Source organism: Kosakonia sp. N21 (assembly GCF_050587465.1).
GTDB lineage: Bacteria > Pseudomonadota > Gammaproteobacteria > Enterobacterales > Enterobacteriaceae.
Map to the genome: position 1 here is coordinate 54283 of NZ_JBOBHR010000007.1, position 56092 is coordinate 110374.

Genomic DNA, 56092 nt, shown 5'->3' on the forward strand with positions numbered 1-56092 from the left:
CAGACCGTCCAGCTATGGGACTGAATAATGACGCTTGAAAGAATAAGTGCCTTTACCACGTACTGCATCGCCGTGGTGCTCGCGTGGCTGGGCGATCTGTCGCTCAAAGATGCCTCTACGGTCGGCGGTGTCCTGATTGGTGTGCTGATGCTGGCGATCAACTGGTACTACAAACACAAGACATACCTGCTGCTGCGCGGCGGGCAAATCACGCGGGAGGACTATGAATCCTTCAATCGCTAAGCGCTGCCTTGTCGGTACGGTGCTGGCTATCGCCGCCACATTGCCCGGTTTTCAGCGACTTCACACCTCTGTGGAAGGGCTGAAACTGATTGCCGATTACGAAGGATGCCGGCTACAGCCTTATCAGTGCAGCGCGGGCGTATGGACCGACGGTATTGGCAACACGTCCGGCGTGGTGCCCGGTAAAACCATCACGGAACGGCAGGCGGCGCAGGGGCTTATCGCCAACGTGCTGCGCGTGGAGCGACGGTTTGCAAAGTGTGTGGCGCAGCCAATGCCGCAAAAGGTTTATGACGCGGTGGTGTCGTTTAGTTTCAACGTCGGCACCGGCAGCGCCTGCCGCTCCACGTTGGTTAAATTGCTGAACCAAAAGCGTTGGACTGATGCGTGCCGGCAGTTACCGCGCTGGGTGTACGTCAACGGTGTGTTTAATCAGGGGCTGGAAAATCGCCGCTCGCGGGAAATGGCCTGGTGCCTGCAGGGCGCCAGCACGTGATGCGCACTTTGGTAATCATCGCGGCGTTGCTGGCGGCGCTGGGCTGGCAGTCGTGGCGGCTCAATAACGCCAGTCACACCATCGAGACGCAGGGCGCGATACTGGCAAGCCAGGCGCAGGAGCTGGCGAAGAAAAACAGCCAACTGATCGGCCTGTCCATTCTGACCGAAGCCAACAGCCGGGAGCAGGCGCGGCTTTATGCAGCAGCGGAACAGACCACCACGCTGCTGCGAAGTCGCCAGCACCGCATCGAGGAGTTGAAACGTGAAAACGAAGATTTACGCCGCTGGGCTGACACTCCTTTGCCTGCTGACATTATCCGGCTGCGCGAACGTCCGGCCCTCGCCGGAGGTGCAGCTTACCGTGAGTGGCTGTCCGAGAGTAACGCAGTGCCGACTGGAAAGGTCAGCGCCGCGCAATAATGGCGATCTGAATGCGCTGCTGGATGAAACGGAGACCGCCTGGGTGCGCTGTGCCGACAAAGTGGACACCATAATTGCGTGTCAGGAGCGAAACAGTGAACAAGCCGCAGTCTTTACGCCACGCCCTGAATAAAGCGGTGCCTTACATCCAGAACAACCCGGACAAGCTGCATCTTTTTGTGGATAACGGATCACTGGTAACAACCGGTGCCAGCTCCATGTCATGGGAATACCGCTACACCCTGAACGTGGTGATCGAAGATTTCAGCGGTGACCAGAATCTGCTGATGGCTCCAGTCCTGCTGTGGCTTCGTACCAACCAGCCGGACGCCATTAACAACCCGGAGCTGCGCGAAAAGTTGTTCACTTTTGAGATCGATATTTTGCGCAATGATATTTGCGATATCAGCCTTAACCTGCAGCTTACCGAGCGCGTGCTGGTCAGTGCCGACGGCGGGATTTCTACAGTTGAAACAGAGCCAGAACCTGACGAACCCGAAGAAAGTTGGACGGTGAAACGTGGATAATCTGCATAAGGTGGATGACTGGCTGGCAGCACTGCTGGCGAATCTGGAACCGGCAGCGCGTAAACGTATGATGCGCGAGCTGGCGCAGGAATTACGCCGGAATCAGCAAAATAATATCCGCCTGCAGCGCAACCCGGACGGCACCGCTTATGAACCTCGCCGGGTAACTGCCAGAACCAAAAAAGGGCGCATCAAGCGCCAGATGTTTGCAAAGCTGCGCACAGCTAAATACCTGAAAACTGCCGCCAGCGCGGATTCAGCTAGCGTGCAGTTTGCAGGACAGGTGCAGCGCATTGCCCGTGTCCATCATTACGGCTTACGTGAGAAAGTTAATAATTCAATGAAGAGTATTAATTACCCTAAGCGAAATTTACTCGGATTCAATTCTGAGTTTGAGGTAGAAGCGGTTTTATTGAGTTTTTTATTGAAACAATGAGTGCTGAAAGTTATATTGTTGTTTTTCTTTGACTGTTTAGGTGTCAAGTGTTAGCGACTAATCAAATAATTGATGTGCCCGCCGCTGGAACCTTTAATTTTATTACCGGGGATAATGGGTCCGGTAAAACAAGGTTTTTGACAGTTCTAGCTAATTCAGTTTTAAATGATTTGATTTCAAGTGGTAGTGAGTATGATAAATTAATCTGTCTGACTGGTACTGTTTATGAAAAATTCCCTAGGCCATTAAGAAAGAAAGATTATAAAAGTGAGAAATACGATAAGGTTTATTCTTATTTTGGCGGTAGGGTGAATAATAACGTTTTCTCAGACCTCTCGCCTTTTCGGGTTATAATGAAATGCTATTGTGGGTTTGGAATAAATCCAGGTTCTTTTGAGTTGGCAGGTAAATTATTAAATGAGCTTGGGTTTAGTTCTACTGTGGAATGTAAGTTTAGAAATGAAAAGTCTAAATTGGAGAATGGACGCTCCATAATCAACAACGAGGATGTAACTGTAAATTTATCTGAGTCGTCGTCACAACTGACTAACATAACAAGGCAAAGCATTGTTAATGATGATTTGTTCTTATTAAATATAAATTTCGTTAAGCTTTCTGATGAAAAATCATATGGCATACGAGATCTGAGTTCTGGTGAACGAAGTTTTATAATAACAATATTGTCACTTGTGTTTAGTTTGAGAGAACGAACCCTCATTTTATTTGACGAACCAGAGAACTCAATGCACCCGAAATGGCAGGAGAAAATAATATCAACAATTAAGTATATTGTTGATATTTTATCACCTGAATCAACTGTAATAATTGCAACTCATTCCCCATTGGTTGTTTCATGTGTGACAAATAATAATACGTTTACGTTGAATTTGCCTGGTGAGCACATATGGAAAGCTTCATATTATGCTGGTAATAACGCTGATTCAGTGTTAAAGGAACAGTTTGGGGTGATCTCGCCAAGATCTGAAGAATTTCAGATTGCTATGCAAAAGTGCTTGACTTCATTTAGTTTGAATAAAGAAGGTGGTTCTTTCTTGCAGGATATGGAGCGATTATTTGGAATGAAAATATCCTTAAATAAGGATGACCCACTTTATGATGCTTATGAGACACTTATGGATTTTTATCTGGAGAGGAAACTATGAGCTTGGGTCCAGGGAAACTAAGTCCGGTGCATAGGGTTTTTATAAACAGAAGGGAAGCTAGATTGTTGATAGCTGAATTTCTTTCTGGAACAATTCTTTGGTCTGATCCAAAGTTATCCGCTCTAAAGAATAATATAAGATTATCTCTACGAGAGCAGCAATGTGGGCGTTGTGTTTTTTGTCGTAGAATAATAAAAGAGGAGCGCAGGAACAGTACTGAAGATATTGAGCACTTTCTGGATAAATCCAAATGGTATTATAAAAAATGGGCCTTTCATCCTATGAATTTATCTATAGCATGTCACTCATGCAACTTTGTTAAAAGTACGAAGCAAATGGGAGATATTAATATTCAGCGCGCGCAGTATCTAGTGCCTGGTATTGGTGTGTTTAGATGGTTGCATCCATATTTTGACGACTACCATGAAAATATCTCAATAGAGAAGGGTTGGGTATATCGTATTGTTGATGGAGCGCCAAATCATAATGGAGCAGAAAATTTAATTAGAGAGTGTGAGTTGTCGGGAATAGCTAATATAGAACGCAATGCTGAAAACTATAAATTGACGTGTCAAAGGCTATTGAAGTTAGCAATTGCTTGTGCTGCCAAAGGTCAAATTACACGAATGCAAAAATTGCAGTTGTCTTTGCAGGAATTAATGGAATCGAAACAATTTGACTTTTAGTAGGTTTTAAAGAAGAAAGATTGAATTGCTACTTTGCTCCTCTTATCCTTTTTAAGTATCAAAATGACTGTTGCTTGCAATCAAATTGTACTGTGAATGGTACAATTTGGTACTCATGCAAATTCTGTCAATTGCATGTAATCATAACCAGATGAATGCGCAACTAACAGAAATTATGCGCCTTATCACCAATCTGATCCGCACCGGCACCGTGACCGAAGTAGATCGGGAAAACTGGCTGTGCCGGGTGAAGGTAGGCGAACTCGAAACCAACTGGATTAACTGGCTGACGCTGCGCGCCGGCGGTGCGCGGACTTGGTGGTGTCCGTCGCCGGATGAACAGGTGGTGGTGTTGAGCATGGGCGGCAATCTGGAAACTGCCTTTGCACTGCCCGCGATTTATTCCAATCAATTTGCACCGCCGTCGGATTCCGTGGATGGTTGCGTGACGGAATACCCGGACGGGGGTTGGTTTGAATATGAACCCGCCACCGGGCGCTGGTTCGTCAAAGGCATTAAATCCATGGTGATTGAAGCTGCGGACAATATCACCCTGAAAACTGGCGAGTTCGTGGTGGAGGCCAATACCACGCGCATTAACAGCGAGGTGGTGATCAATGGTGGCGTCACCCAGGGCGGTGGCGCCATGAGTTCCAACGGGATCGTCGTGGATAATCACGCCCACATAAAAGTGAAAGCGGGCGGTGATATATCGGGAGGCCCGGTATGAGACTCTATATTGGCATGAGTCGGAATGACGGGCAGACAATGACTGACACGGCGCATCTGCGCCAGTCGGTGCGGGATATTCTGCTGACGCCACAGGGCAGCCGGCTTGCCCGCCGGGAATACGGTTCCTTGCTCTCCGCGCTGATTGACCAGCCGCAGAATCCGGCGCTGCGTCTGCAGATCATGTCTGCAGTCTATGTGGCGCTGACCCGCTGGGAGCCACGGCTTACGCTGGATTCCATCACTATCAACAGCGACTTTGACGGCACCATGCTGGTAGAGCTTACCGGTAAACGTAATAGTGGCGCGCCTGTTTCCTTTTCCGTATCCACCGGAGCAGACAATGCCAGTCATTGACCTTTCCCAACTCCCCGCGCCGCAGATTGTGGATATACCGGATTTTGAGACGCTGTTGGCTGAACGCAAGGTGACATTCATTGCGCTTTATCCTGCAGAGGAACAGGCTGCCGTTCGGCGCACGCTGGCGCTTGAATCTGAACCCGTCACCAAGTTGCTGCAGGAAAGCACCTACCGCGAAATCCTGCTGCGCCAGCGTATCAACGAGGCCGCGCAGGCGGTCATGGTGGCGTATGCCATCGGCGGCGATCTCGATCAACTGGCTGGCAACTACAACGTCAAACGCCTGACGGTAACACCTGCTGACAACAACGCCGTGCCGCCGGTTGCCGCGGTGATGGAAAGCGACGAGGCTTTACGCCTGCGCGTTCCCTCTGCGTTTGAGGGGCTGTCCGTGGCTGGTCCCACGGCGGCCTATGAGTTTCATGCTAAAAGTGCTGACGGGCGAGTGGCGGATGCCAGTGCAACCAGCCCGGCACCGGCTGAGGTGGTACTTACCGTGCTGAGCCGTGAGGGTGACGGCACGGCAGAGAATCACCTGCTGGCGTTGGTTGAGCAGGCGCTTAACAGCGAGAACGTGCGCCCGGTGGCAGACCGCCTGACGGTGCGCAGTGCCGAAATCATCCCTTATAGCGTGGATGCGACGATCTTTCTTTATCCGGGGCCGGAAGCTGAGCCGGTGATGGCGGCGGCAAAAGCCAGCCTGCAGAAGTATATCGCCAGCCAGACGCGGCTGGGACGCGATATCCGGCGCAGCGCCATTTATGCCGCGCTGCATGTTGAAGGTGTGCAGCGCGTGGAGCTGGCGTCGCCACTGAATGACGTGGAGCTGGACAAGACGCAGGCGGCATCCTGTACGGAATGGCGCGTTACCAACGGGGGCACGGATGAATAGCCTGCTGCCGCCCGGTTCATCGTCGCTTGAGCGCCGACTGGCGCAGAGCTGCAGCGGAATTACCGATTTGCAGGTGCCGCTACGTGACCTGTGGAACCCGGCAACGTGTCCGGTCAGCTTCCTGCCATATCTGGCATGGGCGTTTTCTGTTGACCGCTGGGACGAAAGCTGGACGGAAAGCGTCAAACGCCGGGTGGTGCAGGATGCTTTCTATATCCATCAGCACAAAGGCACAACCAGCGCCGTGCGGCGCGTGGTGGAGCCGTTCGGCTTCCTGATCCGCATAATTGAGTGGTGGCAGACCGGCGAGACACCGGGGACATTTCGCCTGAACATTGGTGTGCAGGACCAGGGCATTACGGAAGAAACCTGGCTGGAGCTGGAGCGACTGATCAGGGACGCCAAACCATGCAGCCGTCACCTTGCCGGAATGTCCATAAACCTGCAGACCAGCGGGCCGTATTTTACGGGCGCAGCCAACTATAGCGGTGAAGAGATCACCGTCTATCCGTATATCAATGAAACCATTATTTGCGGCGGCACTGCTTATGAGGGTGGCGCGGTCCATGTTACTGACACAATGAGAGTGCATCCATGAGCCAAAAATTCTATACCCTGCTGACGGAGATCGGCGCGGCAAAACTTGCAAGTGCTGCCGCGCTCGGCGTGCCGCTGAAAATTACCCAGATGGCAGTGGGGGACGGCGGCGGCGTGCTGCCAACGCCCAATGCGCAACAAACAACGTTGATTGGCGAAAAGCGCCGGGCAGCGTTGAACATGCTGTATATCGATCCGCAGAACAGCAGCCAGATTATTGCAGAGCAGGTGATTCCTGAAACCGAAGGGGGTTGGTGGATTCGCGAGGTTGGGCTATTCGATGAAACCGACGCGTTGATCGCCGTGGGCAACTGCCCGGAGAGCTACAAGCCGCAACTGGCAGAAGGAAGCGGGCGCACGCAGACCGTGCGGATGATACTGATTACCAGCAATACCGATAACGTCACCCTGAAAATTGACCCATCCGTGGTGCTCGCGACCCGTAAGTATGTGGATGACAAGGTGCTGGAGATTAAGCTGTATGTGGATGACCAGATGGCAAAACATCTTGCTGCTGCTGATCCCCATCGACAGTATGCGCCCAAGGAAAGTCCAACATTCACCGGCACACCAAAAGCACCGACTGCGGCGGCAGGAAACAGCACCACGCAAATTGCCAGCACCGCTTTTGTACAAGCAGCGATTGCCGCGCTGGTTGGTTCATCTTCGGCAGCCTTGGACACGCTGAATGAGCTGGCAAAAGCTTTGGGCAACGATCCCAACTTTGCAACCACCGTGACCAATGCACTTGCGGGAAAAATGGATAAATCTTCCAACGGTTCAGATATTGCCGACGTTACCGCATTCCTGAACAACCTCGGCCTGGGTGCCGGTTCGGCACTTCCGGTCGGTGTCCCGGTCCCATGGCCACTTGCCTCGGTCCCTGAAGGATGGCTCAAGTGCAATGGCGCGGCATTTACAGCAGCACAGTATCCAAAACTGGCACAGGCGTATCCTGAGTTGAAACTTCCTGATTTGCGTGGTGAATTCATCCGCGGATGGGATGATGGTCGGGGCGTTGATGCAGGACGTTCTCCGGGACAGTGGCAGGGGGATGCCCTTCAGGACCATATGCACAAGTACTACACAATTTATCCTGGCGGAGATAACGACCGGGGATCGGTTTCCTCAATATTCTCAATTGATAACGATATATGGGCAATGACAGCGGGTGTTGATTCAGCGCGGGTGGCATCTGAAACCCGTCCTCGCAATATTGCATTTAACTACATCGTGAGGGCAGCATAATGCCGACAGCAGTATTAGAAAATGGTTTTGCCGTCGCAGCAGGGAATGTTTTGATTTTTAATTATGATGGATTAACACGTGAGTATTTGGGGCAGTCAACCGAGTATCTTCCGGTGGGCGTTAGTCTCCCTGCCAATGCCTGCACAGACAAACCTCTGGCTGCAAAAAACAGTTATGTTGTCTGCCGAAACACTCAACTGACCGGATGGGAATATCTGGCGGATCATCGCGGCGAAACCGTCTGGAACGTCAAAACGGGAGAAACCATTGAAATCACTGCACCGGGTGATTATCCGGTTGATACGACGATCTACGCACCATCAACTCGTTATGATAAGTGGAACGGCGAATGCTGGAAGACTGATGAAGCAGCACACAAGGCGGCAGTAATCGCGGAAGCAAATGCCACTAAAGCTGCGCTTATCAAAAGCGCGAGTGAAAACATCGAACCCTTGCAGGATGCTGTAGAGCTTGGTATGGCAACAGACGAAGAAAAAAGTCAATATAATGCCTGGCGAAAATACCGTGTATTGCTGACGCGCGTGGATACATTGCTGGCCCCCAATATCAGTTGGCCTGAACCTGTTGAAGATTAATTCCGATATGCAATTGCGGGTGGGCACTCTTGCATTATGCAATTTCCCTGCACAGCCACACTATGTGGACCTTCCACATATCAACCAGAATATAGACACACATGTGTCTATATTCTAAATTGCGAATGCGGGGTGTTATTTTTTAATCCGGTTTTATCGCATCTTTAAGTTCTGACAGAGCAATTGAGCTACTGTTACCGAAAGCACCGAAAGTGGCGTTTTTTGTTTTCGGTATATAAGTCGAAACTTCTCTCCCGATTGTTTTAACTTTATGTCCGAGGGTGAATATCTGTCTGCGATAATTATTTTTATTTAAGGTTCCGATATTTGTTTTGTCTTTTTCGATTGATAAATGCTCGAGTAGTTTGTATCTGATAACAAGTTTTCGAAATTCGCCTTTGTCGCATACTGCTGGTAAACAGTTAAAATAGAGAACAATGAGCTCATCGGTTGATAACTGTGCCCGAACTATTCTGGCGTAGTCCTGCTTTATCTCATCATTAAGGCTTGAATTATGAATAATTATTAATATCCTATATAAATTCCTAAAGTAATGTCCAAAGTAACCATTATGATGTTTATTGAAATTGCGGTACCTTCTCTTTGTCTGGCTAATTATTACAGCGGAACCATCGCTGGTTTTTGCATTAGATATCGGGTTTTTATTGGTTGGTAGTATTAATATTGTGTCTATTAATTGAGAAAAGGCGTCGCGTTGTTTTTTGCTTTTATAACTCAGATTGTCTATAAGATTGTTGTGAATACTTAATAAATTATAAAATCTATTTTCGAAATATTGCTTTTCGTTTTCTTTGTTTTGTTTGAGTTGAAGGTGGATTGTGAACAGTAACGCCGAAAATGTAATGAAGCCTAAAAGTGGATTTAATACACCGCCAAAATAGTCACCTAAAGTTCCGTATATTGCCATCTCGTCAGTAAACTTTACTGCTTGATTCTCTTGTGTTGATATAACTATGTGGTTTTGAGCTTTAAAATAAAAGGCAGTAATTATAATGCCTAGTGTGACTATTGCAATAACCATGATTAAACTTATATTTATTCGTTTCACTTTTGATGCTCCGTGATATTAATGATGGCGCTTCTGCTTCTTTTTGTATGTGTAATAAATAATATAATTTGAAGGAGAATGCAATTTTAAGCAATGGATTCTGAGGGTTTCTGATGAGCGTTATAAGAAATATATAATATTCGTACCTTACCTCAAATTTTATGCCATAAGTTTTCTGATATATAAACACGATATCGGCACTGCAGATTAATTGGTGGGTTAACAGTTAGGCACCTAATTGTGGCTGACGTCCTGCGCGTCGGCAGGATGAAATAGAGCTAATGCTCTCTGTTATCCAGGTCGATTAGGATTAATGTACCAGCAGCCATACAAAGCCCGCCGCGTGCGCCGCGCGTATATCAACCAGAACATAGGCACATCCCAGTAAACCAGAGAGATTGCCTTATGGCTCAGGATTACCACCACGGGGTGCGCGTTGTTGAAATCAACGAGGGCACCCGACCGATTACCACGGTGAGCACTGCCATCGTGGGCATGGTCTGCACCGGCGATGATGCCGATGCGTCCGTGTTTCCCCTCAATACGCCGGTACTGCTCACCGATGTGCTGACCGCCAGCGGTAAGGCAGGGGAGTCCGGCACGCTGGCCCGTTCGCTCGATGCGATTGCAGACCAGGCAAAACCCGTCACCGTCGTTGTGCGCGTGGCGCAGGGCGAAACCGAAGCGGAAACAACCTCCAACATTATCGGCGGAGTAACGGCTGACGGTAAAAAAACGGGGATGAAAGCGCTGCTTTCGGCGCAGTCGCAACTTGACGTCAAGCCGCGCATTCTCGGCGTTCCGGGGCATGATACGCAGGCCGTTGCCACAGAACTGCTGAGCGTGGCGCAAAGCCTGCGCGGGTTTGCCTATCTCTCCGCTTACGGCTGCAAAACCGTGGAGGAAGCCATTGCCTACCGCGCTAATTTCAGTCAGCGCGAGGGGATGCTGATCTGGCCTGATTTCATCAATTTTGACACCGTGCTGAATGCAGATGCGACGGCTTACGCCTCCGCCCGTGCGCTCGGACTGCGCGCCAAAATAGACGAGCAGACGGGCTGGCACAAAACCCTGTCCAACGTAGGCGTGAACGGCGTCACCGGCATTTCCGCCGATGTGTTCTGGGATCTGCAGGACCCGGCAACCGATGCGGGACTGCTGAACCAGAACGACATCACGACGCTGATCCGCAAAGACGGTTTCCGCTTCTGGGGTTCCCGCTGCCTCAGTGATGATCCGCTGTTTGCCTTTGAGAACTACACCCGCACGGCGCAGGTACTGGCTGACACCATCGCAGAAGCGCACATGTGGGCGGTGGATGGCGTGCTTAACCCGTCGCTGGCCCGCGACATTATCGAAGGTATCCGCGCCAAATTGCGCAGCCTGAAATCGCAGGGTTACATCATCGGTGCAGACTGCTGGCTGGATGAGTCCGTGAACGATAAAGACTCCCTGAAAGCCGGGAAGCTCACTATCGACTACGACTACACGCCGGTGCCACCGCTTGAAAACCTCATGCTGCGTCAGCGCATCACCGATCAGTACCTGCTGGACTTCTCCAGCCAGGCCAGCGCGTAAGGGGACACCATGGCTTTACCTCGTAAGTTAAAACACCTGAACCTGTTCAACGACGGGAACAACTGGCAGGGGATTGTCGAGTCGCTGACGCTGCCGAAATTCACCCGCAAATTTGAAAAGTATCGCGGCGGCGGGATGTCGGGCGCGGTTGATGTGGATATGGGGCTGGATGATGGCGCGCTGGATACGGAGTTTTCCATTGGTGGAATGGAGTCGCTGATCTTCAAACAACTGGGTAAACCGACCGCTGACGCCGTGCAGCTGCGTTTCACCGCCTCCATTCAACGCGATGATACTGGCGAAGTGCAGGCCGTAGAGCTGGTTACGCGCGGACGCCCCAAAGAGGTTGATTCCGGCGAGCTGAAAACGGGGGAGAGCAACGCCAGCAAAGTCAGTTTCACCAACAGCTACGCCAAACTGACCATCAATGGTGAGGTGCTGTACGAGGTTGACCTGATCAACATGATTGAAATTGTGAACGGTGTGGATTTGATGGAAGCACACCGCAGTGCCCTTGGCCTCTGATAACGCTTAACGGCGCGGGCTTCCGCGCATAGTTTCCCGATTTAAGGACATAACCATGAGTGACAAAGCAAACGAAAAAACGGTGGTGCTGGATACGCCCATTCAGCGCGGAAAAAATCAGATCACTGAGGTGGTGTTGCGCAAACCGCAATCCGGTGCGCTGCGCGGCACTCGCCTGCAGGCCATCATGGATATGGATGTGAGCGCCATGATGACAGTGATCCCGCGTATCTCCACTCCAACACTCACCCCGCAGGAAATGGCAGAACTGGACCCGGCGGACCTCACCGCAATGTCCGTGGAGGTGGTCACTTTTTTGTTGAAGAAGTCGGTGCTTGCCGATTTGCCGACAGTCTGACCGTTGATGACCTGGTGGCAGACATCGCCACCATTTTCCACTGGTCGCCGTCCGTCACTGACGCTATGCCGCTGGCTGAGGTGCTGGAGTGGCGGCATAAAGCGATCCTGAGAAGCGGGGCCAGCGATGAGTGATAACAACCTGCGTCTGCAGGTGGTGCTTAATGCGGTTGATAAACTCACCCGCCCATTCAAAAGCGCGCAGGTCGGCACAAAAAAGCTGACAGGCGCGCTTCAAACGACCCGGAACAGTTTGAAAGAACTGAATAAACAGGCCGGTCGCATTGATGAATTTCGTAAAACTCGATCACAGCTTGCTATTACTGCGATAAATCTCAACACCGCGCGAGAGGAGGCGGCAAAACTTGCTACGCAGTTTGCTGCAACAAATCGACCAACCGCAGCGCAGGCTAAATTATTTGCCCAGGCGAAAACGCGAGTGCACGAACTTCAGCAGACCTACAACGGTTTGCTGGGCTCAGTACAAAGACAACGTAAAGCGCTTAAAGAATCCGGTATCGACACTAAGCAGTTAAGCCGTGCCCAGCGAGATCTGAGGAAAAAAGCCGACGAAACTCAGCAGGCACTGGAACGTCAGAAGAAAACCCTGAAACGGTTGGGTGAGCAGCAGGCGCGCATGAATGCCGCGCGCGCTGATTATTCCCGACGTCTTGAGGTTAGGGATCGCATTGCCGGCGCGGGAGCCACCACCACCGCTGCGGGAATGGCAATGGGCGCGCCAGTCATGGCGGCAGTGAAAAGCTATGCCAGCATGGAAGATGCGATGAAAGGTGTGGCAAAGCAGGTTAATGGCCTGCGCGATGATAACGGCAACCGCACGGCCCGGTTCTATGAAATGCAGGATGCCATCAAAGCTGCCAGCGAACAGTTACCCATGCAAAACGGTGCGGTGGATTTTGCCGCGCTGGTAGAAGGTGGTGCCCGCATGAACGTGGCGAACCCCAATGATTCCTGGGCCGATCAAAAACGCGATTTATTAACGTTTGCCGCTACGGCTGCCAAAGCCTCCACAGCGTTTGAGCTTCCGGCGGACGAGCTTTCCGAAAGCCTCGGGAAAATTGCCCAGCTTTATAAAGTTCCGACTCGCAACATCGAGCAATTGGGCGATGCGCTGAACTACCTGGACGACAATGCCATGTCAAAAGGGGCAGACATTATCGATGTTCTGCAGCGCATGGGCGGTGTGGCTGACCGTCTGGATTACCGCAAAGCCGCCGCGCTTGGTTCGACGTTTTTAACGCTGGGTGCAGCGCCGGAAGTGGCAGCCAGCGCCGCTAACGCAATGGTGCGCGAGCTGTCAATTGCGACCATGCAGAGCGACCGGTTCATGGATGGGATGGATCTGCTGAAAATGAAGCCGGAAGTGCTGGAAAAGCAGATGACTAAGGACGCCATCGGCACTATACAGCGCGTTCTGGCAAAGGTGAATAAGCTGCCGGTGGATAAGCGTCTCTCAGTTATGACCATGCTTTTCGGCAAAGAGTATGGCGATGACGCCGCGAAGCTGGCAAACAACCTGCCGGAACTGCAACGCCAGCTCCAGCTCACGTCCGGTAATGCTGCCAATGGTTCCATGCAAAAAGAATCCGGTATCAATAAGGATTCGTTGTCCGCGCAGTGGCTGCTGCTTAAGACCGGGGCGGAAAACACCTTTAGCAGTCTCGGCGAAACCCTGCGCGAACCGCTGATGGCGATCATGGGCACCGTGAAGCAAGTCACCGGCGCATTTCGCCGCTGGATCGAAGAAAACCCGAAGCTTGCCGGGGCACTCCTGAAAGGTGTGGCTGCGCTGGCAGCTATTGCGGTTGTGCTGGGGACGGTGATGCTGGCGGTATCCGCTGTGCTTGGCCCTCTGGCGCTGATGCGCCTGCAATTATCCATCCTGGGTATTAAAGGCGGCGGTGCGTTTGGTCTTATCACCAAAGCTCTTGCCGTCGTGGGTAAGGGGATCATGTGGCTGGGCCGCCTGATGTTCGCCAATCCGATCCTCGCGGTGATTGGTCTGATTGCCATGGCGGCTATTTACATCTGGCAGAACTGGGACACGCTGGGGCCGAAATTCAAAGCCATGTGGGATGGCGTTTGCGCTGCCACCACGGCGGCGTGGGAATGGATTAAACAGACCGCCAGCAAGGCATGGGAGGGGATCAAATCCCTGTTTTTCAATTACACCCTGCCGGGCCTGATTGCCAAAAACTGGGAGGCCATCAAGGCCGGAGTAACGCAGTCGTGGACCAGTATCAGACAGTCCATCGCTGATAAGTGGGCGGCGATTCTGGCCGATGTTGCCGCGCTGCCGGCAAAATTCCAGGAGATGGGCAGCGCCATCATTGACAGCATTCTGAACGGCATCAATGCGAAATGGGAAGCGCTGAAAAACAAACTCGCTTCCGTCACGGAGTACCTTCCGGACTGGATGACTGGAAATAATGGAGCACCAGGCAAAATGCAGGTGCGGGTAGCTGGCGGTGTTGCTGGGGCAGCGGTTACGTTTGCCGGGATGTATGACAGTGGCGGGGCCATTCCGCGCGGTCAGTTTGGCATTGTCGGCGAGAATGGCCCGGAAATTGTTAACGGCCCGGTGCATGTGACCAGCCGCAGGCGCACGGCGGCGCTCGCTTCGGTGGTTGCCGGCATGATGGGGGCGGCAGCCGCACCGACAGAAGCCGTGCCGCTCCACCCGATGAGCCTGCCCGCTGCGGCATACCGTGCGCCGTCTGACCCGGCAACCCGCCAGCCGCCAGTGATGCATTTTGAAACCCATGCGCCGATCACCATCTATGCGCAGCCGGGGCAGAATCCGCAGGACATTGCCCGCGAAGTGGCAAGGCAACTGGATGAACGGGAACGTCGCACCAGAGCGAAAGCACGCAGCAACTTCAGTGACCAGGGGGGATACGATTCATGATGATGGTGCTGGGGTTATACGTTTTTATGCTGCGTACTGTGCCCTATCAGGAATTGCAGTATCAGCGCAACTGGCGTCACGCGACCAACAGCCGGGTGAACCGCCGCCCGTCGACACAATTTCTTGGCCCGGATAATGACTCCCTGACGCTTTCTGGTGTCCTGCTACCTGAAATCACCGGCGGCAGGCTGTCATTGCTGGCGCTGGAGCAAATGGCAGAACGGGGTAAAGCATGGCCTTTGATTGAGGGCAGCGGCACCATTTACGGCATGTTTGTGATCGAGAACCTGAGCCAGACCAAAACAGAGTTTTTCGCCGGAGGTGAAGCGCGGCGGATTGAGTTTTCCCTGACACTGAAACGCGTCGATGAGTCGCTGACCGAAATGTTTGGCAACCTTGGCGATCAGCTTCGTAATCTGCAGGACACCGCCGCGTCGACGATAGGTGATATCAAAAACTCGGTGAGAGGGTTACTGACGTGAATTATGACCTTTATAGCAAAACACCGGCTTTCAGCATCACCGTTGAGGGCAATGATGTGACGGAATTACTGAATGCGCGCCTGATGGGCCTGACACTGACAGATAACCGGGGCTTTGAAGCAGACCAGCTTGATCTGGAACTGGATGATGCCGACGGGCAAATCGTTCTGCCGCGACGTGGCGCGGTTATCAATTTGTCGCTGGGATGGAAAGGACAGCCGCTTTTTCCCAAAGGGGCATTCACGGTGGATGAGATTGAACATACCGGCGCACCCGACAAGCTGACCATCCGCGCCCGCAGTGCCGATTTCCGCGAAACCCTGAACATTCGCCGGGAAAAGTCATGGCACCAGACAACCGTGGGAGAGGTGGTAAAAGAGATTGCTGTCCGGCATAACCTCAACATGGCGCTGGGTAAAGACCTGGCGGACAAAGTGCTGGATCACCTGGACCAGACCAATGAAAGCGATGGCAGTTTCCTGATGCGGCTGGCGCGCCAGTTTGGGGCGATTGCTTCCGTAAAAAATGGCAACCTGCTTTTTATCCGCCAGGGGCAGGGAAGAAACGCCAGCGGTAAACCGCTGCCGGTTATCACCATAACGCGGCAGGCCGGTGATGGTCACCGGTTTACCCTTGCCGATCGCGGCGCGTATACCGGCGTGATCGCCAGTTGGCTGCATACCCGCGAACCGAAGAAAAAAGAGACAACCAAAGTTAAGCGCCGGCGAAAGAAAACCGCTGTGGCAAAAGAGCCGGAAGCAAAGCAGGGGGAATATTTAGTCGGCACCGATGAGAATGTGCTGGTTTTAAGTCGTACCTACGCCAACCGCAGCAATGCGGAGCGCGCTGCAAAAATGCAGTGGGAACGTCTGCAGCGCGGGGTGGCGTCTTTCTCCGTGCAGCTCGCAGAGGGACGGGCAGATCTCTACACCGAAATGCCGGTAAAGGTGAGCGGCTTTAAGCAGCCGATTGATGATGCAGAGTGGACCATCACCACGCTGACGCACTCCGTTAGCCCGGACAGTGGATTTACGACCAGTCTGGATCTCGAAGTGAAAATAGATGAGTTCGAAATTGAATGATTAGTTCCATATTGAGAACAACAAGCTATCATTATTGCGAACTGGTTAAGAGTGAGGGCTGAAAATAATGATGAATTGTCCACTGTGCGGGCAGGCCGCGCATACCCGCAGTAGCTTTCAGGTTTCCAGCGAAACCAAGGAACGATACAACCAGTGCACGAATATTGAATGCGGGCATACTTTCGTCACGCATGAAACCTATGTTCGCTCTGTATGCCGTCCGCAGAAAATCAGCGCGGCTCCGCCTCATCCAAAAGGAACACAGGGGCAATTAATTTACTAACCCGCCGATGGCGGGTTAGTTTTTACCTTGTTTAAAAGTCAGGTATCTCACCGGTTTCAATAAAATGGTTAAAACCCGGTTCATCTAAAATGATCGTCCCTTTCATTCTTGCTGCGTTAACTTTTGACGGACCTGCATTGTAACCGCAGCACAGTATTTGAAGATTTTTAGTCACCGAGTCTCTGACAGTTAATGCATTCTCAGACGCTATGATAATGAGTCGCTCTTTATCTGCTTTTTTGAAGCCAGTAAAACAGATATCAAAAGTTTGCTTCCGCAGAGAGCTTTTGCTTTTGGTGAGGAGGTGAGCATAGATGTCTGGGGTGAAGGAATCGCAGGAACGATTTGCTTCATCTGCAGAGCCGTATTCCTGAAGGATACGATCCAGACGATAAGTTTTTACAGAGTGGCTTTGTGTGCAGATACCCTGAATATGTTGCTCGCTGCGACTGATATTAATTAGAGAGTGGGCACCAATTCGACCATTACCATTGATATAAACAAAGTGCATTTCTTCCATGTGTCTGCCTCTGTGTTTTCAGGGTTGTCCCCTAACGAGTCGCCAAAATTTTCGCTGTCGCCATTTTGTCGCCATTGATAAAGGAGAGTGTGTCTAAGTGACTGAAAAGCAATAGGTAGAATAACAGGCAACAAAAAACCCATCAACCTTGAACCTAAATGGCGGGGTTGATGGGCTCCACAAAATGGGGACATCAAAGAAAAGCAGTGGCACTAGTTATGACTGACATCCCGGAAAAAAGTTCTGCGTATCACCGAAATATTTCTCAGCTTCGGACTTATCCGAGGCCCGGCCAGATAATGATGATCAGTGTCCCTGCTAACGTCAGTAACACGTTGGCGATAGCGTAAGTCCCCGCATAGCCCAGCGCCGGAATGTTGCTGCGCGCGGTGTCGCTGATAATCTCCATTGCCGGTGCGCAGGTGCGTGCGCCCATCATGGCGCCGAACAGCAGGGCGCGGTTCATCTTCAGCACGTAGGCGCCAAACAGGAAGCAGATCAAAACCGGCACCAGGCTGACAATCAAACCGGCAATCAGCATCTGACCGCCGACCGCGCCAAGCCCGTTGCCAATGCCGCTACCGGCGCTCAAACCGACCCCGGCCATAAACACCATCAGACCAAACTCTTTCACCATCATCAGCGCGCCCTGCGGGATATAACCGAAGGTGGGATGGTTGGCGCGCAGGAAGCCGAGCATGATACCAGCGAACAGCAGACCTGCCGCGTTGCCCACGCCAAAGCTGAAGGAGCTGAACTGGAAGGTGATCATGCCGATCATCAGGCCAACAATAAAGAAGGCGCAGAAAGCGAGCAGGTCGGTTACCTGGCTGTGAATAGAGATAAACCCGATGCGATCCGCGATGGTTTTCACGCGTCGTGCATCGCCGCTGACCTGCAATACATCGCCCTTGTTGAGCACGATATTGTCGTCGATCGGCATTTCAATCTGGCTGCGGATCACGCGGTTCAGGAAGCAACCGTGGTCAGTCAGTTTTAACTGTGCAAGACGGCGGCCCACCACGTTGTGGTTTTTCACCACCACTTCTTCCGTGACGATGCGCATATCCAGCAGGTCGCGGTCGAACACCTCTTTACCGTTACGGAAACTCGGGTCGAGGCGCGCATGCGCATCCGGATAGCCCACCAGCGAAATCTCGTCGCCCATTTGCAGAACGGCGTCGCCGTCCGGGCTGGCGAGAATGCCATTACGGCGAATCCGCTCGATATAGCAACCGGTCTGGCGATAGATCCCCAGTTCACGCAGGTTCTTGCCATCAGCCCAGGCCACCAGCTCCGGACCAACGCGGTAAGCGCGGATCACAGGCAGGTAGACTTTGCGGTGCGCGTCAGTATCCAGCCCGCGCTCACGGGCGATTTGTTGGGCGCTGGTCTGCAAATCCTGATGTTGCAACTTTGGCAAATAACGCGCGCCAAAGATCAGGCTGACCAGGCCAATCAGATAGGTAAGGGCATAACCCAGGCTGAGGTTATCCAGCGCGCTGGAAAGCTGCCCGCTCTCCATGCCGGAATGGCGCAGCGTATCGCCCGCACCCACCAGCACTGGCGTTGAGGTCATCGAACCGGCCAGCATCCCGGCGGTCAGGCCGATATCCCAGCCGAATAATTTCCCCAGCCCTAAAGCGATCAACAGCGCGCTGCCGACTAATACCAGCGCCAGCATCAGGTAATTCTTGCCATCGCGAAAAAAAATGGAAAAAAAGTTGGGACCGGCTTCAACACCCACGCAAAAAATAAACAGCATAAAGCCCAGGTTCAGGGCATCGGTGTTAATGCTGAAATGTTGCTGACCCAATAATAACGAAACCACTAAAACGCCAATGGAATTACCGAGTTGTACTGAACCCAGACGTAATTTACCGAGGCATAACCCGAGAGCCAGTACGACAAACAATAACAGTATGTAATTCCCGTTTAACAAATCTGCGACGTTTATATTCACGGAGGCTAACTTCTTGTTTACTTGTAAGCTGTTGAAAGAAATGGTTATTTAAGCTAGTGTTTTGTTCACGCACTGGCGTAAGAAAAAAGCAGAGTCACACCAGAACTTCCTCACAAAACAAAATCTGGCCGCTAGTTTAATCGTATTAGATAACAACGGCTAGTGAGAATCGTGTATTCGCGCGGGTGCTTCCTGGGCAAGGATTGCCGCCATGCTTTATCAGTCCGGACGTTCTTTTGAACGAATGGGAGTGCGATAGAGAAGACGTCAGGAGGATTGTTTGAAGAACAAACAACGTTGGAAAGGCATTATTTGCTGCTTTGTCCTTTTTATTGCGGTTTGCCTTTATTTGGTCATAAAGATGAAGGGCGCGTTGCATACCTCTGCGCATCCTGAATTGGGGTTATTGCTTTTTATGCTGCCTGGCGTGGTGAGTTGCCATGTTACGCATCGCCGCCATGTCATGTGGCCGCTGCTGGGCGCGGTACTGGCTGCACCGGTTTGTTATCTCCTGACTTACCTTCTGCTGACGCCTGCGCGTCCGTTCTGGCAGGTGCTGGCCTGGCTGTTCAGCGCGGTGTTCTGGTGCGGGATTGGCGGATTATGCTGCGTTTTTATGCGCAGCCTGGTGCGGCATTACCGGCAGAGCAGAAAGTAAAACGCCCTCACGATGGAGGGCGTTGCGTCTGTTCTCAGGCAAACAGGCCAAGGTTGGCTTTTGCGTAGGCTTCAAAATCTGTAAAACCACCTACGTGTTGTTGATCGAGGAAAATCTGCGGCACGGTTTCAACCGGTTTACCTACGGTTTTTTCCAGATCCGCTTTCGTAATGCCTTCCGCGTGGATGTCCACATAGCGATAGTTAAAGTCATCCCGCTCTTGTGTCAGTTTTTCCGCCAGTTCTTTTGCGCGTACGCAGTAGGGGCAGCCGGGGCGACCAAAAATTACAGCAAACATACTCTCTCCCAAATCTGAAGGTTTCTGTCGGCTATCTTGACCATAACCGCGTCTTATGAAAAGCAGGTTCTGCCTGTTGCATTAATCTTTACAACCTTTCAGCGCAATCCGCGGTAATACGCGCCTGCTTAGCTGGCCTATACTGAAGGTCTTGTTTATCCGGGGAATTCATAATGACACCAACCATTGACTTGCTGTGCGCTCATCGTTCCATTCGCCACTTCAAAGATGAACCGATTACGGCGGCGCAGCGCGAGGCGATCATTGCCAGCGCACAGGCCACATCCAGCTCCAGTTTTTTGCAGTGCAGTACCATTATTCGGATCACCGATCCGGCTCTGCGCGCGCAACTGGTGACCTTAACTGGCGGGCAACAGCATGTGGCGCAGGCGGCGGAGTTTTGGGTGTTCTGCGCGGATTTTAACCGTAACTTTCAGATCTGCCCGGAAGCGAACCCGGGTCTCGCGGAGCAACTGTTGTTGGGCGTTGTGGACACGGCGCTGATGGCACAAAACGCCTTTACAGCGGCGGAGTCCCTTGGGCTTGGTGGAGTGTATATCGGCGGCATTCGTAACAGCATCGACGCGGTGGGAGAACTGTTACAGGTGCCGAAACACGTGTTGCCGCTGTTTGGTTTATGCCTGGGCTGGCCTGCCGACGATCCGGGGCAGAAGCCGCGTCTGCCCGCGCAGCTTGTGGTGCATGAAAACCATTACCAGCCACTGGATAAAACGGTGCTGGCGCAGTATGACGAAGAGATTGCCCACTACTATCTGACGCGCGGCAGCAACACACGCAGGGACACGTGGAGCGATCATATCCGCCGCACAATTATCAAAGAGAGCCGTCCGTTTATTCTCGACTATTTGCATAAACAGGGATGGGCGACACGCTAATACCCGTTCATCCTGTGCGTTGCTGCGTGTATCATACGCGGGCTTTTACCGGTCTTTGTTGCGAGGTGCAGGGTGAAAATTGCCATATTATCCCGGGATGGAACGCTTTATTCATGTAAACGTCTGCGTGAAGCGGCGATGCATCGCGGTCATCTGGTCGAGATCCTCGATCCGCTGTCCTGTTATATGAATATCAGCCCTGCGGCGTCGTCGATTCACTATAAAGGTCGTCAGCTTCCGTATTTTGACGCGGTGATCCCGCGTATTGGTTCGGCCATTACCTTCTACGGCACTGCCGCGCTGCGCCAGTTTGAAATGCTGGGCAGCTATCCGCTTAACGAATCCGTCGCCATTACCCGCGCCAGAGACAAGCTGCGCTCGTTGCAGTTACTTGCCCGCCAGGGGATCGATCTGCCGCTGACTGGCATCGCCCATTCGCCCGACGATACCAGTGATTTGATCAATATGGTCGGTGGTGCGCCGCTGGTGGTGAAACTGGTGGAGGGGACGCAGGGTATTGGTGTGGTGCTGGCAGAAACCCGCCAGGCGGCGGAAAGCGTGATTGATGCTTTTCGTGGGCTTAATGCGCACATTCTTGTGCAGGAGTACATTCAGGAAGCGAAAGGCTGCGACGTCCGTTGTCTGGTGGTTGGTAATGAAGTCGTCGCGGCGATTGAACGCCGGGCGAAAGAGGGCGATTTCCGCTCAAATCTGCATCGTGGCGGGGTTGCGACGGTAGCAAATATCACCCCGCGTGAGCGGGAAATTGCGCTGGCGGCGGCGCAAACCCTTGGGCTGGATGTGGCCGGGGTGGATATTTTACGTGCTAACCGCGGCCCGCTGGTGATGGAAGTGAATGCGTCGCCAGGTCTTGAAGGTATCGAAAAAGCGACGGGCATTGATATCGCCGGGCGTATGATCCAGTGGATTGAACGGCAGGCAACCCCTGGTTTTTGCCTGAAAACAGGCGGCTGAGGCGATTTTTCTGCGCTATCAATGGTGCGTTCAGCACTTTTTGCGTAAGCTATGGGCAATTTTTTACAGTAAGAGAGCGCTGCAAATATGGATTCACTCGTCGTCCCTGGCCTGGACACGCTTCGTCACTGGCTCGACGAACTGGGCATCACCTTTTTTGAGTGCGATAACTGCCAGGCGCTGCATCTGCCGCATATGCAAAATTTTGACGGCGTGTTCGATGCGAAAGTCGATCTGGTTAATGACATTCTGCTGTTTACCGCCATGGCTGAGGTTAAACCTTCTGCGTTGCTGGCGCTCTCTGCGGATCTGTCTGCCATCAACGCCAGTTCCCTCACGGTGAAAGCGTTCCTGGATATTCAGGATGATAACCTGCCCAAGCTGGTGGTGTGCCAGTCATTGAGCGTCGGACCGGGTGTCACTTTTGAACAGTTCGCCTGGTTTGTGCGCCAGAGTGAAGAGCAGATTTCGATGGTGATCATGGAAGCCAACGCACACCAGCTGCTGTTCTCTCCTGGTGAAGAAGATGTGACTGTTGTTGAAGAGTCGCACAATTTTCTTCACTAACTCGCCGTGACATTAGCGCAGTCGCTGCCAGAGCGGCTGCATAATAAATGTTTTTATTCTGCAATTAACCTTTTCATAAAGAATTTTTCACCGCTATTCCTCCCGTTCCGGCTTATCACATAGACAGATCCTGCATAAAAAATTGATAAAAGGCGTTTTTTAATCTGACCTATAGCCTCAAACCCTGGCTACAGTTATTCTTGCGGTGCTTAAAACAGCATGCGGTGTCTGCCGGAAGAGTATTCTCCTCCGAGGCTGTGCAGAGTGACAAAATATGCATGATTCTTGCATATCTTAAATGCGTACACTTAGTTCGTATGTTAACGGACTTTCCAGAAGGAATGAGATATGACCGCCTTGAGCAAAAAATGGGTATCGGGTCTTGTTGCGGGTGCGTTGATGGCTGTCTCTGCCAGCACGCTCGCAGCCGAGCAAAAGACGCTGCATGTTTATAACTGGTCTGATTATATTGCGCCGGACACCGTCGCGAATTTTGAAAAAGAAACCGGCATCAAAGTCGTTTACGACGTGTTTGACTCCAACGAAGTGCTGGAAGGCAAATTGATGGCGGGCAGCACCGGCTTCGACCTGGTCGTGCCTTCTGCCAGCTTCCTCGAACGTCAGCTTGCGGCAGGTGTGTTCCAGCCGCTGGATAAGAGCAAACTGCCGAACTGGAAAAACCTCGATCCGGATATCCTGAAAATGGTCGCTAAGCACGATCCGGACAACAAATACGCCATTCCATACCTGTGGGCCACTACCGGTATCGGCTATAACGTCGATAAAGTCAAAGCTGCACTGGGCAAAGATGTGCCGCTGGATAGCTGGGATCTGGTGCTGAAACCGGAGAACCTGGAAAAACTGAAAAGCTGCGGCGTCTCTTTCCTTGATGCCCCGGAAGAGATCTTCGCCACCGTGCTGAACTACCTTGGCAAAGATCCAAACAGCAGCAAAGCGGACGATTACACCGGCCCGGCGACGGACCTGCTGTTGAAACTGCGCCCGAATATTCGTTACTTCCACTCTTCCCAGTACATCAACGATCTGGCGAACGGCGACATCTGTGTGGCTATCGGCTGGGCAGGGGATGTGTGGCAGGCGGCTAACCGTGCAAAAGAAGCGAAAAACGGCGTGAATGTAACTTACACCATTCCGAAAGAGGGTGCGCTGGCATTCTTTGACGTCTTCGCCATGCCGGCGGATGCGAAAAACAAAGATGAGGCTTATCAGTTCCTCAACTACCTGATGCGTCCGGATGTGATTGCCCATGTCAGCGATCATGTCTTCTACGCGAACGGTAACAAAGCGTCCGTGCCGTTGATCAGCCCGGAAGTGCGTAACAACCCGGCTATCTTCCCGCCGCCGGATGTGTTCGCCAAACTGTTTACGCTGAAAGTCCAGGATCCGAAAATCGACCGCGTAAGAACCCGCGCGTGGACTAAAGTGAAAAGCGGCAAATAATTCAGTCACCTGACGAGTGAAATGCTGCACCGGGGCGGTGCAACTGCCCCACAAATGGACAGAGGCGTTTGGCCTCTGTCCAGTCATTTGTACGACAACCCGTTGAAACGGGTTGATGTTTTTGCCGGAGAGCACTTGAGTGAATGACGCTATCCCCCGCCCACAGGCGAAGAGCCGCAAGGATCTGACGCCGCTGCTGGAAATCCGCAATCTGACCAAATCCTTCGACGGGCAGCACGCCGTTGATGATGTCAGCCTGACCATTTATAAAGGCGAGATTTTTGCCCTGCTCGGCGCGTCCGGCTGCGGCAAGTCGACGCTGCTGCGCATGCTCGCTGGTTTTGAACAGCCCACTCAGGGGCAAATTATGCTCGATGGCGTCGATCTGGCGCACGTGCCGCCGTATCTGCGGCCCATCAATATGATGTTTCAGTCCTATGCGTTATTCCCGCATATGACGGTGGAGCAGAACATCGCTTTTGGCCTGAAACAGGACAAGCTGCCGAAGGCTGAAATCGCCACCCGGGTGGCGGAGATGCTGAGCCTGGTGCACATGAGCGAGTTTGCCAAACGCAAGCCGCATCAGCTTTCCGGTGGTCAGCGTCAGCGCGTGGCGCTGGCCCGCAGTCTGGCGAAGCGCCCGAAATTGCTGCTGCTGGATGAACCGATGGGCGCGCTGGATAAAAAGCTGCGCGACCGTATGCAACTGGAAGTGGTGGATATCCTTGAGCGCGTCGGCGTGACCTGCGTGATGGTGACTCATGACCAGGAAGAGGCGATGACCATGGCCGGGCGTATCGCCATCATGAATCGCGGTAAGTTCGTGCAGATTGGCGAGCCGGAAGAGATTTACGAGCACCCGACCACCCGTTACAGCGCCGAGTTTATCGGTTCGGTGAACGTCTTCGAAGGGCTGCTGAAAGATCGCCAGGACGACGGGCTGGTGATTGACTCGCCGGGGCTGATGCATCCGCTGAAAGTCGATCCGGATGCCTCGGTGGTGGATAACGTGCCGGTGTATGTGGCGCTGCGTCCGGAAAAAATCATGCTCTGCGAGGATCCGCCAGCCGATGGTTACAACTTTGCGGTGGGCGAAGTGGTGCACATCGCCTATCTCGGCGATCTCTCGATTTATCACGTGCGTTTGCAAAGCGGGCAGATGATCAGCGCCCAGTTGCAGAACGCGCATCGCTACCGTAAAGGCGCGCCAACCTGGGGAGATGAAGTTCGTCTCTGCTGGGACGCCGATAGTTGTGTGGTTCTGACGGTTTAAGGAGCGATGATGAGTACACTGGAGCCGCCGACCCGCGTCGAAAAACCGGGCGGTTTTACATTGTGGCTGGCGCGCATGCAGATGCGCCACGGGCGCAAGCTGGTGATTGCGCTGCCCTATATCTGGTTAATCCTGCTGTTTCTGCTGCCGTTTTTGATTGTCTTCAAAATCAGTCTTGCTGAGATGGCGCGGCAGATCCCGCCCTATACCGACCTGATTGAATGGGCGGACGGGCGGTTAACCGTTACGCTGAATCTGGGTAACTTCCTGCAATTGACGGACGATCCACTCTACTTTGAAGCGTATCTTCAGTCGCTTCAGGTGGCCGCGATCTCAACGATTTGCTGTCTGCTGCTGGGCTATCCGCTGGCCTGGGCGGTGGCGCACAGTAAACCCTCCACGCGTAACATATTGCTGCTGCTGGTGATCCTGCCGTCGTGGACCTCGTTCCTGATCCGTGTTTATGCGTGGATGGGGATCCTGAAAAGTAATGGCGTGCTGAATAACTTCCTGATGTGGCTTGGGGTTATCGATCAGCCGCTGACCATTCTGCATACCAACCTGGCGGTCTACATCGGGATTGTCTACGCCTACCTGCCGTTTATGGTGCTGCCGATTTATACCGCGCTGACGCGTATCGACTACTCACTGGTGGAAGCCTCGCTTGATTTGGGTGCGCGCCCGCTGAAAACCTTCTTCAGCGTGATCGTGCCGCTCACCAAAGGCGGGATTATCGCCGGGTCGATGCTGGTGTTTATTCCGGCGGTGGGGGAGTTCGTGATCCCGGAACTGCTCGGCGGGCCAGACAGCATCATGATTGGCCGCGTGTTGTGGCAGGAGTTCTTTAATAACCGTGACTGGCCGGTAGCCTCGGCGGTGGCGGTGATCATGCTGCTGCTGTTGATTGTGCCGATCATGTGGTTCCACAAACATCAGCAGAAACAGGCGGGGGACAACGCATGAACAACTTACCGGTAGTGCGCTCTCCCTGGCGCATTCTGATCCTCGTGCTTGGGTTTACGTTTCTCTATGCGCCGATGTTGATGCTGGTTATCTACTCGTTTAACAGCTCGAAGCTGGTGACGGTATGGGCAGGCTGGTCCACCCGCTGGTATGGCGAGCTGTTCCATGATGACGCAATGATGAGCGCGGTCGGGCTGAGCCTGACCATTGCCGCCTGTGCGGCGACGATGGCCGCCATCCTCGGCACCATTGCCGCCGTGGTGATGGTGCGTTTTGGCCGCTTCCGGGGTGCAAACGGCTTTGCGTTTATGATCACCGCACCGCTGGTGATGCCGGATGTGATCACCGGTTTGTCGTTGCTGCTGCTGTTTGTTGCGCTGGGCCATGCCATTGGCTGGCCTGCGGACCGCGGTATGCTGACCATCTGGCTGGCGCATGTCACCTTCTGTACTGCCTATGTGGCGGTGGTGATCTCCTCGCGTCTGCGCGAACTGGATCGCTCCATTGAAGAAGCCGCGATGGATTTAGGCGCCACGCCGTTGAAAGTCTTCTTTGTCATCACACTGCCGATGATCATGCCAGCGATTGTCTCCGGTTGGCTGCTGGCATTTACCCTGTCGCTGGATGATCTGGTAATTGCCAGTTTCGTCTCCGGGCCGGGGGCAACCACGCTGCCAATGCTGGTGTTCTCCAGCGTGCGTATGGGGGTAAATCCTGAAATCAACGCGCTGGCGACGCTTATCCTCGGTGTGGTGGGCATTGTTGGTTTTATCGCCTGGTATTTAATGGCCCGGGCGGAAAAACAGCGTATCCGTGACATCCAGCGTGCAAGACAAAGCTGAACTCATTAGAATCGGGAAATTGTGTTGCTGATGCCGCGCCTGTCGCGGCATTTTTTCACAGGGAAAACACCGAATTGGGATTTTTCAAGAAGACCACGCATCATGCGAAATTGAATGTGCCTGCGCTGGTACAGGTGGCGGCGATCGCCATTATTCTCATTCGCTGTGTTGATGTGCTGATGGTGATAAATGTGCTCGGGATGCGCGGGATGCTGGATTTTGTGCAGCGCAGCGCGCAGACCTGGAGCCTGACACTGATTTTTCTTGGCAGTCTGGTGCTGGTGTTTGTCGAAATCCTCTGCGCCTTTTCCGTGGTGAAAGGGCGTAACTGGGCGCGCTGGCTCTATCTCGGCACGCAAATCGTCTCTACCGGCTATTTATGGGCTGCCTCGCTGGGTTACGGTTATCCCGAACTTTTCAGCATTGCCGGGGAGTCGCGCCGGGAGATTTTCCGCTCGCTGATGATGCAAAAACTGCCTGATTTTCTGGTGTTGTTTCTGCTGTTTGTCCCCACGCCAAGCCGACGCTTTTTCCGCCTGCAATAACGGTGGTACAATCCCGGCCCCGCAAAAAGAAAGGCTTTACTATGCAGTGCGCTCTCTACGACGCCGGGCGTTGCCGATCCTGTCAGTGGATCGAACAACCGCTGGCAACGCAACTCACCACCAAAATGGACGATCTCCGGCATTTACTGGAGGGGTTGCCCGTGGCGAGTTGGGACTCGCCGGTCAGCGGCCCGGAACAGGGGTTTCGCAATAAAGCCAAAATGGTGGTCAGCGGGAGTGTAGAAAAACCGTTGCTCGGTATGTTGCACCGTGATGGCACGCCGGAAGATCTGACCACTTGCCCGCTCTACCCTGCCTCGTTTTTACCGGTTTTCGCTGCGCTGAAACCCTTTATCGCCCGTGCAGGGTTAACGCCATACAACGTGGCGCGCAAACGCGGCGAGTTGAAATATTTGCTGATAACCGAAAGCCAGCAGGATGGCGGCATGATGCTGCGTTTTGTCCTGCGCTCGGAAACGAAGCTCGCGCAATTGCGTGCGGCGCTGCCTGCGTTGCTGGCGCAGTTACCGCAACTCAGGGTGGTCTCCGCCAATATTCAGCCAGTGCATATGGCCATCATGGAAGGGGAGACGGAGTTTTTCCTCACTGAACAACAGGCGCTGGCGGAAAATTTTAATGGCGTGCCGCTGTGGATCCGCCCGCAGAGTTTCTTTCAGACCAACCCGACGGTAGCCAGCACGCTCTATGCGACTGCGCGGGATTGGGTACGGGCGTTGCCAGTGGCGCATATGTGGGATCTGTTCTGCGGCGTCGGCGGTTTTGGCCTGCACTGCGCAACGCCCGACATGCGCCTGACCGGGATTGAAATTGCACCAGAGGCGATAGCCTGTGCGACACAATCCGCGCAAGCCTTAGGGCTGCAAAACCTGCGTTTCCAGGCACTGGACTCCACGCAATTTGCCACTGCGCAGGGCGATGCGCCGGATCTGGTGCTGGTTAACCCGCCTCGGCGGGGGATTGGCGCAGCGCTGTGCGATTATCTCAGCCGGATGGCGCCACCTTACATCATCTATTCCAGCTGTAATGCCAGCACCATGGCGAAAGATATCCGCCAGTTGCCCGGCTACCGCATTGAACGTGTGCAGCTGTTTGATATGTTCCCACACACCGCCCATTACGAAGTTTTGACACTGCTGGTTAAACAGTAAACGCACTTGTGCACTGTGTGGCGGTGCACTACTATCGTTGGCATGAACGCGGCAAGGAGGCTGCAATGCAATGCCAAAGAAAATAAGTATTGGCTGTTTTCGGGATCCATGGCTTGAGGCATTTTTCCACCACGCGGCGCTGCATCGTAAGATTCCGGTGGACATTCACACCGCACTGTCCCGAAAACTGGACATCATTAATGCAGCGGCTTCGCATCGCGATTTGCGCTCGCCACCCGGCAACCGTTATGAAGAGCTGCTGGGCAAATTACAGGGTTATTCCTCGATAAGAGTGAATAAGCAATATCGTTTGATTTTCAAATGGGTTAACGGAAAAGCGGAAGATCTGTATCTGGATCCGCATATTTATTAAGCCATTATGTTGAGGAGTTGACATGACACCGGCCAGCCGAAAACCAACCACAGTGGGTGACATTCTGCTGTACGAATATCTGGAGCCGCTGGATCTCAGGATTAACGAACTGGCGGAGATGCTGCATGTACATCGTAATTCTGTGAGTGCACTGGTTAACAACAATCGTCGTCTGACGACGGACATGGCATTTCGTCTTGCCAGAGTCTTCGATACGTCAGTGGACTTCTGGATTAACCTCCAGGCCGCGGTTGATCTATGGGATGTCGAGAATGATACGCGGGTTCAGGAAGAGCTGAGCCGCATTGAACCCGCCGCTGAATTTATCGCCCGGCGTGAAGCAGGGTCAAAAAAAGTCGCGTAAGCGACTTTTTCCTTTTCTGCGCCCGGTAAACACAGCACCACCGGGCGTTGCAACAATTACTGCGGGAACCACTGATCGCTGATTTTCTGATAGGTACCGTCGGCTTTAATCGCTTTCAGCGCGGCATTCAGTTTTTCCAGCAGGGCCTGGTTATCCGGGCGTACTGCGATACCGAGGCCAGTACCAAAGTATTGCGCATCGGTCACTTTCGGCGTGGCGACACCCAGTTGCGGGTTCGTTTTCAGCCACTCATTCACCACTGCTGTATCACCAAACACGCCATCCAGACGACCGTTTTTCAGGTCGATAATCGCATTCTGATAGCTGTCGTACGCCACGGTTTTCACTTCCGGGTGTTTGTCCTGCAGATATTTTTGGTGCGTGGTGCCATTTTCCATGCCGATACGTTTGCCTTTCAGATCGTCAAAGGATTTGAACGCATCTTTCTTCGCAATCACCACCGCAGAGTTTGCGTAGTACGGTTCGGTAAACGAGACCTGCTTGCTACGCTCCGGCGTGATATCCATACCGGAGATCACGGCATCATATTTTTTAAACTTCAGCGCCGGGATCAGGCTGTCGAACGCGTGGTTGGTAAATGTGCAATCCGCCTGCATTTGTTTGCACAGGGCATTGGCCAGATCGATGTCAAAACCGACGATCTTGTTATTCGCATCCAGAGATTCGAATGGCGGATAGGTAGCGGAAACGCCGAAGTTGATTTTGTCAGCGGCAGAGGCACCTGCGGCGAAAGTAGCGAGAAGGGCGGCCAGTATCAGCTTTTTCATTATGGAACTCCTGTCTGTCAATCTTATTGTTGTTGCCGTGTCTGAGGCATGGGCTAACAATGCCATTAACTGAATTTGTATGCAATAAAAATGCTTAAATATTTTTTAATCATAATAAAAAAGGCGGGTAATTAATGCGTTACCCGCCTTGTGTTTATTATTTATGCAATTAGTTACGGCGTTCGAAAGCCAGCGCTTTGCGTTCAATCAGGCGCATCATCAGGGTCAACAGGCCGTTAACCACCAGATAAATCAGCCCGGCGGCACCAAACACCATCACGTCGTAAGTGCGGCCATACAGCAACTGCCCATGGCCCATCACTTCCATCAGCGTGATGGTGTACGCCAGCGAGGTGCTCTTGAACACCAGCACCACTTCGTTCGAGTAAGACGAGAGTGCGCGTTTAAACGCATACGGCAGTAAAATCGCCAGCGTATCTTTCTTGCTCATCCCCAGTGCATGGCAGGACTGCCACTGACCGTCCGGGATCGCGCGAATTGCCCCGTAAAAAAGCTGTGTGGTGTAGGCTGCGCTGTTCAATGACAGCGCCAGCAGCGCACAAAGCCACGGCTGCGACAGCAGATGCCAGATAAACGGGTATTCCTGCAACGTCGGGAACTGACCCGGCCCGTAGTAAATCAGGAAGATCTGCACCAACAGCGGCGTACCGGTAAACAGCGTGATATACGCGCGCACGATCTGCGTCAGCACCGGCGTTTTCAGCGTCAGCACAATGGTAAACAGCAGTGACAAAATCAGCGCCACAACCAGCGAGGCGATGGTCAGCGTCAGGCTGGTATGCAGGCCTTTGAGCAGTTCGGGTAAAAACGCCAGCATCAGTTCGGTCTCCGTTCAAAACGCGTTGCGCGCAGGTCAATGCGTTTCAGGATCCACTGGCTGAACAGGGTGATCACCAGGTAAATCGCCGCCGCCACAATGTACCAGGTAAACGGCTCCTGAGTACGGGTGGCAATGCTTTTGGTTTGCAGCATCAGGTCATTTACGCTGATCAGCGACACCAGCGCGGTATCTTTCAACAGCACCAGCCACTGATTGCCCAAACCCGGTAGCGCGTGGCGCCACATTTGCGGCATCACCAGGCGGAAGAAAATCGCCGCTTTCGACAATCCCAGCGCCTGGCCGGATTCGCGTTGACCATCCGGAACGGCCTTTAGCGCGCCGCGCAGGGTTTGAGAAGCGTAAGCCGCATACAGTAAAGAGAGCGCAATCACACCGCACAGGAACGGGCTGACATCGAAGTTTTCAATCTGGATCTGCACCGGGATCTGCACCACGCCCAGGTTGATGGAAAAACCATCAGAGAGCAGTAACAGCAGCTGTGACGATCCGAAATAGATAAACAGAACCACCAGGATTTCCGGCAGGCCACGCAAAACGGTGACCCATGCAGTGCCAAGCCAGGCAATAGGGCGCCACTTAACGGACTCCCATACCGCAAAGATCATCGCCAGGACCAGGCCGATGATCAGCGCACAAACGGCAAGGCCGACGGTCATCCCGGCGGCGCTTGCTAATGGAAACATTTCGTTCATTAAGTATTACTTCTGGAACCATTTGTTATAGATGGTCTGGTATGTCCCATCTTTCTTCACTTTTTCCAGCGCAGTGTTGAATTTCTGCTGCAGCTCAGTGTTGCCCTGACGAACCGCGATCCCCAGACCGGTGCCGAAGTACTCTTTATCGGTCACTTTATCGCCGACTGCCGCCAGTTTGGCATCGGCTTTCAGCCATTCGGTCACCACAGCGGTGTCGCCGAATACCGCGTCGATGCGACCATTTTGCAGATCAAGACGCGCGTTCTGGTAGCTGTCGTACGGAACGGTGGTGATTTCCGGGTGTTTGTCGTTGATGAATTTCTGGTGCGTGGTGCCGTTTTGTACGCCAACACGTTTACCTTTCAACTGGTCGATACTGGTGAATTTACCCTGCTGACCGACAAACAACGCGGAGTTGTCATAGTAAGGCGTGGTGAACAGCACCTGTTTTTCGCGCTCCGGCGTGATGTCCATACCCGCCATCACCGCGTCGAAGCGGCGGAATTTCAGGCTGGGGATCAGGCTGTCGAATGCCTGGTTAGTAAAGGTGCAGGTCGCGTCGATCTCTTTACACAGCGCGTTGGCCAGATCCACATCAAAGCCGACGATTTTGTTGTTAGCATCGGTGGATTCAAACGGAGGGTAGCTCGCTTCAGTGGCGAAACGGATAGTCTGGGCTGCAGTAGCGCTAAGGCTGACGCTTGCAAGTAGCGCGGCAATCAGTACTTTTTTCATTGTCATTATTCCCGAGTCTTCAGTGAGATAGGTAGTATTTAAACGCGTCGGTCTGCGGCGCGGCAAAGCAGCCCGCATCCCCTTGCTCAACAATGTGACCGTTTTCCATATACACCACGCGGCTGGCTGTTTTGCGCGCCACTTCGACTTCATGGGTCACAATCACCTGCGTAATGCCGGTTTCCGCCAGTTCATGAATGATGCTGACGATCTGTGCGGTGATCTCCGGGTCGAGTGCGGCAGTCGGTTCATCAAACAGCAGCACCTGCGGCTCCATCATCAGCGCACGGGCAATAGCGACACGCTGTTGCTGACCGCCGGACAAATGCAGCGGATAGCGATCGCTATAGGGTTTAAGACGTAAACGCTCCAGCAGTTTCTCTGCGCGGGCCAGCGCCTGATCTTTACTCAAACCAAGCACGCGGCACGGCGCTTCAATCAGGTTTTGCAACACGGTCAGGTGCGGCCAAAGATTGTATTGCTGGAACACCATGCCCACGTTCTGGCGCAACTCGCGAATCGCTTTATCAGACGGGGTAGTGGCAAAATCGAAATGATTGCCGGCAATGCTTAACTGACCGGAACGCGGCATTTCCAGCAGGTTGAGTACGCGCAACAGCGAACTTTTACCCGCACCGCTTGGGCCGAGCAGCACGAGGGTTTCACCCTGTGGGCAATCCAGTGTGATATCGAACAGCGCCTGGTGTGCGCCATAAAAGCAATTGATGCTGTTTAATTTAATACTCATCGAAGCAGTCTGATAGCAATTGAGGCCGCAAATAGTAACGTTGACAGAATAGTTATGCAATATTTGTGCGTTAAAACTTAAAAATAAACCAGGTTCTCACATAAAGTTAGCACAAAATACCGGGGCGGGAGGGAACCAGGCATAAATGTCGGCATTCACCGTGGAATGCCAGACAATTTACGGGGATTAATTATTCATTAGCGGAACCGTTACGGGTGTGCCAACGACTGGCGTAAAGTACCGGATGGCGCATGCACTGCCGCACCAAGATAACGTACGTCGTCTACCGCCCAGCATTGCCCTTCACGGACCATCAGCACTTCATCCTGCCAGTTCTGGCTTCCCTGGCTCAGTTTCACGCGCAGGGGAATATTCCGCGCATCGGTATTCGGAATGGTGGAAGCGCTGGCAACATCCGCATCTGACGGCGCAACAGCACTGCTGGAGAACGGATCGGCTTTCAGCAGCGTGGCGCGGCGTGAGTCGCGGCTGGCGTCGGTCAACGCTTTTGCCAGGTTATCGCTCAAATAAGGACGCAGGGCCTCCAGGTTACTGTTGGGGTGGGCAATACGATAGTCGTAAAATTGCTGCGCCACGCTGTCCGGCCCGCCTTCCACGCACGGGCCGCTGCGAGCGCCGATATCCTTAAATGCCGGTGTGACGGTGGTGCAGGCGCTGAGCAGCAGCGCGCAGGGCATTACAAGAGTCAAAACTGAATAGCGCATGATGATTTCCTTATTTCTCTTCAGATGTCACGACCTTTCAAGAATAGTGTATTGATCTGATAATGTGTGGTGTAACGCATTGAACGCTAAAAGGAGAGACCGATGCAGTTTTCTACAACGCCGACGCTGGAAGGGCAGCCGATTGTTGAGTATTGCGGTGTGGTGACGGGCGAAGCCATTCTCGGGGCGAATATTTTTCGCGATTTCTTCGCCGGGATCCGCGACATCGTCGGCGGACGCGCCGGTTCGTACGAAAAAGAGCTACGCAAAGCGCGGGAAATCGCCTTTCACGAACTGGGCGAGCAGGCAAAAGCGCTGGGCGCGAACGCGGTCGTGGGTATTGATATCGATTATGAAACCGTCGGGAAGGATGGCAGCATGCTGATGGTCAGCGTCAGCGGTACGGCGGTTAAAACACGCTAATGAACAAATGTTGGTTATTGCTGCTGGCGCTGCTGCTTGTGGGTTGCGTCAGTGAAAAAGGCATTATTGATAAAGAGGGTTATCAGTTAGATACCCGGCGTCAGGCGCAGGCGGCATACCCGCGGGTAAAAGTGCTGGTGATCCACTACACGGCGGATGATTTCGATGTGTCGCTGGCGACGCTAACCGATAAGCAGGTGAGTTCGCACTATTTGATCCCCGCTAACCCACCGATGCATGGCGGTAAACCGCGCATCTGGCAACTGGTGCCGGAAAAAGAGCTGGCCTGGCACGCGGGCGTCAGCTTCTGGCGTGGCGCAACGCGCATAAATGATACGTCGATCGGCATTGAGCTGGAAAACCGGGGCTGGCAAAACACGGCGCAGGGAAAACAATTTACACCTTTTGCGCCAGCGCAAATTAATGCGTTGATTCCGCTGGTAAAAGATATTATCAAACGGTACGACATTGCGCCGCAAAACGTCGTGGCGCATGCGGATATCGCCCCGCAGCGCAAAGATGATCCCGGTCCGCTGTTTCCGTGGCAGGCTCTCGCCGCTAAGGGAATCGGCGCCTGGCCGGATGCCAGCAGAGTGGCGTTTTATCTCAATGGCCGTTCACCGTATGAAGCTGTTGATACCGCGTCATTGCTGGATTTACTGGCGCGCTATGGGTATGACGTCAAACCACAGATGACGCCCGCACAACAAAAAAGAGTGATCATGGCGTTTCAGATGCATTTCCGACCCGAATTGTGGAACGGGGTTGCCGATGCCGGTAGCCAGGCTATTGCCGAGGCGCTACTGGAAAAATATGGTCAGGCGGGTTAACCGTCGCAGAATTTTTATGACGAGGTCTTTGGACATGGTGTTTCGCATCATTGCAGGTGTGCTGCTGATGGTGGCTTCTGCTGCCCACGCCGCGTTAAAGCCCGTGTATGGCTGCTCATACTGGGATAAAAAAACAGACAATGTGGAGCAGCTCAATAAGTGCGTGGAAGTGAAGGATGGCAAGCTGCTGTTCCTGCCGGAATTATTTGCCAAAAGCCGGGATGTAGAGGGAACCACCTGGGTGGGGGTGTATGAATATGCCCGCGATGCCGGATTGCAGGATGGGGATTACTATGTGCATGCACCGGACAGCTACTTGTCGGTGGTCCATTTTGATAATGGTCCGGACTGGTATGTGGAAGGCCTGGTGCGCTCACGGCAAAACGGAAAAATCGGCTTCTGGGACTTTGCATTCCGCAATCGCATCGCGCCGCAGTTCGATTACGCCGGGCAATTTAAAGAAGGAAAAGCGCTGGTGTGTAACGGCTGTAAAACGCAGCGCGACGGTGAGCATATCGCGCTGGTTGGCGGCGAGTGGTTCTATATTGATAAAACCGGGCAACGTGTTTCAGAGGTCAAATCTGCACCGTTCTGAGGGCTCAATGGTGCAGTTTTCCGTGGTCTTTTAACCAGTACGCCGTGCGTTCGATGCCTTCATCCAGCGTCACAATCGGCGTATAGCCCAGTTCCTGCTGCGCGCGGGAGATATCCAGCGTGAAATCAAAATTCAGCTTCGACACACCATAGTGGGTAAACGCCGGCTCTTTCGCGCGTTTATCGCCAAAACGCTCCATACTGCGCGCCACCATATCGAGCATGGTGTAGGGCACCGAGCGGATACGGCAGTGAATATTCAGCTCATCGATCAGTTTCTGCACGATGCTGCGCAACGAGCGTGGCTCGCCATTGGTGATATTGTAGGCGCGGCCCGACGGCAGCGTATCGCAACCTGGCTGGCTGGCCAGCCACATCGCATGCACGGCGTTTTCGTAATAGGTCATGTCCACCAGCGCATCGCCGCCGCGCGGCAGTAACACGCTGCGATAGTGATGCATCATCTGCGCCAGACGCGGGATAAATACTTTATCGTGCGGGCCGAACAGGCTCTGCGGGCGCAGGATGGTAAAACGCGTGTTGGGGTTGGCCTGTGCCAGCAGGTCGATAACCTGCTCACCAGCCGCTTTGCTGCGGGCAAACTCATTGGCGAAGCGCGCAGGGCGAAAATCTTCGTCGATATCCCGGTGATGATGATAATCAAAATAGAGTGAAGGGGAGGAGATATGCACAAAGTTGCGCACGCCCCAGGCTACCGCCCACTCACCCAGGCGGCGTGTGGCGCGTACGTTGGCTAAATCAAAGGCTTCCTGGGTGCCCCACGGCGAGGTGAAGCTGGAGCAGTGCCACAGCGTATCGATATCCGCCAGCATCACTTTGGCCTGCGAGGAGACCAGCTCGGTCAAATCCGCATGCACAAATTCCGCGCCCATTTTACTGAGCAATTTGCCCATGGCTTCATTACGGCCCGTCGCCCGGACAGCGATGCCTTTTTGCCGCAGATACTCGACCGCGTTTCGGCCTAAACCGCTGGTTGCGCCCGTGACCAGAACCTTCATATCAATCCACTGTTTTGAATAGCTTTCACCGCGCGCATTCTTCCGTGAATTACGCCGCTATGCAATGGGATTGATGAAAGAAAAACGGTTAAGGTCAGACTTTTTCTCTATTTTGTTCTGCCAGCCGGGCAATTTTTTGCGCCATGCCGCGAAAAATGAACAGGTGCGCCGGGAACATTAACAGCCAGTAACACAAGCCAGGCATCCCGTGCGGATGCCACCAGGCGCGGACATCCAGCAGACGGTGATCGCCTTTATCGGTCAGGGTAAAACTGAGCCGCCCAAGGCCTGGCGCTTTCATGCCAAACAGCAAAGCAAGCTGCTCTTCCGGCTCGGCGATGATCACCTTCCAGCTATCCACCGCATCGCCCGTTTGCAACATTGCCCGTTCGGGGCGACCGCGCGGCAGCTTATGGCCGATCAGATGATCCAGCGCGGCGCGGGTTTGCCACAGCAGATTACCAAAGAAGTAGCGCTCTTTACCGCCAATACGATTGACCACTTCCCAGAGCGCGCTCAGGCTGGCGGAGGTTTTCACCGTATAACCCGCCTGCTTCGGGTAATAACCATATTGCGGACGCCAGCGGGAAAACGCCTGCGGGTCGTAGCCCCAGTCGCTGGAGTTCACCAGTTTTTCTTCTTCCTGCAACGTGCGCCGCACGGCATCGTCAAACGGGATCAGCGATTGTGGGATCAGGCGACGTAATGCGCGATCGTCTGCCAGCAGGTCGTGCTTTAAGCCCTGGATCAGCGCTTTGGCAATCGTCGGCGGTACCGAGGTGATCAGATGTAAGAACCAGACCGAAATGAACCTCGTCGGCAACGGCACCGGGATCAGCGGACGGTGCACGCCGCTGACGGCCATAAAGTGAGCAAACTGTTGCTGGTAACTGAGCACCTCGGGGCCGGCGGCTTCAAACACGCGGTGCTCGTCAGCCGGATGGTCCAGCAACGCCAGCAGATAGTGCATTAAGTTTTCCAGCGCGATCGGCGTGGTGCGTGAGCGCACCCAGCGCGGCGGCGTCAGCACCGGCAGGTTAAAGACCATATCGCGCATCACTTCAAACGCCGCAGAACCCGCGCCAACGATAATCCCGGCGCGCAGTTCCGTCACCGGTACGCCCGCGGCGCGCAGCAGGTCGCCGGTATATTGCCGTGCCAACAGGTGGTCGGAATCGGTTGTCCCTTTCGCTTGCAGTGAGCTGAGAAATATCACCTGTTTAACCGGCGTTTCCAGCAGGGCGTCACGCACATTGAGCGCAATTTGCCGCTCGTGCGCCACGAAATCACCGCGCTCGCCCATGCTGTGCACCAGGTAGTAGAGCGTATCAACGTCCTGCAAGAGGGCAGGGAGACCCTGCGGCCAGTACAAATCGACGGTGTGGAAACTCACCCCCGGCAGTCCCTGCTTTTGTAGCCGGGTTAACCGCCGCGCAGCGGCTTTCACCTGATGCCCCTGCTGGCTGAGTGCGGTGACCAGCCGTTGCCCAATATAACCGCTGGCACCGAGCACCAGGATCCGCTGCGCCACATCCTGCTCCTTAGCGTTGTAAAAAAGCCTGCCAGTGGTGAACAACGTCCGTCAGTTGTTGACGATTAACATCAAGATGGGTGACCAGACGCACCACCGCAGAGGCGTTAATCAGGACATCGCGCTCGCGCATAAATGCCCCCAGTGCGGCGGCCTGCGCCTCACCGACGCGGACAAACAGCATATTGGTATCGTGGCGCATCACATCGGCGCCAATGTCACTTAGCTGAGCCGCAAGCCAGGCTGCATTGTCATGATCCTCTTTCAGGCGCGCGACATTGTTCTGCAACGCATACAGACCCGCGGCCGCCAGAATACCGGCCTGACGCATGCCGCCGCCGGTCATTTTGCGCCAGCGGTTGGCGCGGGCAATATAGGCCCGATCGCCGACCAGCAGCGAGCCAACCGGCGCGCCGAGGCCTTTTGACAGGCAAATGGTGAACGAGTCGCAATATTGCGCGATCTCGTTGAGTTCACAGCCATACTCCACCAGCGCATTAAAGATACGCGCGCCGTCAACGTGCAGCGCCAGCCCGCGCTCGCGGGTAAATTCCCACGCCTGTTTCAGGTAGTCGCGCGGTAGCACTTTCCCGTTGTGGGTGTTTTCCAGACTGAGCAATTTGCTGCGGGCGAAATGAATGTCATCCGCTTTGATTTTGGCGGCGACTTTGTCCAGCGGCAGCGTGCCGTCAGCCGCGGCGTCAATGGGCTGCGGCTGAATACTGCCCAGCACGGCTGCGCCGCCTGCTTCGTAGAGATAATTATGCGCGCCCTGACCGACGATATACTCTTCGCCGCGTTCGCAGTGGCTGAGCAGGGCGACCAGGTTGGCTTGCGTGCCGGTCGGCAGGAACAGCGCGGCTTCTTTGCCGCTGAGGCTGGCGGCGTAGCGTTGCAGTTCGTTCACCGTCGGGTCGTCCCCGTAAACGTCGTCCCCGACCGGGGCGGCCATCATCTGCTCCAGCATGGCGCGCCCCGGGCGGGTTACGGTATCACTGCGTAAATCAATCACGGCATTTCCTTGTCTTGCGATGGGTTATGCTCCTGTTTTACCTGAGCCAGTTGGTTTTCGCCAGCTCGATAACCTCATCGCCGCGCCCGCTGATAATGGCGCGCATCATATACAGGCTAAAGCCTTTCGCCTGCTCCAGTTTGATTTGCGGCGGGATAGCCAGCTCCTCTTTCGCAACCGTGACATCCACCAGTACCGGGCCATCAATAGAGAATGCGCGTTGCAGCGCGTCGTTCACGTCTGCGGATTTTTCCACGCGAATACCGGTGATGCCGCAGGCCTCGGCAATGCGGGCAAAGTTGGTGTCATGCAGGTCGGTACCATCGGTCAGGTAACCGCCCGCTTTCATCTCCATCGCCACAAAACCCAGCACGCTGTTGTTAAAAACGATGATTTTCAGCGGCAGTTTCATTTGCACCACTGAGAGGAAATCCCCCATTAGCATGCTGAATCCGCCGTCGCCGCACAACGCAACCACTTGCCGGTCCGGTAGCGTGGCTTTGGCTCCCAGCGCCTGCGGCATTGCGTTCGCCATTGAGCCGTGGTTGAACGAGCCAATCAGCCGCCGTTTGCCGTTCATTTTCAGATAGCGGGCCGCCCACACGGTTGGCGTGCCGACATCGCAGGTAAAAATGGCATCCTCGGCGGCGAAATGGCTGATTTGCTGCGCCAGGTACTGCGGGTGAATGGCTTTATCGCTCGGTTTCGCCAGCTCATCCAGCCCCTTACGAGCGTCGCGGTAATCTTCCAGCGCCTTATCCAGGAAGCGGCGATCGGTTTTCGCCTCCAGCAGCGGCAGCAGCGCGGCCAGTGTGGCTTTGATGTCACCCACCAGCGCCATATCCACTTTACTGTGTGCACCGATACTGGCGGGATTAATGTCGATCTGGATGATTTTCGCATCGGTCGGGTAGAAGGCGCGGTAGGGGAATTGCGTACCGAGCAGCACTAAGGTGTCGGCATTCATCATGGTATGAAAGCCGGACGAGAAACCGATTAAACCGGTCATGCCAACGTCGTACGGATTGTCATATTCCACATGCTCTTTGCCGCGCATGGCATGCACAATCGGCGCATTCAACTTACCGGCGAAAGCCAGTAACTCGTTGTGCGCACCGGCGCAGCCGCTACCGCACATCAGCGCGATATTGCTGGAGTAGCGCAACAGTTGCGCCAGTTTTTGCAGTTCCTCAATCGTTGGCGTTACGATCGGCTGCGGTGCGTGATACCAGTGGCTGCTCGCCATTTCCGGGGCGGGCTTCAGGGCCACATCTCCGGGCAGCACAATCACCGACACGCCTTTCTTCAGCACCGCGTTACGCAGCGCAATCGCCAGCACTTGCGGGATCTGTTCCGGGGTGGAAACCAGCTCGCAGTAGTGGCTGCACTCGCGGAACAGCTCCTGCGGATGGGTTTCCTGGAAATAACCGCTGCCGATCTCGCTGGAAGGAATGTGGGCGGCAATCGCCAGCACGGGCACATGGTTGCGGTGGCAGTCGAACAGCCCGTTAATCAGATGCAGGTTGCCGGGCCCACAAGATCCTGCGCACACCGCCAGTTCGCCGGTGAGTTGGGCTTCGGCTCCGGCGGCAAAGGCGGCAACTTCTTCATGGCGCGTTGGCATCCAGTCGATGGTGCCCATCCGGTTCAAGCTGTCGCTCAGCCCGTTGAGGGAATCCCCGGTCACGCCCCAAATGCGTTTTACACCTGCCTGTTCAAGCGTTTTGGCGATGTAAGCGGCCACTGTTTGTTTCATCATTCCGCTCCTTTTTGTGATCTTGTCTACAAGCTTAGACAATGAACAGGGGAGAGAGCGGGATTCGTCTGCGCTTTTATAAAACAGGGGTTTATTTTTGTTACACTTCGGAATACTCTGACAAAGGTCGATGAAAACAGGAATCATTTCAAATGGTTAAATCATTGTTAAATTCAGTTAATAATATGTTTTCGCATGAGGACTTTGGCAAGTTATTACTGCGCTTGCTGGTGGGCGGCTTGATGTTATTCCACGGTTTGCACAAGTTAATCGGCGGTATTGATGGCATCGCCGGTATGCTGGTGTCGAAGGGGCTTCCTGGCTTTGTCGCTTATGGTGTACTGATTGGTGAAGTGCTGTGTCCGATTTTGATTATTCTCGGCGTGCTCACCCGTCCGTCAGCGTTGGTGCTGGCGTTCACTATGGTGGTGGCTTGGTTGTTGGTCGGCATCGGTAAAACCGGGACGCTGGATGCGACCGGCGCATGGGCGATTGAGAGTATTGTTTACTTCTTTGTGGCAGCGCTGGTAATTGCCTTTGTTGGCGCGGGTCGTTATTCCGTGGCGCCCACCTGGAAATAAGATAAAAAAACGCCCTTCATGATGAAGGGCGTTTTGCTTTGCCAACGCATTACGCCAGCACTAAATCCCCTTGCGGGTGGCAGGAACAGGCCAGTACGTAACCGTCGGCAATCTCCTGTTCCGTCAGCGTCATGGTGCTGCTGACGGTATACTCCCCGGAAATCACCTGCGTTTTACAGCAACCGCACACCCCGGCGCGACAGGCGGCAACCACCGGCATTTTGTTGCTTTCCAGTGCCTCGAGAAGCGAACTGCCCACCGGCGCATAGAAGGTTTTCATTGGCGAGAGCGTGCTGAATTTCAGCCCGCTGGTGGCAGCTTCCGCTACCGGCGTAAAGAATTTCTCTTTAAAGAAACGCGTTACACCCAGCGCTTTCACTTCACTCTCTACCCAGTCCATATACGGTGCCGGGCCACAGGTCATCACCGTGCGCGCCGCCAGATCCGGTACGGCATTAAGCAGTTCGCGGCTCAGACGACCGGCGGCAAAACCGGTGGTTGCGTTATTTTCCGCCACCAGCGTGACCGGGTAGTCGCGCCATTCATCGGCAAAAATCACATCTTCCGGCGAACGGACGTTGAAGATCACCTGCACATCGGCCTGCGGGCGATATTTCGCCAGCCAGCGACGCATAGACATAATCGGCGTCACACCGCACCCTGCCGCCAGCAGCAACAACTTATCGTTGGATTCGTTATCGCAGGTGAATTCCCCCTGCGCTGCGGAAAGCCACAGATAATCGCCGCGTTTTACGTCCCGCGTCAGCCATTGCGAGCCTGCGCCATCGTCAATGCGGCGCACGGTCAGCGTAATGTACTCGCTGACGCCCGGCGTGGACGAAAGGGTATAGGCGCGCAGGGTTTCCGCGCTGTTGCGAATACTCACCAGCGCGTATTGCCCGGCACGGTACGGGTAGTAATCATGGCACATCAGCGACAGCGTCCAGACATCCGGTGTTTCCTGCCGGATGTGATGAACCTGCATACGCCACGGGCACTGAGGGGTTGGCATGGTCATGATCTGCTCCTTACGCGCTCAGCAACTGCTGCATATCCTGTTCGACGGTCGTCACCTGGCGCAGACCGAATTTCTCATTCAGCACGGCCAGCAGGTCCGGGGTCAGGAAGCCTGGCGCCGTTGGCCCGGTGACAATATTCGTCACGCCAAGAGAGAGCAGGGTCAGCAGGATCACAATCGCTTTTTGTTCAAACCATGACAGCACCAGCGACAGCGGTAAATCGTTAACGCCGCAGCCCAGTTTTTCCGCCAGGGTGACCGCAAGGATGATAGCGGAGTAGGCGTCGTTGCACTGACCGGCATCGATCAGACGTGGCAGCCCTTCGATGTTGCCGAAGTCGAGTTTGTTAAAGCGGTATTTACCGCACGCCAGCGTGAGGATCAGGCAGTCGTCCGGCACCTGGGTGGCAAAGTCGGTGAAGTAGCTACGTTCGCCGCGCGCACCGTCACAGCCGCCGACCAGGAAGACATGACGCAGTTTTTCACGGCTGACCAGATCGATCAGGGAATCCACTGCGCCGAGAAGCGTCTGACGGCCAAAACCGACGGTGATCAGGTGTTCGATTTCGCTGAACGGGAAACCAGCCATTTGCTGCGCCTGGCGGATCACCGGGGCAAAATCGTCGCCTTCCAGGTGGTTAACGCCCGGCCAACCGACAATGCTGCGGGTCCAGATACGATCGTCATAAGCGCCAACGGTCGGGTCGATAATGCAGTTGGAGGTCATGACGATAGGGCCAGGGAAGCGGGCAAATTCCACCTGCTGGTTCTGCCAGCCGCTGCCGTAGTTACCCACCAGATGTTTAAATTTACGCAGTTCCGGGTAACCGTGTGCCGGCAGCATTTCACCGTGGGTATAGACGTTAACGCCGGTACCTTCGGTTTGTTGCAACAGGTTGTAGAGATCTTTCAGGTCATGACCGGAAATCAGCACGCATTTACCGGCGACCGCTTTAACATTCACCTGGGTTGGCGTCGGGTGACCATACATGCCGGTTTCACCCGCGTCGAGAATACTCATGACGCTGAAGTTCATCTGGCCGATTTCCATTGAACATTCCAGCAGCGCGTTCATATCAGCAGGCCAGGTACCGAGCCATGCCATAATTTTGTGGTAACGCGCATAGATATCGTTGTCGTACTGCCCCAGTACGTGGGCGTGTTCCATATACGCCGCAGCGCCTTTCAGGCCATACAGGCACAGCAGACGCAGACCGAGGATATTTTCGCCAATGGTGGCTTTATCTTTGTTCGGCGTGAAGTCGGCGGCCTGGCGTTGCAATTCGCCCAGATCGTCGCTCACCAGTTGCAGGGACGCCATCGGGTTGTCGACGCTTGCCTGCGGGTCAATAGAAAGGCAGAGGGCTTTCAGTGCTTCACGTTTGGCAATCGCTTCGCGGGCATAACCCACAATGCGCGTGGAGTCGAAGTTCACGTTGGTCAACGTGGAGAAGAATGCGCGCGGCGCGAAGTTGTCGATCTCGTGGTCAATCAGATCGTAGTCACGCGCTTTGCTGGCCCAGGCGGAGAGCCCTTGTAACGCGGCAATCAGCAAATCCTGCAGGTCGGAGGTTTCCGCGGTTTTGCCGCACATCCCCTGCGCGTACGCACAGCCATTTCCCGCCGGAGTTCGGATGGTTTGTTCACATTGCACACAAAACATGGTCACACCTTTAATGAAGTTTAAAGTTATATTTAGAATACATGTTTAAGATTATGCTGCTGTGGGAGGGCTTAAAAGCGCTTTTGCATGCAAATTAAGGGGAGATTGATTTAGCGCAAGTTTGGCGGCAGCGATCTACCGCCAAAGGGGTATCAGGCGGAGAAAAACGCCATCAGTAGCGGAACCAGCAAGCTGAGCAGAAAACCGTGCACAATGGCGGCCGGAACCAGCTCCAGTCCGCCGGAACGTTGCAGTACGGGTAAGGTGAAGTCCATGGAAGTTGCCCCACAAAGCCCCAGCGCGGTTGAACGGCTACGGCGAACAAGCCCCGGAATCAGCATAATGGCAATCAACTCCCGCGCCAGATCGTTAAAGAACGTGGCGCTGCCAATCACCGGGCCAAAGGATTCGGTTAGCAAAATTCCGGAGAGCGAATACCAGCCGAAACCGGAGGCCATGGCGAGGCCGGTTTTGAGCGGTAAACCGAGGATCAGGGCGTTTATCGCGCCGCCAACGAGTGAGCTTGCCACCACCACCACCGCGATAATCATACCGCGCCGGTTCAGGACGATCTGTTTGAGCGTCATGCCGCTATTACGCAGCTGGATCCCCACCAGAAACAGCAGGAAAATCAACGTATATTCACTGGCTTCGGTGGCATGCTGTAAAAACGCCAGCCCGCTAAGACCGAGGGCGAAACCGATCACCACCACCCCACACAGGCGCAGGGATTCCAGCGCCATCGCGATGCGTGACGGCAGTTTTTCTTGCTGATGCTGATGCCGCCAGGGCAGGGTGCGTTCCAGCCACAATAATGCCACTGCGTTACACAGCAGGATCACCACCACGCTGACCGCCGTGTAGTGGAAGATGGACAATAAATTGGCGCTGAGATTATCCAGAAAGGCGAGGCTGATACCCATCAAAAACAGGATCAGATACACAATCCAGCTGAGCAACTTATTGATAAGTTTGAGTGCGGCCTTGTGTTGCAGCGGAATAAGATAACCAACAACCAGTGGCAGAAGAATAATTAACAGTCCTGAAAGCATGAACAGCCCGAATCCTTGCAAAGTTAAAACATCCAGGCAACACACTACCGAACGCCAGGTGGGGAGTAAAGCCACGAAACAGGGTAAATTTCATCTCAGCCACAAAACAGCAGACCCGGCGTCCCTGGTTTGCTTCTGATACATATTTATCAATAAAATTTTGTACTTAGCACATGATCTGCGGCTTTTCATCCCGCTATACTTTGCTGAGGACTGGATGGGAAAAGACAGGCAATGCCGGAGGATTCATGATTCTGGAGCGCGTGGATATTGTTGGATTTCGCGGTATCAACCGATTATCGCTGATGCTTGAACAGAATAACGTGCTGATTGGGGAGAACGCCTGGGGTAAGTCGAGTCTGCTGGATGCGCTGACGTTGCTGCTCTCGCCGGAAACCGATCTCTACCACTTTGTGCGTGATGATTTCTGGTTTCCACCGGGAGATGTCCAGGGGCGCGAACACCATTTGCATATCATTTTGACCTTTCGTGAATCGGAGCCGGGCCGCTATCGCGTGCGGCGTTACCGGCCGCTGGCCGATTGCTGGGTTGCCAATAACGATGGCTATCGCCGGTTGTTTTATCGTCATGAGGGTGAGCTGTCTGAAGATGGCAGCGTCATGACCCTGCGCGGTTTTCTGGATGCCGAGGGGCAGCTTCTTCCGTTACCGGACATTGATGAAAGCGCCCGTCATCTGGTGCGTCTGTCGCCGGTGCTGCGTTTGCGGGATGCGCGCTTTATGCGCCGCATTCGTAATGGATCGATGCCTGACAGACCGGAGATGGAAACCACCGCGCGCCAGCTTGATTTCCTCTCCCGTGAGCTCATCTCGCGCCCGCAAAACCTGACTGACGGGCAGATCCGTCACGGTTTATCGGCGATGGTGCAACTGCTGGAGCACTATTTTGCCGAGCAGGGCAGTGGGCAGTCGCGCCAGCGCCTGATGCGACGCCGTTCCCATGATGAGCAGCGTAGCTGGCGCTATCTGGACATTATCAACCGGATGATCGACAAACCCGGCGGGCGCATGTACCGGGTGATCCTGTTGGGCTTTTTCTCCACCCTGTTGCAGGCAAAAGGGACAGTGCATCTCGATCGTGATGCGCGACCGCTGTTGTTGGTGGAAGATCCGGAAACGCGGCTGCATCCGATTATGTTATCGGTGGCCTGGCAACTGCTGAATCTGCTGCCATTGCAACAGATTACCACCACAAATTCAGGCGAATTGCTGTCGATGACGCCGGTTGAACAGGTGTGCCGACTGGTGCGTGAGTCTTCCCGCGTGGCGGCCTGGCGCCTCGGGCCGGGTGGGTTAAGCGCGGAAGATGCGCGGCGAATTTCGTTTCATATTCGCGTCAATCGCCCCTCCTCGTTGTTTGCCCGCTGTTGGCTACTGGTGGAAGGGGAAACCGAAAACTGGGTGATTAACGAGCTGGCGCGCCAGTGCGGTCATCATTTCGATGCGGAAGGGGTGAAAGTGATTGAGTTCGCCCAGTCAGGTTTAAAACCGCTGATTAAATTTGCCCGCCGGATGGGCATTGAATGGCATGTGCTGGTGGATGGCGACGAAGCGGGGAGGAAGTATTCCGCGACGGTGCGTGGTCTGCTGGATAACGATCGTGACCACGTGCGCGAGCACTTAACGGAACTTCCCTCGCTGGATATGGAGCATTTTATGTACCGGGAGGGGTTTGCCGATGTTTACCATCGCGTGGCGCAGTTGCCGGAAAAAGTGCCGATGAATATGCGCCGGGTGATCACCAAAGCGATTCATCGATCTTCGAAACCGGACCTGGCGATCGAAGTGGCGATGGAAGCAGGAAGACGCGGCGTGGACGCGGTGCCTCATCTGTTTCGTAAAATGTTTTCCCGCGTGCTATGGCTGGCGCGCGGGAGAGCTGATTAGTTCTGGCAACGATGGGCAGTCTGCGTATGCAGGCTGTCGAGCAGCTCGTAGCGGCGGCGGTATTCCGCACGTTTTTTACTGGCGATCTCTTCCATGGATTTACGCGGCATCACCGTGGGCAGCACAAAATCGCCGTGGCTGTCGGCAACCGCCCCCAGGGATTCCCAGAAGCTGTTGTAATCCGCATGCAATTTCCCCTGTTTTTTCCGGCGGTAGCGCACACTGCGATAGATATGCGTTTCGTTGCTGACCGCGCGGATCTCATCCACCGCCAGGAATTGCCCCAACGTCATGGCGGCTTCCACCAGTAGCCGTTTCGGGAACAGGCCATGACAGGCTTTGGTTGCACTCTGGATCAGGTCATGCGGCACATGGGCTTTTGCACCCTGCAATCCACCGATATAAAGTGTGCTTTTTCCCTCAAACGGACAGAGCGTAAACGTGAGTTCAGCCAGGGTTGTTTGTTGCGCGTCGCAAAATTCCAGCGTCGCCTCGCCCTCTTTATCCTGCATGGCGTTGGCGTGCAGCCGCAGGAAATACGTTTGTTCATCTTTGCCGTTCAGCATAACCAGCTCGGCGCCTGCTTTGCTCAGATACGCATTAGTCAATATTGCAGGAAGCCGCTTTAGCATATTTTCATAGTGCCAGCACAGGGCGTTTGCCGCCTGTTCACGGCTGATATTGATCGACAGCCAGGGGCGATGCAACCGGCATGGCAAACCGGGCTGAACCTGAAGGATCTGCACCAGCTGCGGCAGGCTGGCAAGCCGCGCCAGGTAACTGGCGGTACTGAGCGGCGTACCCAGCGAGCGCAGCAAAAATTTGCGGCGGTAAGCCGGGTTTTTCCAGGCCAGACCCGGCATCAGCGCACCGGACGTCAACGCGCGGAAAAGCTGCCAGGCAGTGGTAGGGAGAGATAACTCAGGCGAAGAAACATCAGTGATGCTGGACATGGTGAAATCCGGAAAATACGGGAGAAAGTTATTCAAGCAGGGGGATTCTCAACGCCAGATAAATGAAAAATGGAGAAATTAAGAATTTTCTGTTTCGTTGATGTTTTGTTTAGTTAAGATTGCTCTCTATACAACGCACAGTCCGACAATCTGGAATTTTTATGAAACTGAAGGGAAAACGCAGGACGGGGATCATTGTGCTGTCAGTGATTATTTTACTGGCAGCGGGGTGGTTGTGGGGGAAACTCAACGCACCAGTCGTGCAATATCAGACGTTAATTGTCCGTCCGGGGGAGTTGCAACAGAGCGTACTGGCGACCGGCAAACTGGATGCGTTACGCAAAGTTGACGTTGGCGCGCAGGTCAATGGTCAGTTGAAAACCTTGTCGGTCAGCATTGGCGACAAGGTGAAGAAAGATCAACTGCTTGGGGTTATCGATCCGGAACAGGCGCAAAACCAGATTAAAGAGGTGGAAGCGACGCTGATGGAGCTGCGTGCACAGCGCCGTCAGGCACAGGCCGAGCAAAAACTGGCGCAGGTGACGCTGGCCCGCCAGCAGCAATTGGTGAAAAGCCATCTGATTTCGCGCCAGGATTTGGACACTGCCGCCACAGACGCGGCGGTAAAAGAGGCGCAGATTGGCACCATTGATGCGCAGATTAAGCGCAACCAGGCAACGCTGGACACGGCAAAAACCAACCTTGATTACACGCGTATTCTCGCGCCGATGGCGGGCGAAGTGACGCAAATCACCACCTTGCAGGGGCAAACGGTGATTGCGGTACAACAGGCGCCGACCATCCTGACGCTGGCGGACATGAGCGCCATGCTGGTGAAAGCGCAGGTCTCCGAAGCGGATGTGATCCACCTGAAACCGGGACAGAAAGCCTGGTTCACTGTGCTGGGCGATCCGGGCACCCGCTATGAAGGGACATTAAAAGATATTCTGCCGACGCCGGAGAAAGTTAACGACGCGATTTTCTATTATGCCCGCTTTGAAGTGCCAAACCCGCAGGGCATCCTGCGTCTCGATATGACCGCGCAAGTGCATATCCAACTGGCGGGTATCAAAAATGTGTTAACCATTCCACTGGCGGCGCTGGGCGATCCGGTTGGCGATAATCGCTACAAAGTGAAAGTGCTGCGCAATGGCGAAACCCGCGATCGCGAGGTGACGCTGGGTGCGCGTAATGACACCGAGGTGGTGATCGTCAAAGGGCTGGATGCCGGGGAAGAAGTGGTCACTGGAGAACTGAAGCGTGGTGCGGCGCAATGACCGCATTGCTGACGCTAAACGCCATTCGCCGTAGTTATCCTTCCGGTGACGGGCAGGTTGAGGTGCTGAAGGGCATTAATCTGGAGATTCATGCCGGGGAAATGGTGGCGATTGTCGGCGCATCCGGTTCAGGAAAATCCACGCTGATGAATATTCTCGGTTGCCTGGATAAGCCCAGCAGCGGCACTTACCGGGTGGCAGGCACCGACGTTTCCACTCTCAGTAGCGACGCGTTGGCGCAGCTACGTCGCGACCATTTTGGTTTTATCTTCCAGCGTTACCACTTGCTTTCGCATTTGAGCGCGGCGCAAAACGTGGAAGTGCCAGCGGTCTATGCGGGCACAGAACGTAAAACGCGGCTGGCCCGCGCGTGTGCATTACTGGCGCGTCTTGGGCTGGGCGAACGCGCGGATTATTTGCCTGCGCAGCTTTCCGGTGGGCAGCAGCAGCGGGTGAGTATTGCCCGTGCGTTGATGAATGGCGGTCAGGTGATCCTCGCAGATGAACCCACTGGCGCACTGGACAGCCGCTCTGGCGAAGAGGTGATGGCCATTCTGCACCAATTGCGCGATCGCGGGCATACGGTGATTATTGTCACGCACGATCCGCAGGTTGCGGCGCAGGCGGAGCGCGTGATTGAAATCCGCGATGGCGAGCTTATCAGCAACCCGCCGGCCAGGGTGAAAGCGGCTGCGCCAGCGCATCAGGATGAGGGCTTAACGCAAGCCGGCGGATGGCGGCAGTTTATCAGCCGTTTTCACGAGGCGCTGACCATGGCCTGGCGCGCCATGGCGGCCAACAAGATGCGCACCCTGCTGACCATGCTCGGCATCATTATCGGCATTGCATCGGTTGTCTCGATTGTGGTGGTCGGCGACGCGGCGAAGCAGCTGGTGCTGGCGGATATCCGCTCCATTGGCACCAACACCATCGACGTTTACCCCGGAAAAGATTTTGGCGATGACGATCCGCAATACCGGCAAGCGCTGAAATATGACGATCTGACCGCCATCCAGAAGCAGCCGTGGGTGCGTTCCGCCACGCCGTCTGTTTCGCAAAATTTGCGTCTGCGCTCGGACAATATTGATATTGCCGCCAGCGCAAATGGCGTCAGCGGGCAGTACTTCAATGTGTACGGTATGACGTTCAGTGAAGGCGCATCGTTTAACGATGAGCAACTGAAAGGGCGGGCGCAGGTGGTGGTGCTCGACAGCAATACCCGGCGTCAGTTGTTTCCCAATAAGGCCAGCGTGGTGGGCGAGGTGATCCTCGTGGGCAATATGCCGGCAACGGTGATTGGCGTGGCGGAAGAGAAGCAGTCCATGTTCGGCAGCAGCAAGATCCTGCGTGTCTGGTTGCCATACAGCACCATTGCCGGGCGGATTATGGGGCAGTCATGGCTGAACTCGATAACCGTGCGCGTGAATGAAGGGTACAGTAGCGAGCAGGCAGAGCAGCAGCTCACGCGTCTGCTCACGTTGCGTCACGGTAAAAAAGATTTCTTTGTCTGGAATATGGACGGCGTCTTGAAAACGGCAGAAAAGACCACACGTACTCTTCAACTGTTCCTCACGTTGGTCGCGGTCATTTCGTTACTGGTTGGCGGCATTGGCGTGATGAACATCATGCTGGTGTCGGTCACTGAGCGTACGCGTGAAATTGGCATCCGCATGGCGGTAGGTGCAAGGGCGGGCGACGTGCTGTCACAGTTTTTGATCGAGGCGGTATTTGTTTGCCTGGTGGGCGGTGCGCTGGGCGTGACGCTGTCAATGGTGATTGCCATGACGCTGCAGCTCTTTTTACCCGGCTGGGAAATTGGTTTCTCGCCAGTGGCGTTGTTGACCGCGTTTTTGTGTTCAACTTTCACCGGCGTGTTGTTTGGCTGGTTGCCGGCGCGTAACGCCGCACGGCTGGATCCGGTGGATGCGCTGGCGCGAGAGTAATAAAAATGCCAGCCTGTTGGGCTGGCATTTTATCCGGGGCATGTACACAATGAATGATGAAGCGTCAGGCCATAGCTTCTGCTTCGACGGGCACGATGACGCTGGCATGATTGCCTTTAGGGCCCTGGTGTACATCAAACCGGACAGTTTGCCCGGCTTTTAGCGTTCTGTAACCATCCATTTGAATGGTGGAGTAATGTGCGAAGATATCTTCGCCGCCGCCTTCAGGGCAAATGAAACCAAACCCTTTGGCATTGTTGAACCACTTAACAGTACCCGTTTCCATGCTTCGACATCCTTCGTAAATCTTATTTAAGTAAGATGGAATGAACCGGTGGCAGAGTGTGGGGGCTGTTCAAAACCTCGCCAACTCTCGAGAGTACAATTTAGAGAAATCGGATAACGCGTCAAGCGTTTGGCAGGGGTTCTGGGAGGCGGCGCATCAAAATTTTGAAGCAGTTAACGCTATTCAGAAAGAATGTGACAGCCGTCGCGGATGGTAACGATAGATGATTGTTATCTGACATCTGATGTAGATTGAAAATGCATCTAGACTCATTTTATCGGCCGATTAAACGTCGTCGGAACCTGTAACCTAAGATGAAAAGCTAACGATGGGTAAGAGCAACAGCTGGCTGGATTTTGAACAATTGGCGGATGAGAAACTGCGCGACGCGCTGAAACCGCCATCTATGTATAAAGTGATGTTAATGAACGATGATTACACGCCAATGGAATTTGTTATTGACGTGCTACAAAAGTTCTTTTCTTATGATGTAGAGCGCGCAACGCAACTGATGCTCACGGTTCACTATCACGGAAAGGCCATTTGCGGTGTTTTCACCGCCGAGGTCGCGGAGACGAAAGTCTCTATGGTGAACAAGTACGCCAGGGAGAACGAACATCCGTTGCTGTGTACGCTGGAAAGAGCCTGAATGCAGGCAATAAAACTTGGGGGAGGTGCCTATGCTCAATCAAGAACTGGAACTCAGTTTAAACATGGCTTTCGCCAGAGCGCGCGAGCACCGACATGAGTTTATGACCGTCGAGCACTTGTTACTGGCTCTGCTCAGTAACCCCTCGGCCCGCGAAGCGCTGGAAGCGTGTTCCGTGGACCTGGTGGCGCTGCGACAGGAACTCGAAGCCTTCATCGAACAAACCACACCCGTTCTGCCCATGAGCGAGGAAGAGCGCGACACGCAACCGACGCTCAGTTTCCAGCGTGTTCTTCAGCGCGCGGTGTTTCATGTTCAGTCTTCCGGTCGTAGCGAAGTGTCCGGGGCGAACGTGTTGGTTGCCATCTTTAGTGAGCAGGAGTCGCAAGCGGCTTATCTGCTCCGCAAACATGAAGTCAGCCGCCTCGACGTGGTGAACTTTATTTCTCACGGCACGCGTAAAGACGAGCCGGGGCCATCATCTGACGCAGGGAGCACCGGCAACAGCCAGGCGAGCAGCGAAGAGCAAGCAGGCGGGGAGGAACGTATGGAGAACTTCACCACCAATCTTAATCAACTTGCTCGCGTAGGAGGCATCGATCCTCTGATTGGCCGGGGTAAAGAGCTGGAACGCGCGATTCAGGTGCTGTGCCGCCGTCGTAAAAATAACCCGCTGTTGGTGGGTGAGTCCGGCGTGGGTAAAACCGCCATCGCGGAAGGTCTGGCCTGGCGTATTGTGCAGGGTGATGTGCCGGAAGTGATGGCCGACTGCACCATCTACTCGCTGGATATCGGTTCTCTGCTGGCGGGCACCAAATACCGTGGTGATTTCGAAAAACGTTTCAAAGCGCTGCTGAAACAGCTTGAGCAGGACAACAACAGCATTCTGTTTATCGATGAGATCCACACTATCATCGGCGCGGGTGCAGCGTCCGGCGGCCAGGTGGATGCCGCGAACCTGATTAAGCCGCTGCTTTCCAGCGGTAAAATTCGCGTGATGGGCTCCACCACCTATCAGGAATTCAGCAACATATTTGAAAAAGATCGCGCCCTGGCGCGTCGTTTCCAGAAAATTGATATCACTGAGCCGTCGGTTGAAGAAACGGTGCAGATCATCAATGGCCTGAAACCGAAGTACGAAGCGCACCACGATGTGCGTTACACGGCGAAAGCGGTGCGTGCGGCGGTTGAGCTGGCGGTGAAATACATCAACGATCGTCATCTGCCGGATAAAGCGATTGACGTCATCGACGAAGCGGGCGCGCGCGCGCGTCTGATGCCGGTGAGTAAACGCAAGAAAACCGTCAATGTGGCGGATATCGAGTCGGTTGTTGCCCGTATCGCGCGTATCCCTGAGAAGAGCGTTTCTCAGAGCGACCGCGACACGCTGAAAAACCTCGGCGATCGCCTGAAAATGCTGGTGTTTGGTCAGGATAAAGCCATCGAGGCGTTAACCGAGGCCATTAAAATGAGCCGTGCAGGGCTGGGTCAGGACCATAAACCGGTCGGTTCCTTCCTGTTTGCGGGGCCGACCGGCGTGGGTAAAACTGAGGTGACGGTACAACTGTCAAAAGCGCTGGGTATTGAACTGCTGCGTTTCGATATGTCCGAGTATATGGAGCGTCACACCGTCAGCCGTTTGATCGGTGCGCCTCCGGGCTATGTGGGCTTCGATCAGGGCGGTCTGCTGACCGACGCAGTGATCAAGCATCCGCATGCGGTACTGCTGCTCGATGAGATCGAAAAAGCGCACCCGGATGTCTTTAACCTGCTGTTGCAGGTCATGGACAACGGTACGCTGACCGATAATAACGGGCGCAAAGCGGACTTCCGCAACGTGGTGCTGGTGATGACCACCAACGCCGGTGTGCGTGAAACCGAGCGCAAATCCATCGGCCTGATCCATCAGGATAACAGCACCGATGCGATGGAAGAGATCAAAAAAATCTTCACGCCGGAGTTCCGCAACCGTCTGGACAACATTATCTGGTTCGATCACTTGTCGACAACGGTGATCCATCAGGTGGTCGACAAATTTATTGTCGAACTTCAGGTGCAGCTGGATCAGAAAGGTGTGTCGCTGGAAGTCAGTCAGGAAGCGCGTGATTGGCTGGCCGAAAAAGGCTATGACCGTGCAATGGGCGCCCGCCCGATGGCGCGTGTTATCCAGGATAACCTGAAAAAACCGCTGGCCAATGAACTGCTGTTTGGTTCGCTGGTGGACGGCGGCCAGGTTACGGTCACCCTTAACAAAGAGAAAAATGAGCTGGAGTACGGTTTCCAGAGTGCCCAGAAGCACAAGCCGGAAGCAGCCCATTAATTTCTGCGGTGACGTCATAAAAACCGGGTTCCTGTGGACCCGGTTTTTTTATCTCTGCGCCAGATAAGACGCGAAAGCAGGGTGGGGATCAGCGCGGGTGCGCTTCAATACGGTTTCGCCCATGATCTTTGGCCGCGTAGAGCGCGCGGTCTGCTTTATCAATCAAACGCTTGTAATCCGGATGATAATCAAAGTCCACGAAACCAATGCTAACGGTCACGGAGAAGTGCTGCGTGGGGGATACCTCAATACTGAGCGCGGCGATTTTCTGGCGTAACGCTTCCAGAATGATCTTCGCCTGAGTTAAATCCGACTCGACCAGCAAGACCATAAACTCTTCGCCGCCGTAGCGGAACACATAGTCGCTACTGCGAAAATGGTCGTAAATGACGGTGGCAACGGTTTTCAGCGTGATATCGCCCGCGCTGTGCCCGTAGCTGTCGTTGATTTTTTTAAAGTGGTCGATATCCAGCATGGCCAGAATAAACGGTTTACGCACATTCAGCGCCAGTGAGATCTCCCGGCGCATAATGGTGGGAATAAAGCGGCGATTCAGCAGTTGCGTCAGGGGATCTTTACCGTTTTCAAGCTCAACCAGCGCATCGAACATCGATGTGAGCAGGCGATGGATCTGCCCGGTAAGCTGGCGTATCGCCTGCAATACCGCCATCCGCGACTCCACCACTGGCGACAGTGACTGGGTCAGTGCCTGTGTAATGTGATCATCCGCCTGCGTTATCAGGGTATCCATATTGGCCAGCATGTTGGGGTTGCCCAGCAGATGCCTGCCTTTATGAGAAAACCACATACCGAATTCTGATTTCGCCAGAGGGATAAGATCCGCAGCAGGCAGCCCGGTGGCGATATTGTAGATAAACTGGTTTTCCCAGCTTGTCAGCGCGCTGATCTGCCGTTCACGCTCAACATTTACATCGTCATAAATCGACAGCAGGCGGTACTGTTCCTGCGCCTGCATGGAGCTTTGGTAGGTGGGGGAGTAAGACACCGTCATTGCTTCTATCGCGGTATCCATCGCCAGACTGCTGAAGCAAATAATATCGCTCAGTAAGGCGGTCGGGATCGTCTCTTTCGTCTGTAATAACTGGTAAAGCTCGTTTTTCAGCTTTCGCGCCCCGCGTGCGACGAGGTCAATTGGCA

64 protein-coding genes (2 of these 64 running past the window's edge) are annotated in these 56092 nt (G+C 54.0%); 44 read left to right on the forward strand and 20 right to left on the reverse strand.

What is annotated here, in order from left to right:
- The 15 genes from ACQ3G7_RS17400 to ACQ3G7_RS17470 form a co-directional block, all read left to right on the forward strand.
- Positions 1–24 carry the 3' portion of a tail protein X gene (locus ACQ3G7_RS17400; RefSeq protein WP_430890737.1) on the forward strand. It extends 180 nt beyond the left edge of the window, so only the last 24 of its 204 coding nucleotides appear in the window; its start codon lies off the left edge, out of view; its stop codon occupies positions 22–24.
- Between the two features lie 3 nt (positions 25–27).
- The gene (locus tag ACQ3G7_RS17405; RefSeq protein ID WP_430890738.1) at positions 28–243 is read left to right on the forward strand and encodes an HP1 family phage holin; all 216 of its coding nucleotides are present in this window, start codon (positions 28–30) and stop codon (positions 241–243) included.
- Positions 224–739, forward strand: a complete 516-nt coding sequence (locus ACQ3G7_RS17410) for a lysozyme (protein ID WP_430890739.1) — start codon at positions 224–226, stop codon at positions 737–739. Before ACQ3G7_RS17405 ends, ACQ3G7_RS17410 begins: the two co-directional genes overlap by 20 nt.
- The gene (gene lysB, locus ACQ3G7_RS17415; protein ID WP_430890740.1) at positions 739–1161 is read left to right on the forward strand and encodes an Rz-like lysis system protein LysB; all 423 of its coding nucleotides are present in this window, start codon (positions 739–741) and stop codon (positions 1159–1161) included. The genes ACQ3G7_RS17410 and lysB overlap by 1 nt, the downstream gene beginning before the upstream one ends.
- A complete protein-coding gene (gene lysC, locus ACQ3G7_RS17420) occupies positions 1046–1294 on the forward strand; it encodes an Rz1-like lysis system protein LysC (RefSeq protein ID WP_430891006.1) in 249 nt (82 codons plus the stop codon). Before lysB ends, lysC begins: the two co-directional genes overlap by 116 nt.
- Positions 1257–1688: a phage tail protein gene (locus ACQ3G7_RS17425; protein ID WP_430890741.1), complete on the forward strand. Its 432-nt coding sequence runs from the start codon at positions 1257–1259 to the stop codon at positions 1686–1688. The genes lysC and ACQ3G7_RS17425 overlap by 38 nt, the downstream gene beginning before the upstream one ends.
- Positions 1681–2124: a phage virion morphogenesis protein gene (locus ACQ3G7_RS17430; protein WP_430890742.1), complete on the forward strand. Its 444-nt coding sequence runs from the start codon at positions 1681–1683 to the stop codon at positions 2122–2124. Before ACQ3G7_RS17425 ends, ACQ3G7_RS17430 begins: the two co-directional genes overlap by 8 nt.
- Before the next feature lie 47 nt (positions 2125–2171).
- Complete coding sequence (locus ACQ3G7_RS17435; RefSeq protein ID WP_430890743.1) at positions 2172–3287, forward strand: AAA family ATPase; 1116 nt, start codon at positions 2172–2174, stop codon at positions 3285–3287.
- Positions 3284–3973, forward strand: coding sequence for an HNH endonuclease family protein (locus ACQ3G7_RS17440; protein ID WP_430890744.1), 690 nt, complete (start codon positions 3284–3286; stop codon positions 3971–3973). The genes ACQ3G7_RS17435 and ACQ3G7_RS17440 overlap by 4 nt, the downstream gene beginning before the upstream one ends.
- A gap of 151 nt (positions 3974–4124) precedes the next feature.
- Positions 4125–4703: a phage baseplate assembly protein V gene (locus ACQ3G7_RS17445; protein ID WP_430890745.1), complete on the forward strand. Its 579-nt coding sequence runs from the start codon at positions 4125–4127 to the stop codon at positions 4701–4703.
- Entirely contained in the window at positions 4700–5059 is a 360-nt protein-coding gene (locus tag ACQ3G7_RS17450) for a GPW/gp25 family protein (protein ID WP_430890746.1), read from the forward strand. Before ACQ3G7_RS17445 ends, ACQ3G7_RS17450 begins: the two co-directional genes overlap by 4 nt.
- Positions 5046–5954, forward strand: a complete 909-nt coding sequence (locus tag ACQ3G7_RS17455; protein ID WP_430890747.1) for a baseplate assembly protein — start codon at positions 5046–5048, stop codon at positions 5952–5954. The genes ACQ3G7_RS17450 and ACQ3G7_RS17455 overlap by 14 nt, the downstream gene beginning before the upstream one ends.
- Positions 5947–6552 carry a phage tail protein I gene (locus ACQ3G7_RS17460; RefSeq protein ID WP_430890748.1) on the forward strand — a complete coding sequence of 202 codons (606 nt, stop codon included), beginning with the start codon at positions 5947–5949 and terminating at the stop codon, positions 6550–6552. The genes ACQ3G7_RS17455 and ACQ3G7_RS17460 overlap by 8 nt, the downstream gene beginning before the upstream one ends.
- Positions 6549–7799 carry a phage tail-collar fiber domain-containing protein gene (locus ACQ3G7_RS17465; RefSeq protein ID WP_430890749.1) on the forward strand — a complete coding sequence of 417 codons (1251 nt, stop codon included), beginning with the start codon at positions 6549–6551 and terminating at the stop codon, positions 7797–7799. The genes ACQ3G7_RS17460 and ACQ3G7_RS17465 overlap by 4 nt, the downstream gene beginning before the upstream one ends.
- Positions 7799–8395, forward strand: coding sequence for a tail fiber assembly protein (locus ACQ3G7_RS17470; RefSeq protein WP_430890750.1), 597 nt, complete (start codon positions 7799–7801; stop codon positions 8393–8395). The genes ACQ3G7_RS17465 and ACQ3G7_RS17470 overlap by 1 nt, the downstream gene beginning before the upstream one ends.
- A 142-nt stretch (positions 8396–8537) precedes the next feature.
- Here ACQ3G7_RS17470 and ACQ3G7_RS17475 read toward each other — a convergent pair whose 3' ends face one another.
- Positions 8538–9464 (reverse strand): putative phage abortive infection protein, encoded by a 927-nt coding sequence (locus tag ACQ3G7_RS17475; protein WP_430890751.1) that lies wholly within the window; start codon positions 9462–9464, stop codon positions 8538–8540.
- A gap of 405 nt (positions 9465–9869) precedes the next feature.
- Here ACQ3G7_RS17475 and ACQ3G7_RS17480 point away from each other — a divergent pair, with 405 nt between their 5' ends.
- From ACQ3G7_RS17480 to ACQ3G7_RS17515, 8 genes are all read left to right on the forward strand, one after another.
- The gene (locus ACQ3G7_RS17480) at positions 9870–11042 is read left to right on the forward strand and encodes a phage tail sheath protein (RefSeq protein WP_430890752.1); all 1173 of its coding nucleotides are present in this window, start codon (positions 9870–9872) and stop codon (positions 11040–11042) included.
- Positions 11043–11051: 9 nt separating this feature from the next.
- A complete protein-coding gene (locus ACQ3G7_RS17485; RefSeq protein WP_430890753.1) occupies positions 11052–11567 on the forward strand; it encodes a phage major tail tube protein in 516 nt (171 codons plus the stop codon).
- A 55-nt stretch (positions 11568–11622) separates the two neighbouring features.
- On the forward strand, positions 11623–11925 hold the full coding sequence (locus ACQ3G7_RS17490) for a phage tail assembly protein (RefSeq protein WP_017456120.1): 303 nt from the start codon (positions 11623–11625) through the stop codon (positions 11923–11925).
- Between the two features lie 14 nt (positions 11926–11939).
- The gene (locus ACQ3G7_RS17495) at positions 11940–12059 is read left to right on the forward strand and encodes a GpE family phage tail protein (protein WP_017456121.1); all 120 of its coding nucleotides are present in this window, start codon (positions 11940–11942) and stop codon (positions 12057–12059) included.
- Positions 12052–14853, forward strand: a complete 2802-nt coding sequence (locus ACQ3G7_RS17500) for a phage tail tape measure protein (RefSeq protein WP_430890754.1) — start codon at positions 12052–12054, stop codon at positions 14851–14853. The genes ACQ3G7_RS17495 and ACQ3G7_RS17500 overlap by 8 nt, the downstream gene beginning before the upstream one ends.
- Positions 14850–15335 carry a phage tail protein gene (locus tag ACQ3G7_RS17505; protein ID WP_430890755.1) on the forward strand — a complete coding sequence of 162 codons (486 nt, stop codon included), beginning with the start codon at positions 14850–14852 and terminating at the stop codon, positions 15333–15335. Before ACQ3G7_RS17500 ends, ACQ3G7_RS17505 begins: the two co-directional genes overlap by 4 nt.
- Positions 15332–16417 (forward strand): phage late control D family protein, encoded by a 1086-nt coding sequence (locus ACQ3G7_RS17510; protein ID WP_430890756.1) that lies wholly within the window; start codon positions 15332–15334, stop codon positions 16415–16417. Before ACQ3G7_RS17505 ends, ACQ3G7_RS17510 begins: the two co-directional genes overlap by 4 nt.
- Before the next feature lie 67 nt (positions 16418–16484).
- Positions 16485–16700, forward strand: a complete 216-nt coding sequence (locus ACQ3G7_RS17515; RefSeq protein ID WP_430890757.1) for an ogr/Delta-like zinc finger family protein — start codon at positions 16485–16487, stop codon at positions 16698–16700.
- A gap of 31 nt (positions 16701–16731) precedes the next feature.
- Here ACQ3G7_RS17515 and ACQ3G7_RS17520 read toward each other — a convergent pair whose 3' ends face one another.
- Together ACQ3G7_RS17520 and ACQ3G7_RS17525 are read right to left on the reverse strand one after the other, a co-directional pair.
- A complete protein-coding gene (locus ACQ3G7_RS17520; protein WP_430890758.1) occupies positions 16732–17220 on the reverse strand; it encodes a BRCT domain-containing protein in 489 nt (162 codons plus the stop codon).
- Between the two features lie 277 nt (positions 17221–17497).
- The gene (locus tag ACQ3G7_RS17525) at positions 17498–19183 is read right to left on the reverse strand and encodes an aspartate:alanine antiporter (RefSeq protein ID WP_017456129.1); all 1686 of its coding nucleotides are present in this window, start codon (positions 19181–19183) and stop codon (positions 17498–17500) included.
- 280 nt (positions 19184–19463) lie between these two features.
- Here ACQ3G7_RS17525 and ACQ3G7_RS17530 point away from each other — a divergent pair, with 280 nt between their 5' ends.
- Positions 19464–19841 carry an inner membrane protein YbjM gene (locus tag ACQ3G7_RS17530; protein WP_263097348.1) on the forward strand — a complete coding sequence of 126 codons (378 nt, stop codon included), beginning with the start codon at positions 19464–19466 and terminating at the stop codon, positions 19839–19841.
- Positions 19842–19875: 34 nt separating this feature from the next.
- Here the strand turns inward: ACQ3G7_RS17530 and ACQ3G7_RS17535 are convergent, their stop codons facing one another.
- Positions 19876–20139 carry a GrxA family glutaredoxin gene (locus tag ACQ3G7_RS17535; RefSeq protein WP_061494624.1) on the reverse strand — a complete coding sequence of 88 codons (264 nt, stop codon included), beginning with the start codon at positions 20137–20139 and terminating at the stop codon, positions 19876–19878.
- Positions 20140–20312: 173 nt separating this feature from the next.
- Here ACQ3G7_RS17535 and nfsA point away from each other — a divergent pair, with 173 nt between their 5' ends.
- The 11 genes from nfsA (at position 20313) to ACQ3G7_RS17590 (ending at position 29567) form a co-directional block, all read left to right on the forward strand.
- Positions 20313–21035, forward strand: coding sequence for an oxygen-insensitive NADPH nitroreductase (gene nfsA, locus ACQ3G7_RS17540; protein WP_430890759.1), 723 nt, complete (start codon positions 20313–20315; stop codon positions 21033–21035).
- 72 nt (positions 21036–21107) lie between these two features.
- Positions 21108–22010: a 30S ribosomal protein S6--L-glutamate ligase gene (gene rimK / locus ACQ3G7_RS17545; RefSeq protein ID WP_263097346.1), complete on the forward strand. Its 903-nt coding sequence runs from the start codon at positions 21108–21110 to the stop codon at positions 22008–22010.
- An 87-nt stretch (positions 22011–22097) separates the two neighbouring features.
- On the forward strand, positions 22098–22577 hold the full coding sequence (locus ACQ3G7_RS17550) for a type III secretion system chaperone family protein (protein WP_061494627.1): 480 nt from the start codon (positions 22098–22100) through the stop codon (positions 22575–22577).
- A 348-nt stretch (positions 22578–22925) separates the two neighbouring features.
- The gene (gene potF, locus ACQ3G7_RS17555; RefSeq protein WP_263097345.1) at positions 22926–24038 is read left to right on the forward strand and encodes a spermidine/putrescine ABC transporter substrate-binding protein PotF; all 1113 of its coding nucleotides are present in this window, start codon (positions 22926–22928) and stop codon (positions 24036–24038) included.
- 139 nt (positions 24039–24177) lie between these two features.
- A complete protein-coding gene (potG, locus tag ACQ3G7_RS17560) occupies positions 24178–25311 on the forward strand; it encodes a putrescine ABC transporter ATP-binding subunit PotG (RefSeq protein ID WP_430890760.1) in 1134 nt (377 codons plus the stop codon).
- A 9-nt stretch (positions 25312–25320) separates the two neighbouring features.
- Positions 25321–26274 (forward strand): putrescine ABC transporter permease PotH, encoded by a 954-nt coding sequence (potH, locus tag ACQ3G7_RS17565; RefSeq protein WP_430891008.1) that lies wholly within the window; start codon positions 25321–25323, stop codon positions 26272–26274.
- On the forward strand, positions 26271–27116 hold the full coding sequence (potI, locus tag ACQ3G7_RS17570) for a putrescine ABC transporter permease PotI (protein WP_430890761.1): 846 nt from the start codon (positions 26271–26273) through the stop codon (positions 27114–27116). Before potH ends, potI begins: the two co-directional genes overlap by 4 nt.
- 74 nt (positions 27117–27190) lie before the next feature.
- Complete coding sequence (locus tag ACQ3G7_RS17575; protein WP_263097343.1) at positions 27191–27661, forward strand: YbjO family protein; 471 nt, start codon at positions 27191–27193, stop codon at positions 27659–27661.
- 41 nt (positions 27662–27702) lie between these two features.
- Complete coding sequence (rlmC, locus tag ACQ3G7_RS17580; protein WP_430890762.1) at positions 27703–28830, forward strand: 23S rRNA (uracil(747)-C(5))-methyltransferase RlmC; 1128 nt, start codon at positions 27703–27705, stop codon at positions 28828–28830.
- A gap of 70 nt (positions 28831–28900) precedes the next feature.
- Positions 28901–29203 (forward strand): type II toxin-antitoxin system RelE/ParE family toxin, encoded by a 303-nt coding sequence (locus ACQ3G7_RS17585; protein ID WP_263097340.1) that lies wholly within the window; start codon positions 28901–28903, stop codon positions 29201–29203.
- Between the two features lie 22 nt (positions 29204–29225).
- Positions 29226–29567: a HigA family addiction module antitoxin gene (locus ACQ3G7_RS17590; RefSeq protein ID WP_263097339.1), complete on the forward strand. Its 342-nt coding sequence runs from the start codon at positions 29226–29228 to the stop codon at positions 29565–29567.
- Between the two features lie 56 nt (positions 29568–29623).
- Here the strand turns inward: ACQ3G7_RS17590 and artJ are convergent, their stop codons facing one another.
- The 6 genes from artJ to ACQ3G7_RS17620 all read right to left on the reverse strand — a co-directional run bounded on the left by artJ (position 29624) and on the right by ACQ3G7_RS17620 (position 34120).
- On the reverse strand, positions 29624–30355 hold the full coding sequence (artJ, locus tag ACQ3G7_RS17595) for an arginine ABC transporter substrate-binding protein ArtJ (protein ID WP_263097338.1): 732 nt from the start codon (positions 30353–30355) through the stop codon (positions 29624–29626).
- Between the two features lie 169 nt (positions 30356–30524).
- Entirely contained in the window at positions 30525–31193 is a 669-nt protein-coding gene (artM, locus tag ACQ3G7_RS17600; RefSeq protein WP_430890763.1) for an arginine ABC transporter permease ArtM, read from the reverse strand.
- Positions 31193–31909, reverse strand: a complete 717-nt coding sequence (artQ, locus tag ACQ3G7_RS17605; RefSeq protein WP_263097335.1) for an arginine ABC transporter permease ArtQ — start codon at positions 31907–31909, stop codon at positions 31193–31195. Before artQ ends, artM begins: the two co-directional genes overlap by 1 nt.
- A gap of 6 nt (positions 31910–31915) precedes the next feature.
- Positions 31916–32647: an arginine ABC transporter substrate-binding protein ArtI gene (gene artI / locus ACQ3G7_RS17610; RefSeq protein WP_088237175.1), complete on the reverse strand. Its 732-nt coding sequence runs from the start codon at positions 32645–32647 to the stop codon at positions 31916–31918.
- Between the two features lie 19 nt (positions 32648–32666).
- Positions 32667–33395, reverse strand: a complete 729-nt coding sequence (gene artP, locus ACQ3G7_RS17615) for an arginine ABC transporter ATP-binding protein ArtP (protein WP_263097332.1) — start codon at positions 33393–33395, stop codon at positions 32667–32669.
- Positions 33396–33604: 209 nt separating this feature from the next.
- Positions 33605–34120 (reverse strand): lipoprotein, encoded by a 516-nt coding sequence (locus ACQ3G7_RS17620; RefSeq protein WP_430890764.1) that lies wholly within the window; start codon positions 34118–34120, stop codon positions 33605–33607.
- A 102-nt stretch (positions 34121–34222) separates the two neighbouring features.
- On the opposite strand from ACQ3G7_RS17620, the gene ACQ3G7_RS17625 reads away from it, so the two are divergent.
- The 3 genes from ACQ3G7_RS17625 to ACQ3G7_RS17635 are packed head-to-tail and all read left to right on the forward strand — an operon-like array spanning position 34223 to position 35968.
- Positions 34223–34543 (forward strand): heavy metal-binding domain-containing protein, encoded by a 321-nt coding sequence (locus ACQ3G7_RS17625; protein ID WP_061494642.1) that lies wholly within the window; start codon positions 34223–34225, stop codon positions 34541–34543.
- The gene (locus ACQ3G7_RS17630) at positions 34543–35373 is read left to right on the forward strand and encodes an N-acetylmuramoyl-L-alanine amidase (protein WP_430890765.1); all 831 of its coding nucleotides are present in this window, start codon (positions 34543–34545) and stop codon (positions 35371–35373) included. Before ACQ3G7_RS17625 ends, ACQ3G7_RS17630 begins: the two co-directional genes overlap by 1 nt.
- Positions 35374–35389: 16 nt before the next feature.
- On the forward strand, positions 35390–35968 hold the full coding sequence (locus ACQ3G7_RS17635) for a WG repeat-containing protein (RefSeq protein WP_430890766.1): 579 nt from the start codon (positions 35390–35392) through the stop codon (positions 35966–35968).
- Positions 35969–35972: 4 nt separating this feature from the next.
- Here the strand turns inward: ACQ3G7_RS17635 and ACQ3G7_RS17640 are convergent, their stop codons facing one another.
- From ACQ3G7_RS17640 to poxB, 4 genes are all read right to left on the reverse strand, one after another.
- Positions 35973–36986 carry a 3-beta-hydroxysteroid dehydrogenase gene (locus ACQ3G7_RS17640; protein ID WP_430890767.1) on the reverse strand — a complete coding sequence of 338 codons (1014 nt, stop codon included), beginning with the start codon at positions 36984–36986 and terminating at the stop codon, positions 35973–35975.
- A gap of 94 nt (positions 36987–37080) precedes the next feature.
- The gene (locus tag ACQ3G7_RS17645) at positions 37081–38517 is read right to left on the reverse strand and encodes an SDR family oxidoreductase (protein WP_430890768.1); all 1437 of its coding nucleotides are present in this window, start codon (positions 38515–38517) and stop codon (positions 37081–37083) included.
- Positions 38518–38527: 10 nt separating this feature from the next.
- The gene (gene ltaE / locus ACQ3G7_RS17650) at positions 38528–39529 is read right to left on the reverse strand and encodes a low-specificity L-threonine aldolase (protein WP_430890769.1); all 1002 of its coding nucleotides are present in this window, start codon (positions 39527–39529) and stop codon (positions 38528–38530) included.
- Positions 39530–39566: 37 nt separating this feature from the next.
- Positions 39567–41285: a ubiquinone-dependent pyruvate dehydrogenase gene (gene poxB / locus ACQ3G7_RS17655; protein WP_430891010.1), complete on the reverse strand. Its 1719-nt coding sequence runs from the start codon at positions 41283–41285 to the stop codon at positions 39567–39569.
- A gap of 152 nt (positions 41286–41437) precedes the next feature.
- On the opposite strand from poxB, the gene ACQ3G7_RS17660 reads away from it, so the two are divergent.
- Positions 41438–41866, forward strand: coding sequence for a DoxX family protein (locus ACQ3G7_RS17660; RefSeq protein WP_430890770.1), 429 nt, complete (start codon positions 41438–41440; stop codon positions 41864–41866).
- Between the two features lie 49 nt (positions 41867–41915).
- Here ACQ3G7_RS17660 and hcr read toward each other — a convergent pair whose 3' ends face one another.
- The 3 genes from hcr to ACQ3G7_RS17675 all read right to left on the reverse strand — a co-directional run bounded on the left by hcr (position 41916) and on the right by ACQ3G7_RS17675 (position 45599).
- Positions 41916–42884, reverse strand: a complete 969-nt coding sequence (gene hcr, locus ACQ3G7_RS17665; RefSeq protein ID WP_430890771.1) for an NADH oxidoreductase — start codon at positions 42882–42884, stop codon at positions 41916–41918.
- Positions 42885–42894: 10 nt separating this feature from the next.
- Entirely contained in the window at positions 42895–44547 is a 1653-nt protein-coding gene (gene hcp, locus ACQ3G7_RS17670) for a hydroxylamine reductase (protein WP_430890772.1), read from the reverse strand.
- Positions 44548–44699: 152 nt separating this feature from the next.
- A complete protein-coding gene (locus ACQ3G7_RS17675) occupies positions 44700–45599 on the reverse strand; it encodes a LysO family transporter (RefSeq protein ID WP_430890773.1) in 900 nt (299 codons plus the stop codon).
- Between the two features lie 248 nt (positions 45600–45847).
- On the opposite strand from ACQ3G7_RS17675, the gene ACQ3G7_RS17680 reads away from it, so the two are divergent.
- Positions 45848–47506 (forward strand): ATP-dependent endonuclease, encoded by a 1659-nt coding sequence (locus tag ACQ3G7_RS17680; protein WP_430890774.1) that lies wholly within the window; start codon positions 45848–45850, stop codon positions 47504–47506.
- Here ACQ3G7_RS17680 and ACQ3G7_RS17685 read toward each other — a convergent pair.
- Entirely contained in the window at positions 47503–48459 is a 957-nt protein-coding gene (locus ACQ3G7_RS17685; RefSeq protein ID WP_430890776.1) for a VirK/YbjX family protein, read from the reverse strand. The two genes, ACQ3G7_RS17680 and ACQ3G7_RS17685, sit on opposite strands and share 4 nt — an antisense overlap.
- Positions 48460–48620: 161 nt before the next feature.
- On the opposite strand from ACQ3G7_RS17685, the gene macA reads away from it, so the two are divergent.
- Positions 48621–49736, forward strand: a complete 1116-nt coding sequence (gene macA / locus ACQ3G7_RS17690) for a macrolide transporter subunit MacA (protein WP_430890778.1) — start codon at positions 48621–48623, stop codon at positions 49734–49736.
- Complete coding sequence (gene macB / locus ACQ3G7_RS17695; RefSeq protein ID WP_430890780.1) at positions 49733–51679, forward strand: macrolide ABC transporter ATP-binding protein/permease MacB; 1947 nt, start codon at positions 49733–49735, stop codon at positions 51677–51679. The genes macA and macB overlap by 4 nt, the downstream gene beginning before the upstream one ends.
- Positions 51680–51743: 64 nt before the next feature.
- On the opposite strand, the gene cspD is transcribed toward macB, so the two are convergent.
- On the reverse strand, positions 51744–51965 hold the full coding sequence (cspD, locus tag ACQ3G7_RS17700; protein ID WP_061494657.1) for a cold shock-like protein CspD: 222 nt from the start codon (positions 51963–51965) through the stop codon (positions 51744–51746).
- Between the two features lie 328 nt (positions 51966–52293).
- On the opposite strand from cspD, the gene clpS reads away from it, so the two are divergent.
- A complete protein-coding gene (gene clpS / locus ACQ3G7_RS17705; protein WP_061494658.1) occupies positions 52294–52614 on the forward strand; it encodes an ATP-dependent Clp protease adapter ClpS in 321 nt (106 codons plus the stop codon).
- A gap of 31 nt (positions 52615–52645) precedes the next feature.
- Positions 52646–54934, forward strand: a complete 2289-nt coding sequence (clpA, locus tag ACQ3G7_RS17710) for an ATP-dependent Clp protease ATP-binding subunit ClpA (protein WP_263097313.1) — start codon at positions 52646–52648, stop codon at positions 54932–54934.
- A gap of 88 nt (positions 54935–55022) precedes the next feature.
- Here clpA and ACQ3G7_RS17715 read toward each other — a convergent pair whose 3' ends face one another.
- A protein-coding gene (locus ACQ3G7_RS17715; protein WP_430890783.1) for a diguanylate cyclase crosses the window boundary here: on the reverse strand, positions 55023–56092 show its 3' portion. Its footprint extends 319 nt past the window's final position; 1070 of the gene's 1389 nt are visible here — the last part of the coding sequence; the start codon falls outside the window, past its right edge; it ends in the stop codon at positions 55023–55025.

Bases quoted from the DNA above. Each gene is read 5' to 3' on its own strand.
- ACQ3G7_RS17500 (WP_430890754.1), top strand. From the start codon at position 12,052: ATGAGTGATAACAACCTGCGTCTGCAGGTGGTGCTTAATGCGGTTGAT.
- ACQ3G7_RS17660 (WP_430890770.1), top strand. From the start codon at position 41,438: ATGGTTAAATCATTGTTAAATTCAGTTAATAATATGTTTTCGCATGAG.
- potF (WP_263097345.1), top strand. From the start codon at position 22,926: ATGACCGCCTTGAGCAAAAAATGGGTATCGGGTCTTGTTGCGGGTGCG.
- macB (WP_430890780.1), top strand. From the start codon at position 49,733: ATGACCGCATTGCTGACGCTAAACGCCATTCGCCGTAGTTATCCTTCC.
- hcp (WP_430890772.1), bottom strand. From the start codon at position 44,547: ATGTTTTGTGTGCAATGTGAACAAACCATCCGAACTCCGGCGGGAAAT.
- ACQ3G7_RS17535 (WP_061494624.1), bottom strand. From the start codon at position 20,139: ATGTTTGCTGTAATTTTTGGTCGCCCCGGCTGCCCCTACTGCGTACGC.
- ACQ3G7_RS17460 (WP_430890748.1), top strand. From the start codon at position 5,947: ATGAATAGCCTGCTGCCGCCCGGTTCATCGTCGCTTGAGCGCCGACTG.
- ACQ3G7_RS17485 (WP_430890753.1), top strand. From the start codon at position 11,052: ATGGCTTTACCTCGTAAGTTAAAACACCTGAACCTGTTCAACGACGGG.
- cspD (WP_061494657.1), bottom strand. From the start codon at position 51,965: ATGGAAACGGGTACTGTTAAGTGGTTCAACAATGCCAAAGGGTTTGGT.
- ACQ3G7_RS17405 (WP_430890738.1), top strand. From the start codon at position 28: ATGACGCTTGAAAGAATAAGTGCCTTTACCACGTACTGCATCGCCGTG.
- ACQ3G7_RS17515 (WP_430890757.1), top strand. From the start codon at position 16,485: ATGATGAATTGTCCACTGTGCGGGCAGGCCGCGCATACCCGCAGTAGC.
- ACQ3G7_RS17490 (WP_017456120.1), top strand. From the start codon at position 11,623: ATGAGTGACAAAGCAAACGAAAAAACGGTGGTGCTGGATACGCCCATT.
- ACQ3G7_RS17640 (WP_430890767.1), bottom strand. From the start codon at position 36,986: ATGAAGGTTCTGGTCACGGGCGCAACCAGCGGTTTAGGCCGAAACGCG.
- ACQ3G7_RS17440 (WP_430890744.1), top strand. From the start codon at position 3,284: ATGAGCTTGGGTCCAGGGAAACTAAGTCCGGTGCATAGGGTTTTTATA.
- ACQ3G7_RS17630 (WP_430890765.1), top strand. From the start codon at position 34,543: ATGAACAAATGTTGGTTATTGCTGCTGGCGCTGCTGCTTGTGGGTTGC.
- ACQ3G7_RS17520 (WP_430890758.1), bottom strand. From the start codon at position 17,220: ATGGAAGAAATGCACTTTGTTTATATCAATGGTAATGGTCGAATTGGT.
- hcr (WP_430890771.1), bottom strand. From the start codon at position 42,884: ATGACCATGCCAACCCCTCAGTGCCCGTGGCGTATGCAGGTTCATCAC.
- ACQ3G7_RS17455 (WP_430890747.1), top strand. From the start codon at position 5,046: ATGCCAGTCATTGACCTTTCCCAACTCCCCGCGCCGCAGATTGTGGAT.
- artJ (WP_263097338.1), bottom strand. From the start codon at position 30,355: ATGAAAAAGCTGATACTGGCCGCCCTTCTCGCTACTTTCGCCGCAGGT.
- rlmC (WP_430890762.1), top strand. From the start codon at position 27,703: ATGCAGTGCGCTCTCTACGACGCCGGGCGTTGCCGATCCTGTCAGTGG.
- ACQ3G7_RS17635 (WP_430890766.1), top strand. From the start codon at position 35,390: ATGACGAGGTCTTTGGACATGGTGTTTCGCATCATTGCAGGTGTGCTG.
- ACQ3G7_RS17675 (WP_430890773.1), bottom strand. From the start codon at position 45,599: ATGCTTTCAGGACTGTTAATTATTCTTCTGCCACTGGTTGTTGGTTAT.
- ACQ3G7_RS17410 (WP_430890739.1), top strand. From the start codon at position 224: ATGAATCCTTCAATCGCTAAGCGCTGCCTTGTCGGTACGGTGCTGGCT.
- nfsA (WP_430890759.1), top strand. From the start codon at position 20,313: ATGACACCAACCATTGACTTGCTGTGCGCTCATCGTTCCATTCGCCAC.
- ACQ3G7_RS17480 (WP_430890752.1), top strand. From the start codon at position 9,870: ATGGCTCAGGATTACCACCACGGGGTGCGCGTTGTTGAAATCAACGAG.
- ACQ3G7_RS17680 (WP_430890774.1), top strand. From the start codon at position 45,848: ATGATTCTGGAGCGCGTGGATATTGTTGGATTTCGCGGTATCAACCGA.
- ACQ3G7_RS17625 (WP_061494642.1), top strand. From the start codon at position 34,223: ATGCAGTTTTCTACAACGCCGACGCTGGAAGGGCAGCCGATTGTTGAG.
- ACQ3G7_RS17685 (WP_430890776.1), bottom strand. From the start codon at position 48,459: ATGTCCAGCATCACTGATGTTTCTTCGCCTGAGTTATCTCTCCCTACC.
- ACQ3G7_RS17470 (WP_430890750.1), top strand. From the start codon at position 7,799: ATGCCGACAGCAGTATTAGAAAATGGTTTTGCCGTCGCAGCAGGGAAT.
- ACQ3G7_RS17590 (WP_263097339.1), top strand. From the start codon at position 29,226: ATGACACCGGCCAGCCGAAAACCAACCACAGTGGGTGACATTCTGCTG.
- clpS (WP_061494658.1), top strand. From the start codon at position 52,294: ATGGGTAAGAGCAACAGCTGGCTGGATTTTGAACAATTGGCGGATGAG.
- ACQ3G7_RS17465 (WP_430890749.1), top strand. From the start codon at position 6,549: ATGAGCCAAAAATTCTATACCCTGCTGACGGAGATCGGCGCGGCAAAA.
- poxB (WP_430891010.1), bottom strand. From the start codon at position 41,285: ATGAAACAAACAGTGGCCGCTTACATCGCCAAAACGCTTGAACAGGCA.
- lysB (WP_430890740.1), top strand. From the start codon at position 739: ATGCGCACTTTGGTAATCATCGCGGCGTTGCTGGCGGCGCTGGGCTGG.
- artQ (WP_263097335.1), bottom strand. From the start codon at position 31,909: ATGAACGAAATGTTTCCATTAGCAAGCGCCGCCGGGATGACCGTCGGC.
- potH (WP_430891008.1), top strand. From the start codon at position 25,321: ATGAGTACACTGGAGCCGCCGACCCGCGTCGAAAAACCGGGCGGTTTT.
- ACQ3G7_RS17550 (WP_061494627.1), top strand. From the start codon at position 22,098: ATGGATTCACTCGTCGTCCCTGGCCTGGACACGCTTCGTCACTGGCTC.
- ACQ3G7_RS17445 (WP_430890745.1), top strand. From the start codon at position 4,125: ATGAATGCGCAACTAACAGAAATTATGCGCCTTATCACCAATCTGATC.
- macA (WP_430890778.1), top strand. From the start codon at position 48,621: ATGAAACTGAAGGGAAAACGCAGGACGGGGATCATTGTGCTGTCAGTG.
- artI (WP_088237175.1), bottom strand. From the start codon at position 32,647: ATGAAAAAAGTACTGATTGCCGCGCTACTTGCAAGCGTCAGCCTTAGC.
- ACQ3G7_RS17585 (WP_263097340.1), top strand. From the start codon at position 28,901: ATGCCAAAGAAAATAAGTATTGGCTGTTTTCGGGATCCATGGCTTGAG.
- ACQ3G7_RS17620 (WP_430890764.1), bottom strand. From the start codon at position 34,120: ATGCGCTATTCAGTTTTGACTCTTGTAATGCCCTGCGCGCTGCTGCTC.
- potI (WP_430890761.1), top strand. From the start codon at position 26,271: ATGAACAACTTACCGGTAGTGCGCTCTCCCTGGCGCATTCTGATCCTC.
- artP (WP_263097332.1), bottom strand. From the start codon at position 33,395: ATGAGTATTAAATTAAACAGCATCAATTGCTTTTATGGCGCACACCAG.
- artM (WP_430890763.1), bottom strand. From the start codon at position 31,193: ATGCTGGCGTTTTTACCCGAACTGCTCAAAGGCCTGCATACCAGCCTG.
- clpA (WP_263097313.1), top strand. From the start codon at position 52,646: ATGCTCAATCAAGAACTGGAACTCAGTTTAAACATGGCTTTCGCCAGA.
- ACQ3G7_RS17450 (WP_430890746.1), top strand. From the start codon at position 4,700: ATGAGACTCTATATTGGCATGAGTCGGAATGACGGGCAGACAATGACT.
- ACQ3G7_RS17505 (WP_430890755.1), top strand. From the start codon at position 14,850: ATGATGATGGTGCTGGGGTTATACGTTTTTATGCTGCGTACTGTGCCC.